This is a genomic window from Bifidobacterium canis, assembly GCF_009727065.1.
In the GTDB taxonomy this organism is placed as follows: domain Bacteria; phylum Actinomycetota; class Actinomycetes; order Actinomycetales; family Bifidobacteriaceae; genus Bifidobacterium; species Bifidobacterium canis.
Map to the genome: position 1 here is coordinate 57,672 of NZ_WNLP01000006.1, position 56,224 is coordinate 113,895.

Here is a 56,224-nt window from a genome sequence, read left to right on the forward strand (position 1 = left end):
TGCCAAGTGAACGGTGCGAACTGGTTGGTGGGGTCAGCCCAATTGTGCTTGCGTGAAGCCCTGTAGATCACGATGCAGGCGATGAACACGAAGGCGAGCAAGCCGATGATGATCAGATCGTAGGTGATGCCTGAGCCAACTTCCTTCTCAAGTTGGGCAGGTGGGTAGAACGCGAGCACGATGCCGAACACCGAAGCGATGATGCCGATGCCAGCGACCAGCCATGCTCCGAACATGCCGCCGGGAACTTTGAATCCGCGTGGGCGGTTCGGCTGCTGATAGCGCAAACGCAGGAATGCGACGAACATCATCACGTAATAGGTCAGGTAAAGAATCGTGATGGCTTGCGTGATCAACGCCACGAAGCCTTCGACGTTCGGCAGCAGGAACACGATGAACGCGATAAGCGTCATCAACGCCATTTGTGTGTACATCAAGCGGCTTGGCATGCCATGCTTGTTATTGTTCTGCAAGAACTTCGGCAGGAATCCGGAACGTCCAGCCTGTCCGAGCATGTACGACGGACCTGCGAGATTGGTGATCAGCGCGGCGAAGCTGTTGAGCATGCCCAGCCAGCAGAATACGAGATATAAATCAGGGAATCCGATGGTCGCGCCGAGCGCACGATATGTGGCGAACAGCGTGTAGAGCAGATTGATCTGATTGTTTGGAATCACAATGGCAATGATCAACGTGCCGACGATGAAGATGAGCAGCACAAGAATCATCGAGATGAAAATGGCGAGCGGGAATTGCCTATTCGGTTTCTTCAAGTCCTTGATATGCGCGGCGTTCATGTCGATGCCGGAGAACGAGAAGAACACTCCTGCAGCCAACGCGAGCGTCGACATGCCCTCCCATTTCGGCACGAGCCCTGACGGTGTGAGTGCAATGGCCGGCGTGTGGCCTTGGCACAGCCAGACCACGGCGAGAATCGTCATCACGCCAAGTGGCAGGAATGTGCCGAGAATAACGCCATATTGCGCGATTTTGCTGAACGTCTTCACTCCTTGCGTTGCGAGGAAGCAGCAGAACCAGTAGTAGGCGAGCCAGCCGATCATGATCGGCAGCGTCACCTTCCACGAATGCGAGTTCTTCGCGAAGTCGACGGCCCAGTCGTAGTTCGTGGTGAAGAAGCCGATCGTCGCAGACATCGATGGAATGCCGGAGCCGAAGGTGAATGTGGTTTGGAACCATAGAATCAGCAGGCACGACAGCGCCGGGAATACGCCGATTCCCTCGCCCACCCAGCGGAAGATGCCACCGCGTTGGCTCCAACCGGACGCCAGTTCAGCTGCAACCAATCCTGTAGGCAGGAAGAACAGCAGGCCGCCGAGCAGGAAGAACGTGACGGACGAGAGCCCGTAGAACGATTGCTGCACATCGTTGGCAAGACCGGCGATGATGGTGACGTTCATCATCGCGAGCGCCAATGTCGACAGTCCGGCTCCGCCGCCTCCTCTGGTTTTCGTGCTTGCGCCAGCTGTGTTTGCCGCGCTATTGGAGGATGTAGATACACTTCTCCCTGGTGTTGTGGTGCTCATGGTTCCTTCCCCTTCCCTTAAGATCTCCAGAACCAATATCTGCAACCGCGACCGCCGCGCTACCAGCAATCGCGGTAAAGTTCGAGCAGCATCACTCGAACGTGGTGTTATTCCGTAGTGTTATTCAAGGAGCGTCCACGGCTGGCTCGGCAGATCGCGCAGGTAGCCTTTCTGCCAATTCCATTGCGGGTGCTCTTCCATGAACGTTTCGGCGTCGAACGGCTCGCCGTCGGCACGTCCGGCTCTGCCCCACATGCGCATCGCCTTGATGTCGGAGGCGTCGGCGCATTTGCCGTCACATGAGCCGCCCGGGAAGAACGGCACGTTCCATACGCCGCGCGGGTCGTCGGCGAAGTATTGCGGGTCGACGTCGTAATGCGCGCAGATGTTGCGCGAACTCGGACTGACATACCCCAAGTACGGGTCGTATTTATCGGCAAGAATGCGTTTGGCAACGTTGTCATCAATGGTTCCGAACACTTTCGGCAGCAGGTGCTCGAACCGCGCACGCCGCGCGCCCGTTTGCTGGCGTATGTCGCTGTACCCGTTATCCGCGCATTCGAGATTGCGAATACGCGGATCATTGCAAGCGTTGCAACCATAATAGAAACCGTAGTATGCGCGTAGCAGCTCCTGATGCTTGAGTCCCTGCTCGTAGCGGGCGATCTCATTGGTGTTCGCATCGCAAAGCAGCCAAATGTTTGCGCAACCGCCATTGTTCCGCTTGTTAATGAGGCTCACCCACTCGTCGATACTGCCCGCATATTGCGCGGCTTTGCGTGCGCGAACGAATTCGGGAACACCGCTGGCATCGTAGCCGATGAAACCGGCGATCGTCGTCTCGGCGATGCCCAAACCTGCGGATGTGATGGTGAAGTCGGTCATCGACGCGATGTACCCGGGAACTGTTTGCATGATGAAACTGTTGCCACGTTTCGGTTTCACACGCTCGCACACGTTGAAATATTGTCCGCTCCAGAACTCGGCGAAACTTTCGTGCGCGATCACCGGTCGGCCGTCTGCTGTCGCCTCGCCGGTGGCCACGAAAGCCGAGCAATGTGAGCCACGCGGACCTATCGGCGGGTTATTCGAGTACTTCGGCGCCACTTGCGGCCACCAGTACTCGGTCAGTTCCATCCAATCATTCCAACCGATGACGTCATCCAGCGACGTCGCCACTCCCCTAGCGGTAAATCCATCTGCCATTCCCTGCATTTCCTCGAGGTATTCCTCTGGAATCCTGCTCTTGTGCATTTTGACGGCTTGCTTGGCGAAGAACGAGTATTCCATACCCGTGTTTTCAAGTGTCATATATGTGTAGACGCGCACTGCATCCGCGAATTCGTCCGCGAGCAAATACCCGTGCTGAAAACCGATTTCGTACGGGCTTCCCTCCAAGCTCAGGTATTTCCACCCGTTGATATTTTCCAGCGAGGCTTTGGCAATAATTTTTGCTGTTCAGCATTGAGTTGTGCCATGTGCAGCCCCTTTCCTCGAAACTGGTTTCACCTTAGAAAAACTGGGGTTGCGATTGGTTTTCTTTGACTCTTGGCAGATACACTGCGAGCGGAACAGAGAACAGTTATTTTGAAGAAAAATTTAATATTATTTGTTGATTCGAAATTTTTAAAAAGTAGAATATTATGACAACGTTTGCTTATTGCTGAGAACGTGACATGCCGTAACTTTATAGCGGTTCTTTTCTGCGCTGCCAGAGTTCAGGTTCAGGGCATTTCTATGCACACTGTCTGCAACGAACGTCTACTACTTGGTTGATATTTGCCAGCAACACCGCAACAGAAGGGGTCTCCCCGCGCAAAACTACGCGGGAAGACCCTGCTCGAAATGCTGATCAGCTATAGATCAATCCTGCTCATTGTGCTGCTGAGTCGCATCTTGCGACTGCTGTGCGGCGGTCTGCTGTTCCGTCGGTTGCACTGGCTGAGCCGGCTGCACCGACTGAGGCTGCTGAACCGGAGGCTGTGGGGCGGCCGGCTGCTGCGTCATTGCCTGCTGCGCCTGCTGCACCGGCTGAGCTGGCTGAGTAGGCTGAGTAGGCTGAGCAGGCTGATTGAATGGAGCCTGCCATTGCGCTTGATTCGGCTGGACTGGCTGAGCGTTGGGCTGCGGAGCTGCAGGCTGTGCACCGGCAGCCGGGTTCTCCACGCCGAACTGCCAATTGCTGTTGTCGACATTGCTCGGCGGCTGCTGCGCAGGAACGCCGAACTGCCAGCCGTTGTTCTGATACGAGCTGTCGAATGCCGGGTTTGCCGGCGGATTCTGCGCAGCCGCCTTCTTTGCGCGCTGTGCGTTGTAGAACGCGACGATGGTGCCGACGAGCATGACGATGATGGCGATGACCAGCAGCCACATGCCTGCGCCATAGCTTGCACCGACATTGATATATGACGAATAGGCGTTCACGTTGCCGAAGCTGCTGCCGGCGTTGGCGATCTCATAGATGACGAGCAACGCGTAGATGATGGTGATGGTGAGCGCTGCGATCTCCTGGCGCAGCACGGCGAGCACGCCGATTGCTATTGCGCCAAACAGCAGTACCCAACCAATGCCGTGCGGCATCAGAGAAACGGAAACGGATGCGTTGAACATATTCACGCCGGCGAACGGCAGGAACAGGCCGATGATGGCGAGCACTGCGCCCACCGCCGTGACCAGATTGCCGTAGGCAATGTCATAGTTGCCGATGCGAATGTGCTGCTTACCCATCGAATCCGCGAATTTGTTCACCGACTCTTTCACGTCGACAGGAGCCTGCTGAGGCTGAGGCGGCTGATTGAACTGCGGCGCCTGCTGGTTCTGCGCATACTGCGCATTGGGTGCAGCGTTTGGAGCGGCATTCGGCGCAGCTGCCGGTGGCACGTTCTGGGATTGTTGCGGCTGTTGCGGAGCCGCTTGCTGAGGCTGCGGTGCGGCCTGCTGAGGCTGGGCTGGCTGCGGAGCAGCACTTTGGCTGTTGTCGGCAGCGTTGTTGTCATTCGGATTCATACTCATCCTTACATGGGTCGGGCATGCGCAAGCACGCCTGAAATACAACGATCGGCACCATCATAGCCAACACACGTTTACATCGCGTGTGCAAGCTCGACGGTGCCGATCCGTTGCGAAAAGAATTGCGTCAGTTGTTGAGCGGCTTGACGAGCGGGAACGTGATCGTCTCGCGAATCGTGGCGCCGGTCAGTGCGATGAGCAGTCGGTCGATGCCCATGCCCATGCCACCTGCCGGCGGCATGCCAACGCCGAGCGCCTCGAGGAAGTCCTCGTCGATGTCGCTGGCTTCGGCGTCGCCTGCGAGCGCGTCCTTGGCCTGTGCCACGAAGCGTTCGCGCTGCACCACTGGGTCGTTGAGCTCGGAGTAGCCGGTGGCGAGTTCGAAGCCGCGCACGTAGAGATCCCACTTCTCCACGACGCCCGGCTTGCTGCGGTGCGCCTTGACGAGCGGTGAGGTCTCCACAGGGAAGTCGCGCACGAAGGTAGGCTCATAGAGCTTGTCTTCGTAGAAGTGCTCCCACAGGTGTTCGACGAGCTTGCCGTGGTTCTCCACTTCGTCGCGTTCCACGCCGAGACGGTCGGCGATGGCACCGAGTTCGTCGACGGAGGTTTCCGGCGTGATCTCCTTGCCGAGCGCTTCCGACAGCGAGTCATACATACTCATGTGCTTCCATTCGCCACCGAAGTCGTATTCGGTGCCGTCGAGCAGCGTCACCTTCGTGGAGCCGAACACGTCGATGGCCGTCTTCTGAATGAGTTCTTTGACGAGCTTGGCGATCGTGTCGTAGTTGCCGTAGGCTTCATAAGCTTCGACCATCGTGAACTCAGGGGCGTGCGTGGCGTCGACGCCTTCGTTGCGGAAGTCGCGGTTGATTTCGAACACGCGCTCGATGCCACCAACCAGGCAGCGCTTCAGGAACAGCTCCGGTGCGATGCGCAGGTAGAGGTCGAGGTCGAAGGCGTTCATGTGCGTGGTGAACGGGCGAGCCGCAGCGCCACCATGAATCGTCTGCAGCATCGGGGTTTCAACCTCGAGGAACCCGTGATCGTCGAAGGTGCGGCGCAGCGAGGCGACGGCCTTGGAACGGTTGCGCACCATGTTGCGAATCTTCTCGTCGGCGATCATGCCGATGTATGGCTTACGCGTGCGGGTGTCTTCATTGAGTTCCTTGTGCAGCGTCGGAAGCGGCTGAAGCGCCTTGGCCGCGATTGCCCATTCGTCGGCGAACACCGAGAGCTCACCGGTCTTCGACGCGATCACACGGCCCTTGACGAACAGATGATCACCCAGGTCAACGAGCTGCTTGAACTGCTTGAGCGAGTCGGCGCCGATCTGCTTCTTCGAAAGCATGGCCTGAATGGTGGTGCCGTCTCCCGCCGCGAGCTGCACGAAGCACAGGCCGCCAGCGTTGCGAATGAACAGCACGCGACCTGCGATGCCCACCACGTCATCGGTTTCGGCGCCTGCTTCGAGCTTGCCGTCATACTTGGCACGCACGTCGTCGATCGTCGTGGTGATGTCAAGCGACACCGGGTATGGATTGATGCCGTCTTTGAGCATCATCGCGCGCTTGGCGACGCGCGTCTGCACCTGCTCGGAGTGTGCGAGTGGGCCGAATTCCTTGTTCGATGGATCCACGGCGTCGTCGAGTGACGCACCTTCCTGCACACGGTCGAAAATCGCCTTGTCTTGGTTGAGGAGCATCTCCGCGCGCTCCACGGTGCTCATCGCAGGCGCGAGGTTCTCATCTTCTTCAATAATGATCTCAGGGGTTTCATTCGCTTCAGTCATAGCGCCCCAGTGTAATCTGCCCGTTCTACACTATAGAATTATTAATTGCATCGCTAGGATTCCATGCATATCAACGCAAACGGCAGATAATGGATCATAAAAGAGACACGCCGTGATTTGCATAGTTGAGATTTACGCATAAAATATCATCTGTTGTCAAAAAGCAACATCGGGCTGTGGCGCAGCTTGGTAGCGCGCTTCGTTCGGGACGAAGAGGCCGCGAGTTCAAATCTCGCCAGCCGACGCGAGAGGGTTTCCACCGCATGGTGGGAACCCTCATTCATTTTCACCCAAGCCGTGCTTTCCTATTCAGTAAGGTGCGCTGTAACCATCTGTCAAGCCGCATTGAGTTTCTCTGAGATCAGTCGATTGAAGCTGATGTGCTGTTCCTGCGCTTCTATGGCGAGCCTGCGGTGCGTGGCCGGCGGAATGCGAACGGTGAATTTACCCGAATAGTGTCGAGCGGAGAATGGTTGCGGCACTTCCTGCCCGTCGGCTCGAAGTATGTCGATTGCCTCATCGACTACTTTTTGAATGCCATTGAGCGCCGCAACCGGAGAATCGTCGAGCCAGCTCAGCGACGAGAACTCAAGCACCGTGCCGACGAACTGCTCGTCTTCGGGAGAATATGCCACACGATATGTGTATTTATTGCTTTCCTTATTCATGCTTACCACTCTCCAACTTGTCGATCGCCTCGATGACCTGCCTCACCTGATATGGCTTGGCTTTACCGTTTTCGAAGCTTGGATATTGACCAAAGGATCGCCTGCCCATGGTGTTTTATAAAAGTGATGCGACGTTGATTTATTTCTGGGCTTGCCAAAATAATGCTCGCACACCAGGCACAGCTGATCGAAGCGTATGCTCTGTGGCGATGCCCGCATCTTCGCCAATATTTTCTCAAACTGTGTCATAGTGGCATTATAGCCACCATTATGTTCTGGTTCAACTCGAACACAAAGCTTTTGTATGCCTACTGAACAAGCTGTGCCCGCACAGTACTGTGCGGGCACGCTCAGGGTGAAGATTGAGTAAAGGCAAACTGATGTTGCGATAGGCGGCTCCTTCTCTTGCTCTTGCTGTTCTTACAGTTTTTGTTCTTACTCGTTGTGCTCGTTGCGACGCGTGTTGCGCGTGTGCCCCACGATGCCCCAGATGATGGCGATGAGTGAGAGCGTGACGCCGGCACCTGCGGTGGAGTAGGCGATGATCGTGTTGAGCGCCGGCATGGTGAAGTTGGTTGAAGTCATCATGATGCCGACGATGACGGTGATGATGCCGATGAACAGCATGATCACCCCGAAGACGATGGTTCCCGCGCTGGCACCGGTTGGTCGTTGCGGTTCCACCGCACTCCCCTGCCGCCCAGCTCCGCCTTGGTTCGGAGTGTCGTTTTGCTTGGCGGCACCGGCTGGTTGGCCTGCAGACTGTTTGGCATCCTTGGACTGATAAAGAGGGATACTCGCCGTTGGAGCAGCACTTGCCTGCGCCGATTCGCGAATCGACTTCGACGGCGTTGAGTTTGCTGTCGTAGTCTTTGGCGTAGCTCTGACCTTTGGCATTGGAATCGTAGGGTCGGGATCGGCCTGCTTCCCGAATTGTTCGGAAAGCGGCTTGTCGAGATGCGGTGCGGCGGCGAGTTTTTTCGCCCCGATCTCTTTGGTATCGAGTTGCGTGGTGTTCTGGGCATCCGCCATGTTGAGCTCCTGAGTTGCAGCTTCATCATGCTGGTCGCGACCGGCAGCGGGTGCGTTATGTTCGTTGCTCATTGTGTGTCACTCCTTGGAGCCGGGAATCGAGCCGGCGTATTCGACGTTGATGGATGCATTGCGCAGCACGCGTGGTGCGATGCGCAGCTCGGGATCCGCTGCTTTGTCGGCATACGGTGCGCAAGGCCAGTAATAGCCGTGTTCGATGAGCTGCTTGCCTTGGGCGTTGGCGTTCTTGCTGACGGTGACCTTGCCGTCGTTTTCGCTGATGCCGTTGCACAGTTGCTGCATCTGCTTGGAGCCGTATGCCTGATAGAAGGCTGTGGGTGGCACCGAACCGCCGACATACAAGCCGGCATCCCCCACCTGCAGGTCGAACGCCGAATGCAGGTTCTCGTCTGTGAACACGTTGAATGTGTCTGCACGAGCGCCCACCGGAATGCTTGAAATGAGCAGACTATCGTGCGCGTTGATCTCGTCGGCGTAGTCATGCAATGATGGTGACGCCTGGAATATCCACGAGCAGCCATATGGGAGTTTGACGACCACGCGTGCATCGGTGACTGTCATCGGAATATCTTCCACCGGGCATGTGGTAGTGGTGGTCGAACCGTCGTTCAACGTGACCGTGTGTTTGCCGTTGTTGCGCGCATAGTCGGTCAGGTCGATCGTGACCGTTGACTTGTCGTAGCCTTGGCCGGTTATCGCCACGCCCTTGCTCAGTTTGTTGATGTTCGCCTTCGATGAGTCGATCACAAGCGTTTTGTCGACGTTGATATGCGTGTAGTGGCTAGACAGCGCCGGCTGGATGGCGTTGGCCGCCGCGAACGCGGTGCCCATCACCATGGCGAGCGCCGCCAGGAACATGAAGAGCCATGCAAATGGGTGCAGGCCGCCAGTTCTTCTGCCCATGCAGCCGAGCACGATGATGATTGCGCCGAGCACCAAGCAGACGATGCCGATGTACAGCACTGCGGATTGCGCGGCCTGCAACATCGAGAAGTGGCTCGAGAATACGCCCGCGGTTGCGGCGACCGCACCAAGACCCAGCAGAATCAAGCCGAATACGAACAGCACGAGAATTGGTCCGGCTGGCTTGCGGCGCTTCTTCGGCTTGTATTCATAGTGGTAGTCGTAGTTACGCCCTGCATACTGGTATTGGTAGGTGTAGCCATTCGCGGTTTGCGCTGCGGCGGCTTGCGCGCCGGATGGCATGGCCGATGGCGCGCTCTGAGGCGGCACATGCTGTGACGGCATGTTCTGCTGCGTCGCGTTACGAGGGTTTGCCTGCTGCCGATAGGGTGCATTGGTTGGCGCTCCTGCTGCTGGCATGGGGCGCGATGCACTCTGCTGAACTGGCTGTGTGCCCTGCGGAGGAATGTTATTTGGCACGGTGTTCGGCGCAGCGTTCGGCGCATTGTTCACTGGACGGAGAAACCGGCGGCGCCCGTGGTCGATCAGCAGATACATCACCAGCAACGCCAGCAGCAGTGGCGTGAGGTTCACCCATGCGAGCGGCGTGAAGGCCGGGAAGTAGATGGCTCCAGACACCAGAATGCACAGGATCACGCCGATGAACGACCAGTTCCAGTGCCCGTGAATGAGGTCTTCCAGCAGAATGCCGTGGTCGTCGGCGTCAGGCAGGATCGCCCAGGCGATGCCGTAGAGGATCGCGCCGAATCCGCCGAGGAACGCGGCGACGATCATCAGAACGCGCACCAGCGTGACGTTCCAGCCGAGTTCTTGGGCGATTGCTCCGCAGACGCCGGCGATCACACGGTTGTTCGTGCGTTCCACGCCGCTTTCGCGAACCCAACGGAAGAAGGAATATTCTTTGTTTGGGTTGTTGTTCGAAGGTTGCTGATTGTTCGGATTATTTGGGTTCTGCGCAGGCTGACCGTACTGCGGCGCGCCCTGTGGCACACCTTGCGGCCCCTGCAGATTGTTCATTGCGTTGCTCATGGTTCCATTACAGCAGTCGGATTCTCAGCAAAACATCAGGGAACACCCCTAAAAATCCCTGATTCATGGCGTAACACCCTAGTCTTCTCCCTGAAAGACGGCACAATGGAAGTATGCAGTCGTTTGAATCTGAACCGTTTGGCACACAGCCCGAGCAGGACTTTGAGCAGCCCGAGCAGCTCGCTCCCCCGTTGCTGCCAGCCAAACTGCCGCTTATGCGCCCCAAACAAGGCCGCATGGTGGCAGGCGTGGCGCGAGGCATCAGCCTGCACCTGGGTGTGCCGGTCATTTGGATTCGCCTGTGCTTCGTGGCACTCACCTGCTGGTTCGGCGTGGGTGCGTTCGCATACGTGGCGCTGTGGATTCTGATTCCCGAAGGCGACCCTCACCAACAGGCTGCACGGCTGCGCGCACTGCACACCGGCCGCAATTCGCCGTTGGCCAAGGGCAACACTCCCATTGACGCGAACGGCGTGCCGTTGTTCACGCAGCAGACGCTCGACGCGGAGCAAAACAGCTGGTATGACTACACTGGGCTTGCACAATCCCAGGATTCGGAATCGATGTTGGGCACCGCGAAACGCACATTGTCGAACGCGTCGAAGCCAGCGATCATCGCAGCAGTCGGTTTGGCGCTTATCGCCATCGCCGCATTGATGAGCTTCAACGAGCGGTTCGCGCAGAGCCCTTATATTCCGGCGATGCTGTGCCTGCTTGGTGTGGGCATAGCGTGGATGAACTTTCACACGCGCAGTGCGCAGGTGCGAGCCACGGCGATCGGCGAAGCGCTCATTTTCGTGGCGTTCTTCGTGTTCGTCATCCAGTCGAGCCTGCAAACCGGTGCCGTTCCGCTCCCGCGCGCACTACTCAGCGGCCTGGCATTGCTGTTGGCGGCGATCTGCGCGATCATTCCGTGGATGCTCACTCTCATTCGCAACATCGGCAAGGAGCGCGCGCTCAAAGAGCGTGAGGAGGAGCGCGCAGACATGACCGCGCATCTGCACGACGGCGTGTTGCAAACGCTCGCACTCATTCAATTGCACGCGAACGACGAGCAGCAGGTGTTCACGCTCGCACGCTCGCAGGAGCGTGAACTGCGCAATTGGCTGTATCAGGAGCGCACTACGAGCGACCGTTCTGTGAACGCTGGTTTGCAAGACATCGCCGCGCAAGTCGAAGACACGCACGGCAAGCCGATCGACGTGGTGACGGTTGGCGACGCGCGCCCGAGCGCGCAGACCGACGCGCTGCTTGACGCGGCGAAGCAAGCGATGGTCAACGCGGTCACGCATGGCGGCGAACCGGTTTCCGTGTATTGCGAGGCGAACGCCAACAATGTGGACTTGTTCGTGCGCGATCACGGGCAGGGGTTCGACGTCAATGCGATTCCGAAGGAACGTCTGGGCATACGCGAGTCGATTATCGGTCGCATCAAGCGCCGTGGCGGTACAGTGGAAATAGTGTCGCGCCCGAACTGGGGCACGGAAGTGCGCATGCACATGCCATTGCAAGCGGAGCCAGCCGCCCAGCAGAGCTCTCAGGCAACCCCGGCCAACGTAGCACAGAAGAGGCAGTAGAGATATGGCAACAGCAACACCGAAGCAGCAGTCGACGCGCATCGCTGTGGTAGACGATCACGAGATGTTCCGCGCAGGCGTCATCGCCACGCTGCAACCGTATTTCACGATCGTCGGTCAGGCCGCCGATGTGGATTCCGCGATCGACATGATCGCCGACACGAAGCCAGACGTCGTGCTGCTCGACGTGCACGTTCCGGGAGGTGCCGGTGGTGGCGGTGCTGAGATTCTCGCGAAATCGCAACCGAAATCCCCTCACACCGCGTTCCTCGCACTGTCGGTGTCTGATTCCGCGCAAGACGTCGGCGCGGTTATTCGCGCAGGTGCGCGTGGCTATGTGACGAAAACGATCACCGGCAACGATCTGATCCACTCCATCGAGCAGGTTGCCGACGGCTACGCCGTGTTCTCCCCGAAACTCGCCGGTTTCGTGCTTTCCGCGTTCCAGGGCGCGCCGTTGAGCGACACGACCGGCGGCGTTCAGGGAGCACGGTCCGAGATTCATGATGCCGAGCTCGATTCGTTGTCGTCGCGCGAACAGGAGGTCATGCGCTTGATCGCACGCGGCTACACCTACAAAGAAGTGGCTGCCGAACTGTTCATCTCGGTAAAACAGTGGAAACGCATGTGAGCAATGTGCTGAAGAAACTGCAGCTCTCGAACCGCAACGAGCTCACGCTGTGGGCTGCCGATCGGCACATTGTGTGATTTGCCTCACTTCCCGCACTCCTGCGCGTGCCCCTCGGGGCGGAATGCACACTCGGCGTCTAGAATTCGAAGCAGAACTCCTTTTCTACTTGAGATGGGAACAGCATGAACGAAGACGCTCAGGATTCACCACACGCAACGTTCGATGTGAACGCGTTTCTCGCCGGTCTTGACGACCTGTTCGCGAATCACACGGCGAAAGACAAGGCCGACGACTACCTCAAGCAGGCGATGGCCGACGCCGAGAATGCCGAGGATTGGGGCGGCTTGCTCACTGTGCTCAACGAGACGATGGGATTCTACCGTTCGCAAGGCAGGCATGACGACAATCAATGGATTATTCAGCGTGCGCTCGAGCTCGCGCTTCGCATGGGGTTGGAGGGCACTGAGGCGTGGACGACGACGCTGATCAACGCGGCGACGTCGCAACGCGCCGCCGGAAATTTCGATCAGGCTCAAGAACTGTTCGATCAGGCGCTCGATTCGGCGCGCGCCACCTATGCTCCGAATGATCGTCGGCTCGCCGCCTTGCATAACAACCGTTCGATGCTGTTCAGCGAAACGAATCGCAAAGATCAGGCGATTGCCGAACTGCGCGCTTCGCTCGATATTCTCGAGCATTCCAGTGTCGACGCGCAATCCGACGTCGACATCGCGTCGACGTGCACCAATCTGGCGTTGGCGATGCTCGACAGTCCGGAATCGACTGACTCTGAGGGAGAATTGCGTGAGGCACGCGCGTTGGCGCAACGTTCGCTTGACATCTACGAGCACGCGCACGCCCAAGGCAGCGCTCACTATGCGTCCGCGCTTGCGGGGTACGCTCACGTGTGCTTCGCCGCGCACGATTACGCCGCCGCGGTCAGCGGGTATCGCGACGCGCTGGCCGTTATTGAGCGTTGCTATGGCAAGAACACCGATTATTACCGTGTGACTGCCGAGAATCTGGCTGAAGCGGAACGCAAGCTCGCAGCGAGCGCTCACGATAATCCACAAATTCACACTTCGCACAGTGAGCAGAGTGACTCCGAACATCCACAGCGCACTGTGCACAATGATTCCTCTCAATCCACAGCAGACGGTGCGCAGACCGTTCACGAGAACGGGCTGCAGCTCTCTCGCGCATATTGGCAAGAAGTCGTCAAGCCGATGCTCGCGGAAAAATATGCGGATGCCATGCCTCGCATCGCAGCGGGATTGGCCGGGCACGGTTCGGAATGCTACGGTTTCGACGACGCCATTTCGCGTGATCATGATTTCGGACCGCGCGTGTGCCTGTGGCTCACTGATGACGATTACCAAGCGTTCGGCGAACAGCTGCAGAAAGATTACGACGCACTGCCACAGGTGTTTCACAATGTTTCACGTTCCGCGACGACTCCGCGCGCGCAGGGTGCGGCGAAACGCGACGGCGTGTTCGCAATCGGCGCGTTCTTCGAACAGCTGACGGGAATGCCGCACGCTCCGGCAGAAGATGAACCGCATCTGTGGCTCTCCCTTGATGAGGCGACGCTGGCGAGCGCGACGAACGGCCGTGTGTTCGCGGACGCGCTCGGCAAATTCTCCGCGGCGCGTCAGTCGTTCCTGCGCATGCCGGATGATGTGCTGCTGTCGCTCATCTCGCGCAGGCTGGGCATGATCTCGCAGGCGGGGCAATACAATCTGCCGCGCATGCTTCAGCGCGGCGACGGTGCCGCGGCTTGGCTGTCGATAAGCGAGTTCGCGCAGGCGACGTCATCGTTGGTGTTTCTGCTCAACAATCCGGCGAGTGTGGGGTATGCGCCGTATTACAAGTGGCGTTTCGCCGCGTTGCGCAGACTTTCCGCACGCCCTGCAGTCCTGTTGCCGCAGGTGTGCGGCGAGCTCGAGCACATACTTCAGCTCGCGTCGGCGGCGTGCTTCGGCGGCGCCGGCTTCGGCGAGGGTGGGCGCGGCGCGGCGCCCAACGTCGATGCGGTGACGCGTGATGTCGATGATATCTGCGCTCAGATAGTCGCCGTATTGCAGCAACTCGGACTTACCGACAGCGACGAGCGTTTCCTTGAATGGCAGCGCCCGTATGTCGAATCTCATATCACGTCGACCGCAGCTTGCTTGCACAGCATCTAGCGCTGCGCACACAATTTGCAAAACTTTTGTAAGGAGACAGAGTGAACGAACAACAGTTGGTTTCGCAGATCATCAACGAGGAGTGGAACCAGTTCCAGCACACGAACAATGAGGGCGGACGCGCGAATTGCCAAGGAAACAAGCCGATGTTTCAGATCATGCGCGCCAGTCAGTTCGACACGTGGCCGCAGCCGCTGCTCGAGTCGTATCTGAGTGATTTGCAGGCGGCGGATGCGAGCGGACGCAACTTGGTGACCGAAAATACGCGCGCATGATGGCGTCGACCGCACCGAGCATCTATCAGCGTGACCTCGAACCGTATCTGCCGGTGCTTTCGGAGCAGCGCGTCGCCCAGCAGGAGCGTATCATCGCGCAGCAGCTGGCGTGGGCGCGCGATTTCGTGAACCGATACCCTCGCCTCGGCGCGGGTATGCGCGTGCTGGAAACCGCGCAAGACACCGAGGAATCCACGTCGTTCGAAACGTATCTGCGCGGCGAATTGGGCACCTATTCGCAGCGCACGCTCGACCTGTATCAGCAGTTCGTGAACGATCTGGCAAGCAAACAAGAGAATCTGACCGAGCAGACGGTGCGCAACACCGTGCGGCTCTCCGGCTTCGACTCGCTCGATGAGGCGGAACAGGCACAGTAATGCATTGCGAACGACGGCACGGAAAATCCACGTGAACAGTAGAGTGTTATTGTGCAGCATTTCTTGAAGCAATTCGCGTGGACGCTCGGCGTTTCAATCCTCATGGTCGCATTGTTCGCAGGTTTGGGCATCGCCATGGAGCCGAAGTGGTCCGTCAAACCGCTTTCCACGCATCTGACGGTGGCTGAAAGCAACACGCAGATCAAAGCGAAAGGCATAGCCACTCCCCAGGAGGGCACTTACAAAGTCAAGGAAACGCATACGACGCTCACCATAAGCGACGGGAAAACGGTGAATGCGATCATCCGCGAACCGGTCGGCGCGCCGGCGAACCGTGCGGCGTGCGTGTTCGTGCACGGAGCCGGCACCGGCAAAGCGGAGGAGGTGTATGCAGATCTGGCGAGCGCGATGGCTTCGGCGGGCATCACCACACTTGTGCAAGACAAGCGTCTCGACAACTATTCGGCGTTGCACCGCGACTACGATTCGAATGCCGAGGATTACCTGGTCGGCTTGAACACGCTGCGCAAATGCAAGGGTGTGAACCCGAAGATGGTGGGATTGTACGCCGAATCCGAAGGCACATGGATCGCGTCGGTGATGACGCATAAAGACAAATCGATCGCCTTCCAGATTCTCACCTCCGCACCCGTGTATTCGGGGCGTCAACAGATGGCAATGGCTGCCACCGAATACCTCCACATCATCGGTGCGCCGAACGGCGTGGTGAACATCATTCCACGCTTACTGAGCTTGAACTTCTCGTCACTGGGATTGCAGTACGCGGATTTCGATGCCGACGCCTACCGCGATTCACTGACGATGCCATTGCTGATCAACTACGGCACGATCGACCCGTCGATGCCCATTGAGCAGGGCGCGCAGCAACTGCTCGCCGATGCGCATAGCGTAGGCAATTCGAACGTGGTCGTGCGCTACTACCCCACCAACCACCAGATGCGCACCGGCTCGTCGCTGTCGTTGCCCGGGTTGCCGTTGGAGAAGAACTACACGCATAATCTCGAGGATTGGGTCAACTCGATTGCGGCGGGCGCCACCGCCTCCGACTGGCAGACGCCGATGATCGCCGGCTCCACGCCGTATCAGGAATATGCTGTGCCCGACAACATCAGGCCTGGGCTCATACGCTCGGTGAACGTACTATTCGTGCTTATAGCCGTGTGCCTGATCTCCTGGCTGCTCACCGTCGGCTGCTGCATCGGGGCGTTCGCGCAACGTCGCAGAAAAGCCGCACAAACAGTGGATGCGAATGGGCGCGTTGTCGTGCACCGTTTCGCCACGCTTTCGAAAGTGCTGATCATCACGAACATCGTGTTGTTGCCGTTGTCGATAGCCGGTTTCGTCTGGTATTTCGTCGTCGCCGCGAAATCGGCTGTGTCGTTGACCGACAACGCGGCGGTGCTCACCGCCGGCTGGAATGCGTTGCGCTGCGGTTTCCTGATATTGATCGTCATGAACAGTTGGATGTGGGTGCGCATGTTCTTCTTCTACGGTCCCGGGCGCATCGATCGCGATGAGCCGAAGAGCAATACTCGTTTGGCGAAAGGCCATACGATAACCGTTGCGCTGCTTTCGGTGAGTGTGCTGTGCGCGTTGACGCTCGGCGCGTTCTTCGGATTGGTCGGCTGACCGCCTGCCGCTGTTCGACTGGCTCGGAACAGCGTACATAGCAAAAGTCCTGTGAAGCAATGCTCCACAGGACTTATTTGTTTGCGGATGAGGCGAGATTCGAACTCGCGGACGCTTGCGCGTCAACGGTTTTCAAGACCGTCTCCTTCGACCGCTCGGACACTCATCCATGTGCGTCGTGCACAGTGAGCCAGTATAGCATATGGCAAGGTACCACAGGCTCTCAGTGCGCGGCGCAGCGAATCAGGCTTCCCACTTGCGTGGTTCGATGACTTCCTTGCCACCCATGTATGGGCGCATCGCCTTCGGAATCTCGATCGAACCATCGGCGTTCTGATGGTTTTCGAGAATGGCGACGAGCCAACGGGTGGTGGCCAACGTGCCGTTGAGCGTGGCGACCGGCTGCGTACCGCCGTCGACGCGTTCGCGAATGTTCAGGCGGCGAGCCTGGTACTGCGTGCAATTCGACGTCGACGTGAGCTCACGGTAGCGTTCCTGAGTCGGCACCCAAGCCTCGCAATCGAATTTGCGGGCGGCGGAGGAACCGAGATCGCCTGCGGCGGTGTCGATGATGCGGTATGGCACCTCGACCTTGCCGAGCATCTCCTCTTCCATCGCGAGCAGCTTCTGGTGCTCGGCGTCGGAGTCTTCAGGCTTCGCGTAAACGAACATCTCAACCTTGTCGAACTGGTGAACGCGAATGATGCCCATCGTGTCTTTACCTGCAGCGCCGGCCTCACGGCGGTAGCAGGAGCTCCAGCCGCAGTAGCGCAGCGGGCCGTCGCTCAAGTCGAGGATCTCGTTCTCGTGCATGCCGGCGAGCGCCACTTCGGAAGTGCCGACCAGATAGTCGTCATCCGGTTCGCGCAAACGGTAGATCTCATCGGCATGCGAGTTGAGGAAGCCGGTGCCACGCATCACTTCAGGGCGCACGAGCGTCGGCGTGATCGCCAGCACGAAGCCATGCTCCTGAGCCTGATCGACTGCCATCGTCAGCATCGCGATCTGCAGGCGAGCTACATCGCCGCGCAGGAAGTAGAAGCGGGAGCCGGAAACCTTGACGCCACGCTTCATGTCGATGCCGGCAACGCCTTCGCCGAGCTCCAAGTGGTTCTTCGGCTCGAAGCCTTCGGCTGCGAAGTCGCGGATCTTACCAACCTTCTTGACGACCACGTAGTCGTCTTCACCGCCTTCCGGCGCCTGTGGCTCCACGATGTTGGAGAGCTTCCACATCGCCGTCGTGTATTGTTCCTCGGCGGTGTCGGCACTAGCCCTGAACGACGAAACCTGTTCGGAGAGCTCCTTCGTCTCGGCGATCAGCTTGGCCTTCTCTTCCGGAGCGGCCTTGGCCACCTGCTTGCCGATCTCCTTCTGCTTGGAACGAGCTTCCTCGAACTTCTTCAGTGACGAGCGGCGTTCATCGTCTGCGCGCAGAACCTCGTCGACGAGTTCGACCGACTCGCCGCGCTTGCGCTGTGATTCCTTGACAACTTCAGGGTGTTCACGAATAAATTGAATATCGAGCATAAGCAAAACTCTAATGTTGCAAGCCGACAGATTCGCCGGTTTTCTCACCGTGTTCGCGCCAAAGAATAACGGACTCATCTCTGTGGGAATAGCACGCGAACGTCTGGTTTTGATATCGTGACTGAACGGGAACGGCGGATTTGCTACCATAGTAGTTTGCTGTTGTCGCGACGGCACAAGGCGTCACCCGAGAAAGGTCGGCTAGTTCTATGAATAATCAGTGGATCATTATTCTCGCGTGCATAGTCGCCGCCATCATCATCGTTGCGGGCATCGCCGTCGGCATTCGTCTTCATAGGCGTCGCAAGCGCGTGGAGCAGCTTGAGAACGACCGTCGCAACGACACCGTGCACTACGCGTTCGTCATCAACCCCAGCAAGCCGACGGCGAAGGAGACGCGCGCGTTCATCGAGCAGTTCTGCGCGGATCGTGGCGTCACCGACATCACATTCATCGAAACGCAACTCGACAAAGACGGTCGAGCCTGCGCATTGCAAGCGTTGAACGAGGGTGCCGACGTTGTGATCGCCGTGGGCGGCGACGGCACGGTGCGCACAGTCGCCAGCGCCATGGGCGGCACGAATCATGCAATGGGCATCATTCCGATCGGCACCGGCAATCTGTTCGCGCGCAATATGAACATTCCCGTCGGAGATCTTGAGGCGGCGATGCTCATTGCGCTTTCGCATGGGTCATACAAGGTCGATATCGGGCGTCTGACACTGCTCGACCATCCGGAGGACGATCATGGTCACGCGTTCCTGATCATCGCGGGCATCGGGTTCGACGCACTGATGATCGACGACACCGATCCGCAGCTCAAGAAAAACATCAGTTGGCTCGCCTATTTCGTGGCAGGCGCAAAGCACCTGTTCGCCCCCAAATATCATGCCAGCGTTGAAATAACCGACGAAGGCGGTCAACGGCATGAACGCAACGACATCGAGTTCCGCACATTCATGGCGGGCAATTGCGGCGAGATCCCGATGTTCTCGCTTATGCCGGACGCATCGCTCAACGACGGCCTGCTCGATTTCGAGGTGATCGACACGAACGGCGGTCTGCTCGGTTGGATGAACCTGTTCGGCGATGTGGTGCATCAGACCATCACGCGCAAAGCGCAGCAAAGCCCACTGTCGGTGCATTCGAAAATTGATCAGGTGCAGGGCTTGAGCGCCGAATTGCGTTTGCAGAAAGCGGTTCCGGCGCAGGTCGACGGCGATATGCTGCCGCCGACGAAGCATATTCGCTTCAGCGTCGACCATGATGCGTTGATCGTGCGGGCGCCCGGTCAGGATGCCGAGATGACGGCTAATCTGCAGCCGATCAAGGTCGACAAGAACGGCAAACCGCAGCTCTCCTAGCTCTTCCCATATTTCCCTAACCATATGCAAACGATTGCACTTCTCTGGAACGCGCTAGACTGAGAAGCATAGTTTGCGCGACGCGTTTGCCAAGCGAACATGCGTCGCCGAACACGCAATCAACATATATGGAATGAGGAAATATGGTTGCACAGAATGCAGGACTTCCCGCCACTCCAGCGGATCTTATCGACGTTGACGAGGTGGTTGGCCGCTACTACGACGCCGTTCCCGATCCGTCGGTTCCCGAGGAGCGCGTCATCTTCGGCACTTCCGGCCATCGCGGTTCATCTTTGAAGACTTCGTTCAACGAAGCGCATATCGTCGCCATCACGCAGGCCATCGCGGAATACCGTAAGAAGGCCGGCGTTGACGGCCCTCTCTACATCGGTCGCGATACGCACGCTCTGAGCCTGCCGGCTTGGAAGACGGCTATCGAGGTGCTCGTTGCAAACGGTGTCACCGTCTGCATCGACTCGCGCGACGATTTCACTCCGACGCCTGTCATCTCGCAGGCTATTTTGACCCACAACCGCGCGGCTGACGGCACGCAGCGTTTCGAAGGTTCCGGACTTGCGGACGGCATCGTCGTCACCCCATCGCACAACCCTCCAACCGATGGCGGCTTCAAGTATGACCCGGTCACCGGCGGCCCGGCTCCTGCCGATGTGACGAACGCCATCGCGAACCGTGCGAACGAACTGCTCGGCGACTTCCGCAACATCAAGCGTGTGCCGTTCGAACAGGCCGTCAAGTCTGAGTTCGTGAAGCGCTTCGACTACCGCGAGCACTATGTCGACGACTTGAAGAACGTCATCGACTTCGACGTGATCCGCAACTCCGGCGTGCGCCTGGGCATCGACCCGCTCGGCGGCGCTTCCGTCAACTACTGGCCGCTCATCAACGAGAAATACAATCTCAACATCGGCGTCGTGCGTCCTGAAGTCGATCCGACCTGGCGCTTCATGACGATCGACCACGACGGCAAGATCCGCATGGATCCTTCGTCGCAATACGCGATGAAGGGCTTGGTCGACGCACTGAACGCCGGCGCATGGGATCACTACGATCTCGTCGGCGGCACCGACCCTGACGCCGACCGTCACGGCATCGTCTGCCCGAACTGGGGTGTGATGAACCCGAACCACTACCTCGCTGTCTGCGTCGAATACCTGTTCGGCGGCAACCGTCCGGATTGGCCGGAGCACACCGGCGTCGGCAAGACGCTCGTCTCCTCCTCGCTCATCGACCGAGTGGCAGCTTCCATCAACGCCCCTGTGGTCGAGGTTCCTGTCGGCTTCAAGTGGTTCGTCGACCCGCTGTTCACCGGCGAAATCGCCTTCGGCGGCGAAGAGAGCTCCGGCATGAGCTTCCTGCGCTTCGATGGCCGCGTGTGGACCACCGATAAGGATGGCATCATTCCTGATCTGCTCGCCGCAGAGATCACCGGCAAGACCGGCAAGAACCCGGCCCAGCTTCATCAGGAGCAGGTCGAGCGCTTCGGCGAGAGCTGGTATTCGCGTATCGACACGCCGACCACGCTTGAGCAGAAGCAGAAGTTCGCCAAGCTTGACGCCAGCGATGTGACCGCCACGAAGCTCGGCGGCGAAGAGATCGAACAGATCCTCACGAAGGCTCCTGGCAACGATGCGCCGATCGGCGGTATCAAGGTTGTGACGAAGAACAACTGGTTCGCCGCCCGCCCATCTGGCACCGAGAACATCTACAAGGTCTACGCCGAATCCTTCGTCTCCCCTGCCACGCTCGACAGCGTGCTCAAGGAAGCCACCGAGGTCGTCGACAAGGCGCTCAGCGAGTGATCTAAAACGCTGATCATCTGTGGGATCGCATAGATCAAACAATCAGCTGCAAGGTGGGGATTGCGCATTGCCGCAATCCCCACCTTCGTCTTTCCACAGCCACTTGCTCCCTTCTAAGAGCCACTTGCTAGAGTGAGTGGCATGACCATTACTGTTTCCACTGACGGTTCCGCGCTTCGCAATCCCAACGGCCCAATGGGGTGGGCCTGGGCGGATCACAGCGACGGCGAGCACAACGAACACGTTCACTCGGGTGACTGCGCTGCCGGCGGCGCCACGAACGGCACCAATCAGATCGGCGAACTGTGCGCCGTGCTTGAAGCACTGCGCGCGCATCCGGGCAGCGAAGACCTGTTGATCGAAACGGATTCGCAATATGCGATCAACTGCTCGACGAAATGGGTGTTCGGCTGGAAGAAGAACGGTTGGAAGAACTCCAAAAACGAGCCGGTGAAAAACGCGCAGATTATCAAGGCCATTGATGCCGAGATCAGCAAGCGTGACGGCAAAGTCTCGTTCCGCTGGGTGAAAGGGCACGCCGGCAATGCGGGCAATGAGAAGGTGGATGATCTTGCGCGCGGTTATGCCACCGCTTGTGAGCACGGCTCCCGCGACGGCTACCTGCCGAAGGAAGGCTGGCAGGCGCTGCTCGACTCCCCGTATGCCAAAGATGTGACCGTCCCCTCCGATGCGCAGCAACTGCTCGACGGCGCATTGAGCGCGCAGGAATACACTGCAGCACACGCCGTGCACACGGAAGAAGCTCCCCAGAGCGACGATCTCAGCGAGAGTGCTGAACATAATGACCTCAATGAGAATATTGATTCGCAATCTGAGCAAACCGAACAATCTGAGCAATCGCAATCCCAGCACGCAGAACCGCAGTCCGCAGCATCTTCTCATGCTGTGCAATCCACTCAGCCAGCGCAACCCAGCGGATTGCATCTCGCGCCCACAGGATTGGTTGCCGATGGCATCGTGCACCTGTCTCCCCCACCACAGTCGAGCCCGTATTATGACGGTCAGCCTCGCCGTATTCACGGCTACATCGAGGTGGACGCACTCGTGCAGGGTGACGGTTCCGTGGAACTCAAACAAGCGCGCTTCCTGATGCACCGTCGTGAAGATGCATAGCATTCGTGAAACACTGTGTGAAACAGTTGTTCATTCGTGTTGATACGCGTTCGCAAGCTTCGTCTAGTATGGAATGCAGGTTGCGAGCAATCGCAAGTGTGTATGTACTCGTAAAGGAGAGTCATGGATAAAGCACAGCAAGACGCAATGAAGAAAGAGGCTGGCATCGAAGCCGCCAAACTCGTCAAGAATGGCATGATCGTCGGCTTGGGCACCGGTTCCACCGTGCGCTTCCTGGTGGACGAACTCGGCCGCCGCGTGCAGGAGGAAGGCCTCCAGTTCACCGGCGTCACCACCTCCCGCCGCACGCAGGAGCAGGCCGAGGGCTATGGCATCAAGATCGTGAACATCGACGACGTTGACCACATCGACGTGTGCATCGACGGCGCAGATGAAGTCGATAAGAACTTCAACGGCATCAAGGGCGGCGGCGCTGCCCTGCTGTGGGAGAAGATCGTCGCCATCAACTCCAACAAGATCGTGTGGATCGTCGACGCCTCCAAGCTCGTCGACGTGATCGGCAAGTTCCCGCTGCCGGTCGAGGTCATTCCGTTCGGCGCGGCACACGTGATTGAGCGCCTCAAGGAGCGTGGCTACAAGCCGACGCTGCGTCTCGACGCGGAAGGCAAGCCGGTTCGCACCGATGAGAACAACTACGTCGTCGACCTGCACCTCGAGCGCATCGACAACCCTGCTGCTCTCAACGAAGACCTGATCAACATGGTCGGCGTTGTGGAAGACGGCCTGTTCCTCGACATGGTCAACGAGGTTATCGTCGGCGATCCGAACGGTCCTCGCACGCTTATCAACCCGAACAAGGCCTGATTTTCAAGCCTAGCGAAACGTCAAGGCTCACACGTGAAAACGTGTGAGCCTTTGTTATTGCCGGCAAACGCAAGCGCTTACGAACTCCGTATACAAACAAAATTCCCGCGACCACCAGAAACTGGCGACCACGGGAATCTAAAAGCTTTAAGCGTGCTGAACACGTGTAAGACTACTTGCGCTGGTGGCGAGTCTTACGCAGCAGTTTGCGGTGCTTCTTCTTGCTCATCCGCTTGCGGCGCTTCTTGATGACCGAGCCCATCTCAAGCCTCCGTTCCTATATCTAAAGATTGCAACTTGCCCTATTCTACACATGCGAGCCGACTTTACGCCGACTTCATGTGTCTGCTCACTGTTCTATCTCACAGCGGGAACAGCTGATAGATCGAAACCACGGAGTCCTTCGCTCCCGTGGCGCTGAACACCACGGTGTCGTTGCGCCATACCGCCGTAGCTTTCGTGTCGTCGTCTTCGTTCGCCTTCACGTCATATTTTCCAACGACTTCACCGGAGACTTTCACCGCCCCCTGCGCGAGCGAAGACCCTTTGAGCTGCCCAGTCAACGTGTTGTATTGATTCTGCGCTTTCGTCGCATCGCTCCACTGCCCCACAGTGAGCGTCACGGCGTCTTTGTCGGTTCCATTCGAATACACGATCTTGTATTCCTCCACTGGCGAGGAATCAGACCACACGTCGGTGGTGTCGGCTTGCGTGCGGGCGAAATTCGAAACGTGGTCTGGCATCGCTTTCAGCAGATCGCTGGCATTGGTCGGCAGTGCCTTCGCCTCTATAGTGGCTTTTGAAGCGGTGGCAGTGGGCACCGACGCGGCTTTCGGCGTTTCGCGCACAGCCCACCCCGGCCATGCGAATGCGGAGATCAGCGCCAATACGAACAATGCCGTGAACACGGCGACGACGATGCGCACTCGACGCAGTGAATGAACCGTGGAACCATTGGAACTGCCGTTGTTTGCCATATGGTTATCTTGGCACAGCCGCATGACGGTTGTCGGTGGCGCATAGACGCGCACGTACCAGCCGCACACGCTCCGCACACAAGAGCACATTGGCGCCGAGCATTGGAACATTCGAAGAGCCGCCGCTGTTGAATCTGCGGATAACGGCACACCATTGCACTCAGAGTTGGTGCGCGAGCGGTTATAGTGAGTGTGTTGTGGGAGGCGAGCAATGGCGAAGAAAAACGTGAGCTATGTGTGCACCGAATGCGGTTGGAGTGGCGGAAAGTGGTATGGTCGCTGCCCTGAATGCGGGCAATGGGGCACGATCGAGGAGTTTCACGAAGCTCCCGCCCCCGCTGGTTCGCGCACTCCAGCTCCCGGCAGAACGTCGCGCACCGCCGTCTCGCTGCCGAACGTGCAGAGCGCAGCCCAGCCGATCACTGCCATCGACACTGATTCCGTGAACCGTTTGGGCACCGGCTTCGAGGAGTTCGACCGCGTGCTCGGCGGCGGCATTGTGCCCGGTTCCGTGGTGCTGATCGCCGGCGAACCCGGCATCGGCAAATCGACGCTATTGCTGGAGACCGCCGGCAATATCGCGAAAACCAACACTTCCGGCACTGTGCTGTATATCTCCGGCGAGGAGTCTCAGGCACAGGTGAGATTGCGCGCCTCGCGCATCAACGCCGTCGAGGAGAATCTGCTGCTCGCCTCCACAACCGATTTGTCGACGGTGCTGGGGCTCATTGAAACGGTGAAGCCGAAACTCGCCATCGTCGATTCGGCACAGACGATCGTCTCGCAAGACGTCGATGGCATTTCCGGTGGCTCCACGCAGGTGCGTGAAGTGGCGAGCGCGCTTATCGACACGGCGAAATCGCTTGACGTGCCGGTGCTGCTCGTGGGGCATGTGACGAAAGACGGCACCATCGCCGGCCCGCGCACGTTGGAGCATTTGGTTGACGTGGTGTGCCAGTTCGAAGGCGAATCGCAGACGGCGCTGCGCTTGCTGCGCGCGGTGAAGAACCGTTTCGGCCCGACCGACGAGGTGGGCTGCTTCGACATGAGTGGCATCGGCATTGAGGAGGTGCGCGACCCCGCCGGCCTTTTCCTCTCGTCGCAAAGCGAGCCGGTGGAGGGCACGTGCGTGACGTTCACGCTCGACGGGCATCGCAGCCTGCCGGTTGAAGTGCAGGCGCTCGTCACCAACTCGGTGCTTCCCACTCCCCGCCGTGCGGTCAATGGCGTGGACTCCAATCGCATCGCAATGCTCGTGGCGGTGCTCTACCGGCACGGTGGCATTTCGTTGCTGCAGAATGACTTGTATATTTCGACGATCGCCGGTGGCACCGCGAAGGAACCGAGCTGTGATCTGGCTATTGTGGCTGCGTTGGCGAGCGCCGCGCTTTCCCGCCCAATCGACAGGAACACGTGCGCGGTCGGCGAGATTTCACTAACCGGTCAGGTGCGCCCCGTGCCCCGCTTGGAATATCGCCTACGCGAAGCCGCTCGTTTGGGCTTCACGAAGGCGATCGTGCCGGTGACGCAGAAACCGTTGCATGTTGACGGCATGCAACTCGTCACTGCGAGCACGCTGAAAGACGCGCTGCATGCGTTGGGTCTCAATAAGAAACGCAGCAGATAATAATATTAATTATTATTAATAATTAATATTATTATCTGCTGATTATTTATATTATTTACTCAGCATGTCTCGCGTCTGCTCGACGTTGTGCTTGAGCTCGTCGACGAGTTCCTCGGTGGTGTCGAATTTGATCTGCGGGCGCAGGAATCCTTCGAATTCCACGCGAACTCGATGCCCATACAAGTCGATCCAATCATCGGTGAGCGCGTACGCTTCGAGCACGCGCTCGTTGCGCCCGGTCTGCTCGCTGTATGTCGGCTTCGTACCGATCGAGATGGCCGCCGGCCAGCGGAACGGTGACTCGGGAGCCAGCCTGCTGTCGATCGCGCTCGATGAGAAGCGGTGCGACACGATCGGAGTATCGCTCACGGTGACGCTTGCCAGCGGCTGCTGTTCCTCAGGGTTCGGTTTGCCGCTCAGTTCCTGCTGATCGCGCTCATAATCGTCTGCGGGGCCGAGATCGATGAGCCAACCAGCATACACGCCGTCAACCGGCAGATAGCCTTCGATCGGCTCCTCCAGATTCGCGGTCGGGAAGCCGATCGTGCGGCCGCGCTCCTCGCCGTGCGTCACGGTGCCCTCCACACCGTGCGGATGCCCGAGAATGGCGTTGGCGTCACGCACACGCCCTTGGCTGAGCAGGTATCGCACGTTCGTGGAGCTCACGCTGCGTACTTCGCGCGCATTGTTCTTCTTGCTCCAGCTGCGGCGCTCGTCTTTGTTGAGTCCGGCGAGCGGATCGCCCGGCTCGCCTGGTTCTTCGGGAGCGATCGGCTTGAATTGCGCCGGCACGCGCACTTTGCCGTCATCATCAGTGATCACTTCGAGTTCGAACACGCCGGTCGCAGCGGCGAGATCCTGTATTTTCTTGATGTCTCCCTCGAGTTTGGCGCCCATGCGCGCGTCTTCGCCGAGCACGAGCAGGCGCATGCCCACCTTGCCCACAAGCTGCCCCAAGAAGAATCTGAACGATTTCTCCGAAAACGCGAGCGTATAGCGCACGATCAGCACATAGTCCACGTGCATGGCGCTCAGCATGCGCAGGCGCGCGTCCACGGCAGTGATGGCGTCCGGGTCATGCACGTTCGCGGGCACGTCCATGCCGGCGTGTGCCTTCGCGTATGCGTGCACGAATGCGGGGCGCGGGTCGAACATGATGACCACCGAGTATGCGTTGAGTTCTTTCGCTCGCTCCACAGTGCGCGCGATCACGCGCCTGTGGCCGCGGTGCAAACCGTCGAACGCGCCGACCGTCACAACCGACTTCTTCGTTGTGCTCAGCGTCGGCCATGCGATGTTGCCGCTTGGGTCTGGTGTCAGGCGAAAAATATCCATGATTCCTCTATTCCTCCGTGTTGCTCGCGGTGTTCGCGCCGAACACGGTCACCGGTTTGATTTCGTGCGAATTCGCGGGAGCGACTATGGCCACCACATCCGTGCCGCCCGCTATCGCCGCGCTCACTGTGCCAATGGCGCCGGGTATGCGGCGCCCGAAGCGTAATTCATCTGTCTGCTCGCCGGTCACGTCGATGGTCGGCATCGTCAGCTGCGCGGCCTGCGCCATCGTCAGCATGGCGTCGCGCACGGCGTTCTCGTCGTCGAACACCGCTCGATTGCGAGTTACTTGTTCGCCGTCGCGGTTCGTGAATGTGCGCGTCTGCGCATGTGCGTGCACGATATGCGGATTATCCGCGCGGAACTCGCCCACCGCGAGTCTGCGCAACCGTGTCAGGTGCGCGCCGCAACCGAAGTCTTCACCCAAGTCTCTGCCGAGCGCGCGAATATACGTGCCCGCCGAGCATGTGACGCGCACATTGACGTCAAACACTGCTTCGCCGTTCGGTGCAGTGTTTCGAGCGCCATCGATGACGTCGAAGGCGTGAATGGTCACCAGTCGCGAGGCAAGATGCACCGACTCCCCTGCGCGCGCGAGATCATACGCGCGTTTTCCGTTGACTTTTATAGCCGAGAAAGTGTTCGGAGTCTGTTCGATAGCGCCCAGATATGCGGATTCTACGCGTGCGCGTATCTGCTCGAGCGTGGGCAGCGGTGCGCCGGCGTTCTCTGAAGCGAGCACTTCTCCGTCGGCGTCATCGGTCGTGGTTCGCTGACCGAAGCGGATGGTCGCGCCATAGGTTTTCGTGTGGTCGACGATGTATTGCAGCAGTTTCGTGGCCTGCTCGACGCCGATGACGAGCACGCCGGTGGCCATCGGGTCGAGCGTGCCTGCGTGCCCGACACGTTTGGTGTGCAAAGCGTGACGCACCGCGGCCACGACGTCATGACTCGTCACGCCCTGCGGTTTGTCGACTATGAGCACACCGGATGGTCCGTCAGCTGCTTTGCTCACCGGTTAGTCCTCCACGCGCTCGATCGTAGTATCTGGGTTGGTGTCGGCAGCATCCGCAGGATCATCGTCGCTGGCGGCCACGTCGTCGGCGTCGTCGTCGAAGTCCTCAAGTTCCTCGACTTCCACGACATCGCCGGAGTATTCGGTGTAGTCATCTTTGTCGTCGTGCTCTTCGGCGTCGAGAGCCTCCTCTTCGGCCTGTTCCACGGCGTCGTCGTGACGGTATGGGTCGGCGTCGCCTGCGTAGTTGGCGTTGGCGCGCATTTTGGCGAGTTCTTCGTCACGCTTGCGTGCCAGCGAGAGAATGTCTTCGATCTCATGCGCCTCACCCGGCACTTCGTCGAAGATGAATTGCAGCGCTGGAGTCAGGCGCAGTCCGGCTTTGGCACCGACCATCGTGCGCAAACGGCCTTTCGCCTGGTTCAGTGCTTCCTTCGCACGCTTGCGTTCGCCTTCCTCGTGGCCGTCTCGCCCGAGCGTCGTCCAATACACTTTGGCGAGCTGCAGATCGTTCGTCACTTTCACGTCGGTTATCGTCACGTTCTTCAAACGCTTGTCGTGCAACGTCGACTCCATGTTCGACGCGATCACACGCTGAATCAGTGCCGCGATGCGCGCGGCGCGTGGATTGGTTCCTTGCATATGTGTTCCTTACCTATCACGATGTTTCACGGTATTCGCTGTGTTCCACAGTAGTCGAAAACCCTGTCTGTGCACATGAAAGGAAAACGCCCATAGCCAAATGGCCTGGGCGTTTTCCTGTTCACGCTTGCCTATGCCGTCGTGCCCGTTGCTCGCGACGGCCGCTTGCGCTTACTTGCGTTCGATCTCACGCATCTCGAAGGTCTCGATGACGTCGCCGATCTGAATATCGTTGAAGTTGCCGAGGTTAATGCCGGCCTCATAGCCTTCCGACACGCTCTTGACGTCGTCCTTGAAGCGACGCAGCGACGAGATCTCGAGGTCGTTGACTGTGGTGACGCCATCGCGCAGAATGCGCGCCTTCGTGCCACGCTTGACCTCGCCATCGAGCACCATAACACCTGCGATGTTGCCGAACTTCGACGAGCGGAAGATCTCGCGGATCTCCGAATGCGAGGTAGTGACCTCTTCGAATTCCGGCTTGAGCATGCCCTTGAGCGATGCCTCGATGTCTTCGATCGCCTTGTAGATGACCGAGTAGTACTTGATTTCGACGCCTTCGCGTTCCGCCAAGTCAGCGACCTGACGGTTCGGACGCACGTTGAAGCCGATGATCACTGCCTTGTCGACGCTTGCGAGGTTCACGTCGTTCTGCGTGATTGCGCCGACGCCACGGTGGATCACCTGAATGCCCACTTCGTCCGACACCTCGATCTTCATCAACGAGTCTTCGAGGGCTTCCACCGAACCGGAGGAATCGCCCTTGATGACGATGTTGAGCATGTCGATCTCGGACTTCGCGAACTGCTCCTTGAGGCTTTCGAGCGACACCACCTTGCGGCGCTTCGCCAGCTGTGCGGCACGCTCTGTGGCCTGACGCTTCTCGGCGATCTGACGAGCAGTGCGGTCGTCTGGGGCAACGAGGAAGAGGTCGCCTGCGGTCGGCACGGAGGTCAGACCGAGCACCTGCACAGGGGTCGACGGCAGAGCCTGCTTCATGTGCTGGCCGTTCTCGTCGAGCATGGCGCGCACACGGCCATACGACGTGCCTGCAACGATCGCGTCGCCGATGTGAAGCGTACCGGACTGCACGAGCACGGTGGCCACTGCACCACGCCCCTTGTCGAGTCGAGCTTCGATGGTCGCGCCACGAGCGTCCATGTCGGGGTTCGCACGCAGGTCGAGTTCCGCGTCTGCGGTGAGCAGCACGGCTTCGAGCAGCTTGTCGACGTTCGTGCCGAGCTTCGCCGAAATATCGACGAACATCGTGTTGCCGCCGTATTCCTCCGGCACCAGGCCGAATTCGGTGAGCTGGCCGCGCACCTTTTCAGGGTTGGCTCCCGGCACATCGATCTTGTTGACCGCCACGACGATCGGCACGTGTGCGGCCTGGGCGTGGTTGATGGCCTCAACGGTCTGAGGCATCACGCCATCGTCGGCTGCGACCACGAGGATCGCGACGTCGGTGAGTTCGGCGCCACGGGCACGCATAGCGGTGAAGGCCTCGTGGCCTGGGGTGTCGAGGAACGTGATCTTACGCTCTTCGCCCTCAAGGTCCACGGTCACCTGGTAGGCGCCGATGCGCTGCGTGATGCCGCCGGCCTCACGTGCCACGACGTTTGTGCGACGAATCGTGTCGAGCAGGCGGGTCTTACCGTGATCCACGTGACCCATGACAGTGACCACAGGCGGACGAGGCTTGAGGTCGTCGTCTTCCTGCAGCTCTTCCGACTCGAGGTCGATGTCGAACTGCTGCAGCAGTTCCTTGTCTTCTTCCTCTGCCGAAACGATCTTGATGTTCCAGCCGATTTCCTCACCGAGGATCTGGAAAGTGGCTTCGTCGAGCGACTGCGTTGCCGTGGCCATCTCACCCAAGTGGAAGAGCACGGTGACGAGCGCCGCCGGATTCACATTGATCTTCTCGGCGAGATCGGCGAGCGAGGAGCCCTGACGCAGCTTGATGGTCTGGCCGTTACCGGTTGGGATGCGAACACCGCCGATAACCGGTGCTTTCATCTCCTCGTATTCATGACGCTTCGCGAGCCTGTTCTTACGAGCCTTCGACGACTTGCCGCCCTGACGTCCGAATGCGCCTGCAGCGCCTCCGCGACCGCGGCCGCCGCCACGTGATGGCCCATTGCTCGGCCCGTTGTTCTGGAATCCGCCGTTATTGCCACCACCGAAGCGGTTGCCGCCAGGACGATTGCCACCCTGACCTGCGCCTTGGCGATGCTGACCCCATGAACCTGGCTTCGGTGCGCCGTTGCCTCCCTGACCTGGGCGACCGCGGAATCCACCGCGCTGGCCTGGGCGACCGCCACGGCGTTCGTTGTTGTTGGCCGTCGGGCGTGCCATTGGGTGCGGGCGCGGAATGTCGCCCGGCGTAGGCGTGTGCATGCCCTGCTTGCGGCTGAACGGGTTGTTGCCCGGGCGTGGTGCGTGCTCGCCCGGTTTCGCGTTCGTTGCGGAACGGGAACCGTGAGGTGCGTGCGGGGTCGGCGCCGGCTTGCCTGAACGCTGGCCTGCGTGTGCTCCCGGCTTGCCCGGTGCATGTGGACGTGGGGTCGGCGCATTGCCGTGCTGACCGCCCTTGTGCGGTGCGTGCTCGCCCGGCTTCGCGCTCGGCGCTGCGGCGCGCTGGGCACCCGGCTTCGGAGCCGCTGGGGTCGCCGGCTTCGGTGCACCTGGCTTCGGTGCTGCAGCCTTGGCGGGAGTCGCTTTGGCAGGTGCCGGCTTTGACGTTTTCTTCGCTGCGGGCTTCGGTGCCGCAGCCTTCGATTCATTGGACTCGTTGCCCGCAAATGCAGTCTTGAGCCTGCGGACGACTGGAGCCTCTACTGTTGAGGACGCGGATTTGACGAACTCGCCCATGTCCTTGAGCTTTTCAAGAACGGTCTTGCTGTCAACGCCAAATTCCTTGGCCAATTCATATACGCGTGCTTTCGCCACTCAATATCTCCTATAAATTTTTCGTGTCAGCCGCGCATATGTGCACGGCTACTGTTTTCTCACGGCGAGCTGATGGCTTCTCATCGTGCAACCATGTTGTTTCTACCTCTTTCGCGCCTTCGCACAGGTTGAATTCCTGTGCTTCGACCGCTAGTCAGCATACCCGCGGCGCTGGATGTGCAACGCCGCGGATTGCTTTACGAAAACCTATGCGCAAACGGTGTGCGTCACGCCTGTTCGCGTCCGGCCTGCTCAGCTTGTTCGCGGAGCTTCTGCGCGTGCGCGGAATCCGACTCAATGCCGATCTTCCAGCCGGTCAGCTTCGCCGCCAGACGCGCGTTCTGCCCTTCCTTGCCAATGGCGAGCGAAAGCTGCTCATCGTTGATGAAGGCGATGGCCGTCTGATTGCGCTCGCTGATCACCTGAACGCCGGTGACGACCGCCGGAGACAACGCCGATGCGATGAACTCGGCTGGATTCGCAGACCAATCGATGATGTCGATTTCTCAGAACCGAGATTCTCCATGACGGCGCGCACTCGCGAACCGCCAGGACCGATCAACGCACCCTTCGGGTTGATGCCCGGCGTGTTCGCGCGCACGGCGATCTTGGTGCGCGCACCGGCCTCACGTGCGATGGCCATGATCGCCACGGCACCGGAAACGAGTTCCGGCACTTCACGTTCGAACAGGCGACGCACCAGCTCCGGGTGCGAACGCGAGACGATGATCTCCGGTCCTTTCAAACCACGTGCGACCGTCGTCACATAGACGCGGATGCGCTCACCGTGGCGGTAACGTTCTCCCGGCACCTGCTCGCGGCGCGGCAGCAATGCTTCCACATCGCCGACGGCGACGTGCACGTTCGCCGAATCCTTGGCATCCTGTTGAACGATGCCGGTGATGAGATGACCGCGCTGACCGGAAAACGCGCCGAACACCTTATCGTCTTCGGCTTTGCGGAACAGCTGCATGATCACCTGACGCGCGGTAGACGCGGCCAAGCGGTCGAAATCACGTGGGGTGTCGTCATATTCCTCACCCAGTTCCGGTGCCGGGTGCGGGTTCTCTTCGGTGGGTTCCTGCGGGATCTCGTCGCGGGCCCAGATGGTGAAGCTGCCTGCGCGTGGATCCAGTTCAACGCGCGCATGTTTTGCGGCGTGCGGCATCTTCAGATAAGCGAGTCGTAGAGCCTCAGACAGTGCGGCATCCACCGTTTCGGCATCGATTCCCTGTTCCTGCGCGAGCTGATGGATTCCGTTCAGATCGAGTTTCAACTTGTAGACCTCCGTTGAAGTCAATGTTCAATTATTCAATTATTTTGCTATAGCAAGGCACACTGTGGTGCGGAAGGCATAACGCCCATTTAGTCATAGTCGTTCATTATTCTAGTAATTCATGCAGACACGTCGGCCTTCTTTTTCCCTGCTCTCACGCGCAGTGTCAGCTCTTCTGGGAGTCGCACTCATATCAAGCGTCTCGGCGTGTGCAGCACCGCGTATCGAGGGCCGCGCCGAGTCCGAACAATCAATGAGCACCTGTGAGCGTTTTCTTTCCACCGCGCAGTCTCATTCCAACATTGTTTCGAACAACAATATTCCCCTGCTCGTGCGCTACCAATTCGCCGATTTCGAGCAGCACGACTGGCTCAATGTGGCGATGCAGTGCCCAGCGCAACTGAGCGAAGCCACGATGCGCAGCGCACAGGCTCAGCATTCGGCTCGCATGCTCGCCAACTATTTCGGGTTCAGCTACACGCCGCTCACGGTGACGCAGCTCGATGCGACTAACAGCATTTCGTTGCCGGGCGAGAGTCTTGCGCAGCTGGCTTTGGCGGAGGATCGCGCAGGCTTCGCCACCGAGGTGTTGGCGGGGCGTTATGCTTCCACGCAGATCTCCACCGACACGACGTTCGTCAAACAGCTTGAAAACGACGGCACACTTCTCACACTCAGTGACGAGCATAAGGAAGTCGCTTCCCGCATGATGACGCTTGCGCAAGGCGCGCAGGACTTGCGTCGCAAAGTGTATGACACCCAGCAATTGACGGCGAATCCCGTTGCCACGACTGACGCCGCGAACGGCATTCGCTCGCACACTGCCGCGATTCTCGAGATCAACTGTGCTCGTGAGGAACTGCAAGCGCTCGGCAAACTACCGACATCCGACATCGCGAAAGCACAGAAGGATTCCTCCGACGCGCTTCTTCAATTCGTGCTGCTGATCGCCACGCATGCGACGACGGCGTTCGATTTGGGCTACCCCAGTGCCGATTACGCGCTGTTCGCACAATGAGTTCATGCAGAGCGACATTCCGAAGATTTGACTTGTTCGTAACCTGTGGCATAATGAACAAGTTGCTTAACAACACTGGATGAGTGTCCGAGCGGTCTAAGGAGCACGCCTCGAAAGCGTGTGAGGGCAACCCCCTCCGCGAGTTCGAATCTCGCCTCATCCGCCACCAGAAAGCCTGCCATTTCGGCAGGCTTTCTTTGTACCGCGAGCCTTTCGCACACCCCCTTATTTTGCTGGTGGGGATATAAAACTCTTCTGGCGCCAAGTATCCGTTTTTCTTTTTTGTTGGAAAATAGCCATTCTTCGCTGTCTCTTTTAGAGCCATATATGCGTTTCATATCCCCACCAGCAAAAGGAGGAGCCGATACCCCGGCAGGGGTATCGGCTCCTCCTTTAGTTAGGGGCTCAGTTGGAGCGGCGAGCACGGCGAATGAGGTCGTATGCACCCCACGCCAGTGCAAGTCCACCCAGCGTCACCGTCAGGGCGAGCAACGTGCGCACATTCCAGAAGCCACCCCAGCCGGTGACTGGCATAGTGCTGATGATTTCAGGCTCGAGCTCGTATTGCACGATCGCCCCGTTGTAGTTGTAGCGCACCACGGTGGACCAGTCCACCTTGTGGGCATTGGCTGAACCGCCTGGGTATGTGGCGGTTGTGTCGGCGATAAGCGTCAGAGGATCATCTGCTAGCTTGTAGCCCTTCGGCAGCAATGCGACGTCGGCGGAGCTCATCGCACTGATGCTCGATGGGTAGTTCGACTTCTCGAGCTTGGCGACGTTGATCTCGTATTGCTTGGTCAGGTCGTCAAGCGTCTTGTATTGGTCAGCGCCGCTGGCGTCCTTCCAATGCAAGCGTGCGGTGACGGTCGCCTTGCCGGTCACAGTGAGCTTTGAGGCTTCCTTGCTATTCGGCTTGTAGATGAGCGGAACTGACGTGTCGTGGTAGAAGCCGGTTTCCGGCGACACGGACTTGCCGCAATCAGCCGCCAGCGTCGGATCCTTCGCGTGAACGATGAAGCGACCTGCTGCAGAACCTTTCGGAATCGACGGGACTTCGATAACGAGTGACTTAATCGTGCTCCAATCGCTCACCTGATCCGCAGCGACGAAATCTGCTGTGCTCGGCGCGGTATTGCCGAGTGTCACCGCCTTCGTCGAATACTTCACCGTGTACTCAGGTTGAGTGCTCAGGCCTGGAAGCAGTTCAGCGGTCACAGGGCCGGTGAGCTGAACAGAGAATCCATTGTTGTCGTCTTTCTGCGGAACGTTGAAGAATTCCTGCACGTTCTTCATTTCAGCGGTATTGCTGTTGAACAGGGAAACGCCGAATTCCATATCTTCAGCCGAGCTGTAGCCATTGGTAGCCTTGAGATAGTCAGTCGTATCTTGCTGCATGAATGCAGTCGACTGATTACCCCTCGCCGTGTTCTTGGAAACGATGGACTGCGAAGCCGACACTGTGAAGTTGCCACTTCCAAGGGCATAGATATTATCCATGTCGGTGTTGCCCATCACATAGCTCGTATCAGAGAGTGTCACATGTGGCCTAGTGAATTTCGTGGTCGGGCTATACAGGTAGACGTTCCACTGGTAGTTGGTACCAAGCAACGCATCAGCATCAATATTGATTCCGACCAAATCCGTTGCGCCTGAGAGGGTATTGAACGAATACCCCGTGCCGGTGTAGTCGATTTTCACTACCTGTTTGCCATCATCCGTCGATGCCATGGTTATCGTTGGCTGCACTGACGTGGGATATGTTAGTGCTTTATTGTTGTACGTGAATCCCGCAGGCAGCACGTAATAGAACACGGGCTCGTAAATGTATTGCGTGGTGTAGTTGTCAAGAGACCTTGATACGCCAAGTCGAGCAGCATCTTGGGCACCTGGCAATGTGCTGCTTTGGTCGGCATAGGTGCTGAGCTGTGCAAAAAGATCACCTTCATCAACAACTGTCTGCGTGTTCTTCATGGAAGTCTTCAGGAACACGGTGGTTCCCTCTTTTGCATATGCTCGGTTTTGCTGAGCACACTCCATCCGGTTTCGAAGGTGTCTCCAACCTTGACGGCTGTGCCGTCGTCATAGGTGGTCGACAGATTGCCGAGCAATGCGAACAAAGTGCCAGTGCCAGTCCAATCCTTATTGTTGCTCGGAAGATAACTCGTGGCCTGAGCAGCGTCTGTGCCCATGCCTGCAGCGAGCAGATTTGGGTAGAGCAGGATCTTGCGCATCGGGGAATCCTTGCTCTGCGTGATCGTCTCGCCCGCAGCCACAGTACCCGTCATCTTGGTGCCGTCGAGCAACGTGATGTCGTAACGGTATGAGGTCAACCCCTTTAGCTTGACATCGTCTTTCGGCGTGGAAATAGCCGTGGCGTTGAATCCACTTGGCACATCGATTTCCATCTCCGGCTCTTCGAGATCGTTCGCCGAATTGTTCTTGACGCCAAAGAAATTCAAATATTTCAGTGTTGTGCTGTTCGCTTCACTACTTGGCTCCAAGAAAATGTTGCTCTTCGAGTTACCTGCGATGCTGAGATCCAAGCAACTCGCCGTTCCATCATTGCAGAATGCATCATTCTTCGCGCGCAAGGTTTCCGTCCACGGATCCGTGGTGACCGTAACTGTTTTCAAAGTACCGTCTGGCTCTTGCTGCTGTTGCGAAATCGTAGCGCCAGCCGATGCCGTGATGGTGGTGGACTCATCAGGTGCTTCGCGGTCGAATGATCCCACGAGATAATATGGTTCGGTGGACCTCCAGTGCTGTGATCCGTAGCCCTTCGGCACACTGATCGTGATCACTCCGGTCGAAGCATCCTGTGTGATCGTCGTTTTGTCATCCTTGAATTGCGCTGCAACGGTTGCATCGGAGTTTGCAGCAATATTCTTGGCCTTTGTGGCGGCGACGTCAAGCTTAAAACCTTCTGGCACAGGAATCGTGATCGTCGTGCCATAGTTGACCGCACTGTTGACCTGTGCGCAGTCCCAGCCATTGGTTCCCACACCGGAGGTTTCGTTGACGCTGAACGAATAGGTGTATTCCTTCCCGACATTGACCTTTGGAGCATCTTTCGGAGATGGAGATACTCGGGTTACTGCAGTCGGATTCATATCAGGCTTGATCACCTGCGTGAAATACGCTGGATCGCCCTCAGTGCCGTTGTACAACCACGTGATCTTCTTCAGCGCCGCACCGATCTCCGGCATCGGAGTGGTTTGCGCAGAATAATTGTTGCCACCAGTGAGTCTGAACGACGTGTCTGTTTGCGTCGACGTTTTGAACGTATAGGTGAGCTGCCAGCCACCCGTGGTCGGCGTAGCTTGAGTGACCGTGCCGATGTCTGCAGGCAGCTCAAGCACGTTGCTCACTGAATACACGCCGCCACCTGACAGCGCCGTTCCGTCTGGCTTGACAGGGAAGCAGGAATATTGATGACGAACGTGTCTCCCGCCTTTGCAGCGAACGACAGATTCACGGTGATGTAGTTGTTATTATCTGTGATATCCGACAGATTGCCAATGTTGTTGCGCGACAATGTCATTGTGGCGACCATGTTGTTCTGCGCATCGTAGAGATGCACGGTCTCCGTTTCGGGAGCACCCGTATTCACTTCCGGCTCGCTATCGCGCGCTTGCACGGTGTTGCCGTCATTCGTTTCGTTGTTCGCTTGCTCGGCGGTCGTGGTGCTCTCCCCTTCTTGAGCCACTGCCGTCCGAGGAAGGAGGGACCCCAAGCCAATAACCATGCCGATGCACACCAATATGGAGGCCAACCGACGCCACATGCTGTTCACCATTCTTCGTCTACTCTTCTTCTACTCGCATTATGCGCGTTTAATCTTCTTCTATTGGCAACTTTAACCGAAAATATCAATAAGTGAATTGTTATTCCTGTGGGCGTCATAGCGTTTCCAATGTACGTTTTGCGCGGATTCGTTCAGCGCGAGCGGCAAGTTCGCCATCCGCGGGATATTCGACGTGTTCCAGCGTCAATCCTTGCGGCGCTATCGGCCCAGTCGATCCTTCGCGCAGAGGCTCTGCCATTTTTGGGCGAACCAATCCACCGATCGTTTGTGCAATCCCAGTTGCACGCATGCACCCACCAAAGAGCGCACCATATTGCGGGCGAAGGCGTCTGCCACAATGGTGAAGCACAACAGTCCGCCTTCTATTTCAGGTGTGCTATAGCTCGCTGGGCTGGGCACGAGTTCATGCGTTTGTGCCCGTTGCCAGGAGGCGACTTTGACTTCGCGTATTGTGGTTCCTCCAGGATTCGCGATGGCGAAGGAGCCAAAATCGTGCAGTCCGAGCATCATGTGCGAGGCAGCGTTCATTGCGTCAATATCAAGCTGTTTGTCTATTCGCCACACATAATCTCGTTGGCGGGGATCCCAGCCGAATGCATCGTCGCAGATGCGATACACATAAGTGCGCTCCAATGCGGAGAATCGAGCATCGAATCCGGCTGGTGCCACTGTTATGCGGTGGATGGCGATGTCGTCGGGAAGCATGCGCGAAAGCCGCAATGTCAATGCCTCCACCGGTGTGGTGTTCATGTGCCCGAGGCAGCGCTCGAGCGCAGCCTCGCTCACGTCGAGATGGCAAACCTGATGCGATGCGTGCACACCTGCATCGGTGCGGCCTGCGACGGTGAGATGCGGCGGTTGTTCCGTGCCACGCAATATGCGTGCCAATGCGGTTTCAATCTCGCCTTGCACTGTGCGACGGTCGGGCTGCACTGCCCAACCGTGAAAGTCTTTGCCGTTGTATGCCAAGTCGATTCGTAAACGCGCCACATTATGAGCTTAGCAAGTCACACCAACGATGTCGCATGCGCTCGCATATGCAAATGAGGCCGGCACCTCATCGGTACCGGCCTCATTCAAGCATCACTGTGAATCAATCACAACGATGCTCACTCAGCGTTCTCAGCCTCGTTGTTTGCAGCTTCAGTTGCTTCGGCTGCTTCGGTCTGTGCAGGAGCTTCTTCCTTGGCAGCGACCTTGGTTGCTGCTTCGGCTTCCTTGACAACTGCCTTCTTCGGGCTCACTGGCTCAGTGACCAGCTCGATGATGGCGGCAGGAGCGGAATCACCCTTGCGAGGAGCGATCTTGACGATGCGGGTGTAGCCGCCTTCGCGCTGCTCCATCTGCTCTGCGATTTCGGTGAACAGCTTGTGCACAACGGACTTGTTGCGAATAACGCGCATCACACGACGGCGGGAGTGCAGATCGCCACGCTTTGCGAAGGTGATCAGGCGCTCAGCCAGTGGACGAAGGCGCTTGGCCTTGGCCAACGTGGTGGTGATGCGGCCGTGCATGAACAGGCTGGTCGCCATGTTGGCGAGCATCAGACGCTCATGAGCCGGGCTGGAAGCCAGACGTGGGCCTTTCTTTGGTGTAGGCATTGTTTCTCCTTGATGCCACAGCCGGATTCAGGTGGGCATGTGCCCGAACATCCGAATCCGTCGCAGCGGTTATGTCGATTGCGGCTTACTCGTCTTCAGGCGAGAAGAAGGTGCCGCCCTCGAGGTTATTGGTATCGAAGCCGAGTGGCGAAGCCTTGAGCGAGAGTCCGAGGGACTGCAGCTTCTCTTTGACTTCATCGATGGACTTCATACCGAAATTACGGATGTCGAGCAGATCCTGCTCCGTGTGGTTCACCAGTTCGCCAACGGTGTGAATGCCCTCACGCTTCAGGCAGTTGTAGCTGCGCTGAGTCAAGTTGAGGTCTTCGATCGGCACCGACATGCCCGGATCAGCCTGTTCGGCGACCGGTGCCGGTCCGATTTCCACACCTTCGGCCTGCGTGTTGAGTTCACGGCACAGGCCGAAGAGCTCAACCAGCGTCGAGCCAGCGGATGCCACGGCATCACGCGGCGAAATGGCCGGCTTGGTTTCCACATCCAGAATGAGCCTGTCGAAATCGGTGCGCTGTTCAACGCGCGTCGCTTCGACCTTGTAGCTCACCTTAAGCACTGGGGAATAGATGGAATCAACCGGAATACGGCCGATTTCATCGCCATCCTGCTTGTTCATCTGGGCTGGGACGTATCCACGGCCACGCTCAACGGTGAACTCGATCTCGAGTTCGCCGTCATCGGCGAGAGTGGCGATGTGCAAATCCGGGTTGGCGATGGTGACGCCTGCCGGCGGAGTGATATCTCCGGCGGTGGCCTCGCCCTTGCCTGCCTTACGCAGATACATCACGACCGGCTCATCGTATTCGCTGGTGAGCACGATTCCCTTGATGTTCAACAAGATCTCGGTGACGTCTTCCTCGACGCCCGGCAGAGTGGTGAACTCATGCAGGGCACCGGAAATACGCACCGACGTCACTGCCGCTCCCGGGATCGAGCTGAGCAGAGTACGGCGAAGCGAGTTGCCAAGCGTGTAGCCGAAACCTGGCTCAAGCGGCTCGATGATGAAACGGGAACGCTGAGGGTTGAGCGATTCCTCGGTAAGTGTCGGACGCTGTGCGATAAGCACTGTGTTATCCTTTCAGCTTCAGCCGATGGTGCACTCACCGGCTTCAAGCGGCTTTGGATGGATGGTATTGTCTAGTGCTCAGACGCGGCGGCGCTTTGGTGGGCGAACGCCGTTGAATGCCTGTGGAGTGACGTCGGTGATCGAACCGACTTCGAGACCAGCGGACTGCAGGGAGCGGATGGCGGTTTCACGACCGGAACCCGGGCCCTTCACGAAAACATCGACCTTCTTGACACCGTGTTCCATAGCCTTGCGGGCTGCGGACTCAGCTGCCATACCAGCGGCATACGGCGTGGACTTACGGGAGCCCTTGAAGCCGACATCGCCACCGGACGCCCAAGACACAACTGCGCCGGACGGATCGGTGATGGAGATAATGGTGTTGTTGAACGTTGACTTGATATGCGCCTGACCGACCGGGATCGACTTGCGATCGCGGCGACGGGTCTTGCGCGCGGCCTGCTTTTGAGCTGCCATTGGACCTCGTTTCCTTGTAACGAACTATATTTTGCAGCGATGGCTGTCACACCGTGGCTGCAATTTGCCACCTATTACTTGGTGGCCTTCTTCTTACCGGCGACCGTGCGCTTCGGTCCCTTGCGGGTACGTGCGTTGGTCTTGGTGCGCTGACCGCGGACCGGCAGGCCCCTGCGGTGACGCATGCCCTGGTAGCTGTTGATCTGGATCTTACGGCGAATGTCGGCGTCGATTTCACGACGCAGATCGCCTTCGATCTTATAGTTCGACTCGAGGTAGTCACGCAGCGTGATCAGCTGCTCATCCGTCAAGTCCTTGACGCGGGTGTCTGGATTGATGCCAGTCGCTTCAAGGGTTTCCTTTGCGCGGGTGCGGCCCACACCGAAGATGTAGGTGAGCGCGACCTCGATGCGCTTGTCATTAGGGATGTCGACTCCGGCAAGACGTGCCATTGCGATTTCCTTCTGTTACCGCAGGTCTTGCACCTAGTCCCCCGCTTATGCGGCCCGGGCCTGCGTTCCCGGGGTTCAAACCCTGCTGGGTTTGCGACTGAGTGCCTGAATTATTGTGTCGCTGCTATCTGCTCAGCCCTGACGCTGCTTGTGGCGTGGGTTGGTGCAGATCACCATGACGCGACCGTGACGACGGATCACGCGGCAGTTTTCGCAGATCCTCTTCACACTTGGGCTAACCTTCATGGTTGTTCCTTTGCTGTTTGTACCTTTACTTGTAACGGTACGTAATGCGGCCTCGATTGAGGTCGTATGGACTCATTTCGAGCACCACGCGATCTTGCGGCAGAATACGAATGTAGTTCTTACGCATTTTGCCGGAAATAGTAGCCAGCACGATGTGCTTATTCTCCAGTTCCACACGGAACATAGCGTTAGGAAGAGCCTCGACGACTCGACCTTCAACTTCAATCACACCGTCTTTTGCCATAGATTATTCCGATTCCTCGCCGGTTGCATTACTTATAGTGCGCCCGAAGACACACCAAATTGTCAGTATACACGAAAAGCGGAGAATACCAACATCGGCGTGTCGGTATTCTCCGCTTCGTGATAATTCAGATTATCTATTTTCAATAATCTGTGTTTTGCATGTTATTTCACAGTGTTCTGTCTCGCTACGCTACGCAGTAGTATCTCGGGAAATACTGAAATACTCAGGCGAGCTTGGCATCAAGCGAGCTGATGATCTGCTTGGAGATCTCGTCGATGTCGCCAACGCCGTCGACGCTGACGAGCTTGCCGCGCTCACCATAGATGTCGAGCACAGGAGCCGTCTCCTTCTCGTAGGTGTTCAGACGGTTCTTGATCGCCTCCGGAGTGTCGTCTGCGCGACCTTCCTCTTTCGCGCGCTTCGCCATGCGCTCAAGCAGCACGTTCGTCGGAGCGGTCAGAGCGACCACTGCGTCGAGCGGCGTGTTCATCTCGGCGCAAATCTCGTCGAGCGCAGTCACCTGAGCCGCGTTGCGCGGATAACCGTCGAGAATCCAGCCGTTCTTCACGTCGTCCTGAGCCAAGCGATCCTTGACGATCTCGTTCGTCAGCTCGTCGGGAACGAGGAAGCCCTTCGACGTGTATTCGAGCACCTTCTTGCCGAGTTCGGTCTGGTTCTTGATGTTGGCGCGGAAAATGTCGCCGGTGGAAATCGTCGGAATGTTGTAGTGCTCGCTCAGCAGCTTTGCCTGCGTGCCCTTGCCAACACCCTGCGGTCCCATAATCAACAGACGCATATCAAATCCTTTCGTTGTGTGTGGTAAGCGAGCGACTGCTCACTTGCCTTCGACGTGGCTCGTGTTCTCGAACAGGAAGCCTGCGTACTGGTACTGCTCGGTCTGAGCCTTCGCCTGGCGCAGCGTGTCGAGACCGACGCCGGCGATAATCAGCAGCGTCGTGCCACCGAATGGCAGCTGCGTGTTGAGCTTGAGCGCCATGATCAGCATCGTCGGCAGCAGCGCCACGAACAGCAGGTAGATCGCGCCGACCGTGTTGAGACGGTTGATCACATACTTCAGGTAGCGAGCAGTTGCGCTACCGGCACGAATGCCAGGAATGAAGCCGCCGAACTCCTTCATGTTGTCGGCGGTTTCGTCTGGGTTGAACGTGATCTCGGTGTAGAAGAACGTGAAGAACACGATCATGACCGCGTAAAGCGCGATGTACCAGATGGAAGTCGTGTTCGCGAGATTCGAGTTGATCCACTTGACCCAGCTCTGGTCGCTGTTGCCGAACTGTGCGAACAGGGTCGGGATAGCAAGAATAGAGGACGCGAAGATCGGCGGGATAACGCCGCTCATGTTGATCTTGAGCGGCAGGTACGTGGACGAACCGCCATACATCTTGCGGCCGATCATGCGGCGCGTGTATTGCACCGGAATGCGGCGCTGAGAAAGTTCGACGTAGTTGACGAAGATCATGATCACCACGAGCACGGTGGTGACGATCGCGAAATCGGTCCAGTTGCCGTCGGTGCCGTTCGTGCCCCAACCAATCTCCCACAGCTGCGGCAGGAAGCCGGAGCAGATGGAGAGGAAGATCAAAATAGACATGCCCTGACCGATGCCCTTTTCGGTGATGAGCTCGGCCATCCACATGATGAGGCCGGTGCCGCCGGTCATGACCATGATCATGACGATCATGTTCCAGATCGACGCGTCAGGAATCACGTTCGAGCACTGGTAGTTGAACAGTGCGCCGGAACGTGCGGTGACGAGAATCGTCGTCGACTGCAGCACAGCCAAGCCGATGGTGAGGTAACGGGTGTACTGGGTGAGCTTCGCCTCACCGGACTGCCCCTCTTTGTGCAGTGCCTCGAAGCGCGGGATCACGGCGCGCAGCAGTTGCACAACGATGGATGCGGTGATGTATGGCATAACGCCCAATGCGAAGATCGACAGCTGCAGCATGGCGCCGCCGGAGAACAGGTTCACCAATCCGATGAAGTTCTCAGCATTGTTGTTCGTATTCACAACGCAGTCAGCCACAACCTTGTAGTCAACGCCCGGCGTCGGAATGAACGAGCCAATACGGTAGATGATGATGATGCCGAGGACGAAGAGGATTTTGTTCCTCAACTCCTTGGTTCGAAAGGCCTGGATTAACGTCCTCACCTTGGGTTCCCTCCATAACTATGCGCAATCGCGCACTATGAAAACACACGCTAAGGGTTGAGTCTAGACCAAAGACCATACCTTGCGCGCCGATTTAGCATTTTCCGCAACTATTTCAACACAAAACGGCGAGTATTGACCATTCATTTTTCTGCTTATTCGTAGCTGATGTGAGATATGCCACACCGTTTGCTCTCCCGTGGAGCATTCCATACTGTTTGACTGTCTGCCGAGCTCTTGCGCTCTGCTTGTTTCCACGGAGCAAGAAAAATCGTCTTATGAGTGAAAAAGACCCTTTCCGCACTAGCTTGTGCGGAAAGGGTCTAAACATAGAAGCACTAACTTCTATTGATGCAATCAGTCTTCGCTGATGGAACCGCCAGCTGCTTCAATCTTGGACTTCGCCGAAGCGGAAGCCTTGACACCCTTGAGGGTGAAAGCAACGGTGGTCTCGCCTTCGCCGAGCACCTTGACCGGACGATTGGCGCGCACAGCGCCCTTCTCGACCAGATCGGCCACGGTGATCTCGCCACCCTGTGGGAACAGGTCGTTGAGGGCCGCGATGTTCACAACCTGATACTCGGTCTTGAACGGGCTACGGAAGCCACGCAGCTTTGGCAGGCGCATGTAGAGCGGCAGCTGGCCACCTTCGAAGCCAGGACGAACCTGATAACGCTTCTTGGTGCCCTTGTCGCCACGGCCCGAGGTCTTACCCTTGGAGCCTTCACCACGGCCAACGCGGATGCGGTCCTTCTTAGCGCCTAGTGCTGGCTTGAGGTCATGCATTTGCAGGATTGTGGTCTCTTCTTCAGCCATAATCAGTCTGCCTCCTCAACAGTGACCAGATGATTCACCACGGCGATCAGGCCGCGGGTCGTCGAATTGTCTTCGCGCACAGTGCTCTGGCCGATCTTGCGAAGGGCGAGGGTCTGCACGGTAGCGCGCTGCTTCTTGTTCGCGTGTGCAACACCGTGCACGAGCGTGATCTTGAGTTTAGCCATCACTCACCATCCTTTGCAGCCTTGGCCTGAGCCTCTTCGCGAGCCTTGCGAGCCTCGGCGATGCCTTCGGCGCGAGCACGCAGCAGCGAGTCAGGAGCGACTTCCTGCACGGAGAGGCCACGGCGAGCCGCGATCTCTTCCGGATCCTCAAGCTGCTTGAGGGCGTCGACGGTAGCGCGAACCACGTTAACTGCGGTTGCCGAACCCATCGACTTGGTCAGGATGTCGGTGATGCCAGCGCATTCCATCACTGCACGAACCGCGGAGCCGGCGATAACGCCAGTACCTGGGGCGGCAGGACGCAGCATCACGGTGCCTGCATGGTCGTGACCGGTGACCGGGTGGGTCACGGTTCCACGAATGCGCGGCACGTTGAACAGATGCTTCTTGGCATCCAGCTGACCCTTGGCGATTGCGGCAGGGACCTCACGGGACTTGCCATAGCCGACACCGACGGTGCCGTTGCCATCGCCAACCACCACGAGTGCGGCGAAGCTGAACGTACGGCCACCCTTGTGGGTCTTCGACACGCGGTTGATCGTCACCACGCGATCGAGCATCTCGTTCTCGCGGTTCTCCTCGCGACGGTTGCGGCGCTCACCACGACGGCCTTCGCCGTTGCGGTTGTTGCGGCGGCCACGACGCTCGTCGTTGTTGGAGGTATTGGACTCAGCGGTTGCCTGAGTGTTCTGAGTTTCTTCAGCCACTTGGGTTTCCTTTTCGTTGTCGCTCACAGTGCCAGACCTCCCTCGCGGGCGCCTTCAGCAACAGCTGCGACGCGACCATGATACTTATTGCCGCCGCGGTCGAACACGACCGTGGTGATGCCGGCATCCTGTGCCTTCTTGGCGAGGAGTTCACCGACCTTCTTGGCTGCCTCGGTCTTGGTGCCTTCGAAACCAGCGAAGTCGCTCGTCAGAGTGGATTCGCTCACGAGGGTCTTACCGACGGTATCGTCGACGATCTGCGCAACCATGTGGCGGTTGGAACGGGTGACCACGAGACGTGGACGCTCCGGGGTGCCATTGACGTGCTTGCGAATACGAGCGTGGCGACGCTTCAGAGCGGCCTTCTTGCCTTTACCGAAAACCTTAACGCTCATATCACTTACCAGCCTTTCCAGCCTTGCGACGGATGACTTCATCCGAATACTTGATGCCCTTGCCCTTGTACGGTTCCGGAGCACGAAGCTTGCGGATGTTAGCGGCAACCTGGCCAACGGCCTGCTTGTCGGTACCCTTGACGATCACCTGGTTCGGGTTTGGCAACTCGAACGTGATGCCTTCCGGCGGATCCACGGTGATGGTGTGGGAGTAACCGAGCGAGAACTCGATGCCCTTGCCCTTCATCTGTGCGCGGTAACCGGTGCCGACGATGTCGAGGCTCTTCTGGTAGCCGTCGTGCACGCCCTTGACCATGGAAGCCATGATCGAGCGAGCCAGACCGTGCTTGGCGCGGGTCGGGCGCAGGTCGTCATTAGCGGTGACGATGATCTCGTTACCTTCGACCTTGGCGCTCACGCCCTCTGGGATGGTGTAGGAGTCGGAACCCTTGGCGCCCTTGGCGCTGAAGTCCTGACCATTGATGGTGACTTCGACGCCCGCCGGGATCTCGATCGGGAGCTTACCAATATGCGATGCCATGTTCAGCTCTCCTTTCTCACCACACGTAGGCGACGATTTCGCCACCGATGCCTCGGTCGAGGCATTCCTTCTGAGTCAACAATCCCGAGCTCGTCGAGATGATCGCGATACCGAGACCACCGAGAGGCATTGGCAGCGCGTCGGACTTCGCGTAGCGACGCAGGCCCGGCTTCGAGATGCGCTTGATGCCCTGAATGGAACGCTCACCGTGAGGGCCGTACTTGAGGGTGACCTCAAGAGTCTGGCCAACGCGAGCTTCCTTGGCGGTGAAGTCTTCAATGTAGCCTTCACGCTTCAAGATCTCAGCGATGTTCTTCTTGAACTTGGAGTACGGCATATCCACGGTTTCGTGCTTTGCCGCGCTCGCATTACGCAGACGCGTAAGCATGTCTGCGATTGGATCTGTCATTGTCATTTGGGCTAACGCCCTTTCTCGCCGTGGTTTCCGCCGCCCTGAGGAACTGTGTTCCAACCGGGCCGCGGACCTTCAGCGTTGATATTTACCAACTGGACTTCGTAACGCCTGGCAGCTCGCCACGGTGTGCCTTCTCACGAAGGCAGATTCGGCACAGGCCGAACTTGCGGTACACGGAATGCGGACGGCCGCACACCATGCAGCGCGTGTAGGCGCGAACCTTGAACTTAGGCTTGCGAAGCGCCTTGACCTTCAAGCAAGTTTTTGCCATTTCAGTTCTCCTTGAATGGGAATCCGAGGAGCTTAAGCAGTGCGTAAGCTTCGTCGTCATCCTTCGTGGTGGTCACCACGGTGATGTCCATACCGCGCTGGTGATCGATCTCGTCTGGATCGATCTCGTGGAACATGGACTGCTCAGTGAGACCGAAGTTGTAGTTGCCCTGACCATCGAACTGATGGCCGTTGATGCCGCGGAAATCGCGAATACGCGGCAGAGCCAGCGTAAGCAGGCGATCCAGGAATTCCCACATGCGATCGCCACGCAGCGTGACGTATGCGCCGATGGCCTGGCCTTCGCGCAGGTGGAACTGTGCGACGGACTTCTTGGCCTTCGTGATCTTCGGCTTCTGGCCGGTGATCGCGGTCAGATCGCGCACAGCGCCTTCGATGAGCTTGGAGTCGCGAGCTGCGGCGCCAACACCCATAGACACAACGATCTTCTCGAGGCCAGCGACCTGCATCGGGTTGTCGTGGTGGAATTCCTTCTCGAGCTCCGGGAGGACCTCTTCCTTGTACATCGTCTTGAGGCGTGGGGTGACTGGCTCTTCGATGATGACTTCGTCAACGACTTCGCTCATGCCAGTTCCTTTCCGGACTTCTTGGCAACGCGGACGCGCACGGTCTTCACCTTGCCGTCACGTGCCTCTTCCTTGATAACGACGCCAACGCGGGTAGGCTGCTTGGTCTCAGGGTCGATGACCATCACGTTCGAGCGATGGATCGGAGCCTCAACGGAGACGATGCCTGCCTGGTCACCCTGCTGGGTGGCGCGGACGTGCTTCTTGACGATCTGAACACCTTCGACGATCAGACGGTCATCCTTGAGAACGCGCTTGACGACGCCTTCCTTGCCACGGTCCTTGCCGCGGATGACCTTGACGGTGTCGCCGCTCTTGATCTTGGCTACCATCTCAGATCACCTCCGGTGCGAGGGACACGATACGCATGAAGCGCTTGTCACGCAGTTCACGACCAACCGGTCCGAAAATACGAGTGCCTTTCGGTTCACGGCCGGAACCGAGAATAACGGCAGCGTTCTCGTCGAACTTGATGTAGGAGCCGTCAACACGACGGTGTTCCTTGACTGTACGGACGACGACAGCCTTGACGACGTCGCCCTTCTTGACCGACCCGCCAGGGATTGCATCCTTGACGGAGGCGACGATCACGTCGCCGATGCCGGCATAGCGTCGCTTCGATCCGCCGAGCACTCGGATGGCGAGGAGTTCCTTCGCACCCGTGTTGTCGGCGACATGAAGCCGCGTTTCCTGCTGAATCATTGATTCTCCTTAGCCGAGCTGGTTCTCCCTTATCACCCGGCCCACCGCCGTGGCGAGCGGGCCGGGTGATAAGCGAGCCTTGCCGAACTTGTTACTTAGCGCGCTCGATAATGGATTCGAGACGCCAACGCTTGGTCTTGCTCAGTGGACGAGTCTCCATGATACTCACGAGGTCGCCAACGTGAGCCTGGTTGTTTTCGTCATGTGCTTTGACCGTACGAGTGGAACGAACGACCTTGCCGTAGAGCGGGTGAGTCGAACGAAGTTCGAGTTCCACGGAAATGGTCTTGTCCATCTTATCGGACACGACATAACCGCGACGAACTTTGCGGAAGTTACGCTCTTGCGCCATTACTTCTCCTCAGCTTTCGTTTCGGTTGCCGCCGGAGCCTGGCTGATGCCAAGCTCGCGTTCGCGCAGAACGGTGTACATTCTGGCGATGTCGTGCTTGACCGCCTTGAGGCGGGCAGTGTTCTCGAGCTGACCGGTTGCGTGCTGGAAGCGCAGGTTGAACAGCTCTTCCTTGGACTTCTTGAGGAAGCCCTCGATCTCAGCATTGGTCTTCTCGTTGAGATTCTTCATGGTGTATTCTTCAGATCCGACTGGCATCAGATGTCACCGCCTTCACGGGCAATCACGCGGCACTTCATCGGGAGCTTGTCGATTGCGCGGCGCAGAGCCTCGCGAGCGACATCCTCAGAAACGCCACCGATTTCGAACATGACTCGACCCGGGTGAACATTGGCGATCCAGAATTCCGGAGTACCCTTACCGGAACCCATTCGAGCGCCGAGCGGGTGCTTGGTCAGAGGACGATCTGGGAAGATCGTGATCCAAACCTTGCCGCCACGCTTGATGTAACGGGTCATTGCGATACGAGCAGCTTCGATCTGGCGGTTCGTGACATAGGCCGGAGCCATTGCCTGAATTGCGAAATCGCCGAAGTTGATCTCGTTGCCGCCCTTGGACATGCCATGGCGGTCAGGACGATGCTGCTTGCGATATTTAGTCCTCTTTGGGATAAGCATCCTGCGCTCACTCCTTAGTTTCCGACTCAGCGGCAGCTTCGTTGGAAACTTCCGCTTCCATCGGCTGATCCGGACCTGACTTCACTTGGTTCTGACCGTTCGGACGCTGGCCATTGCGCTGGCCGCGACGCGGACGACGATCGCCGCGACGACCTGGGCGGTTGTTGCCCTGCTGTGCCTGCTGCTCCTCGAACTCACGCTCCGTCATATCGCCCTTGTAGATCCAGACCTTGACGCCGATGCGGCCGTACGTGGTCTTGGCCTCGAAGAAGCCATAGTCGATGAGCGCGCGCAGAGTCTGCAGCGGAACGCGACCCTCACGGTAGAACTCGGAACGGCTCATTTCCGCACCGCCGAGGCGGCCGGAGAGCTTGATACGAATACCCTTGGCGCCTGCACGCATGGCATCCTGCTGAGCCTTACGCATTGCGCGACGGAAGGTCACGCGGTTCGTAAGCTGCTCGGCGATGCCCTGAGCGACGAGCTGGGCGTCGATGGCCGGGTTCTTCACTTCGAAGATGTTGAGCTGAACCTGCTTGCCGGTAAGCTTCTCGAGCTTAGCGCGAACACGTTCTGCTTCCGCACCACGGCGGCCGATCACGATGCCCGGGCGAGCGGTGTGGATGTCCACACGCACACGGTCACGGGTGCGCTCGATGACGATGCGAGAAACTCCCGCACGCTCGAGGTCTTTGTTCATGACCTTACGGATGGCGTCGTCTTCGAGAACGAAGTCACGGTAACGCTCGCCGACCTTGTTGGAATCGGAGAACCACTTGGAACGATGGCTCTCAGTAATACCCAGGCGATAGCCAAAGGGATTAATCTTCTGACCCATCTTTAGCGGTCTCCTTCCTTGCTGGCGACGACAACCGTGATGTGGCTCGTACGCTTGTTGATACGAGCTGCACGGCCCTGTGCACGAGCGCGGAAACGCTTGAGCGTCACGCCTTCGTCCACATAGGTCTCCTTGATGAACAGATCGTTCTCACGGAACGGCTCGCCGACCTTGTCGGCCTTCACGCGAGCGTTCGCGATTGCGCTTTCGAGGACCTTGAGCACCGGGGTGCTGGCGTCCTGTGGAGCGAACTTGAGAATGGTGATAGCTTCGGTCGCCTGCTTGCCTCGGATGAGGTCGACCATGCGGCGAGCCTTACGCGGCGTCACACGAACGTGGCGAGCGATTGCTTTAGCTTCCATGTGTCTATACTCTCCTACTTATTAGCGGCGCGACTTCTTGTCGTCCTTGACGTGACCCTTGAAGGTACGCGTAGGGGCGAACTCACCGAGCTTGTGGCCAACCATTGCTTCAGTGACGAACACTGGAACATGCTTGCGGCCATCGTGAACTGCGAAGGTGTGTCCGATGAAATCAGGGGTGATCATCGAACGGCGCGACCACGTCTTGATGACGTTGTGCGTGCCCTTCTCATTCTGCTCGTCGACTTTCTTCTGCAGGTGGGCGTCGACGAAGGGGCCCTTCTTGATGCTACGAGTCATCTACTCGACACTCCCTTACTTGCGGTTCTTGCCATTAGGACGACGACGAACAATCATCTTGTTCGAAGCCTTCTTCGGATGACGAGTACGAACCTCGCCCTTGCCCCATGGGGAGACTGGCGGCTTGCCACCGCGAGTACGACCGCCATGTGGATGGTCGACAGGGTTCATGGACTCACCACGGGTGATCGGGCGCTTGCCCATCCAACGTGCACGACCTGCCTTGCCGAGCTGAATGTTGGCGTGATCGGAGTTGCCGACCTCACCAATCGTTGCGCGGCAGCGAGCGTCCACGTTGCGGATTTCGCCGGATGGCATACGCAGCTGGGCATACATGCCGTCCTTGGCGACGAGCTGCACGGCCGCACCTGCGGAACGTGCGATCTTGGCGCCGCCGAGCGGGCGAAGTTCAATGGCGTGAACGATCGTACCGGTCGGGATGTTGCGCAGTGGCAGGTTGTTGCCCGGCTTGATATCGGCGTTGGCGCCGGTCTCGATGCGGTCACCCTGCTTGATGCCCTCAGGAGCGATGATGTAGCGCTTCTCGCCATCTGCATAGTGCAGCAGAGCGATGCGAGCGGAACGGTTCGGATCGTATTCGATCTGAGCAACCGTTGCTGGCACGCCGTCCTTGTCCCAGCGACGGAAGTCGATGAGACGGTACTGGCGCTTGTGACCGCCGCCGCGATGACGGGAGGTCATGCGGCCATAGTTGTTGCGGCCGCCAGTTTTGCTGTTCTTGCGAATGAGCGACTTCTCTGGGGTCGAGCGCGTGAGGTCGGAGAAATCCGAAACAGACGCGTTGCGACGGCCCGGAGTCGTCGGCTTATAAACGCGGATAGCCATAATCTAGTTCTTCCTTTAACTTTTGTCGGCTAACCTTCAGTTACCGAAGATGTCGATCGACTGGCCCTCTGCCACGGTCACGATGGCGCGCTTCTGGTTCACGCGACGGCCGTAACCGGTGCGGGTGCGAGTGCGCTTGCCCGCGCGGTTCAGGGTGTTGACGTTCGTCACCTTGACTTTGAAGATCTCCTCGATTGCCTGCTTGATCTGCACCTTGTTCGCGGTCGGAGCCACGACGAAGGTGTACTGACCCATGTCGGAGAGGGCATAGCTCTTCTCCGAAACAACAGGCTTCAAGATGATGTCATGTGCTGGCTTGTGAATAGCGACCATGAACTCAGGCCTCCTTTGCAGCCGGTGCGGTCTTCGCGGCGACGAAAGCGTCGAAGCCATCCTTCGAGAACACCACGTACTGAGCGGTGATCACGTCGTAGGTGCTGAGCTGATCAGCGAAGATCGGATACACGGTAGGAATATTGCGAACAGACAGCCACTCATTGATGTTGTCGCGAGACAGCACCACGAGAGTGTTCTTGTCGGCAACGATCGGAGCGAGGGCTGCGATTGCCTTCTTGGTGGACGGCTCGGAGATTGCGAAGTCCACGACTGCAACGCGACCGTTGTTAGCGCGATCGGAGAGAGCGTAGCGCAGAGCTGCTGCCTTCATCTTCTTCGGGGTGCGCTGGCTGTAGTCACGCGGCACTGGGCCGTGAGCGACGCCACCGTGGTACCACTGAGGTGCGCGGATCGAGCCCTGACGAGCGCGACCGGTGCCCTTCTGCTTCCACGGCTTGCGGCCGCCGCCGGAGACCTTGCCACGGTTCTTCACAGCGTGCGTGCCCTGACGAGCAGCGGCGAGCTGTGCAACAACAACCTGGTGGATCAGCGGAACGTGGGCCTGAACCTCTTCAGCGGAGAAGCCGAACAGGGCTTCAGGAGCTTCGAGGGTGCCGGTTTCCTTGCCGGTGTTGTCGGTGACGTTCAGAGTAACGTTTGCCATCTAAATCAGGCTCCCTTCACTGCAGAACGGACGAGAACAATGCCGCCCTTCGGGCCTGGAATAGCGCCCTTGATGGCGAGAATGCCGTTCTCGACGTCAGAGGAGACGACGGTCAGGTTCTGCACGGTATTGGTAGCATGGCCCATACGACCAGCCATGCGCTTGCCCTTGAGAATACGGCTCGGAGTTGCGCATGCGCCGACCGAACCCGGACGACGTTCGTTCTTGTGGGAGCCGTGGGTGCGGCGATAGGACTTGAAGCCCCAGCGCTTGATCGTGCCTGCGAAGCCCTTGCCCTTGGTGGTGCCGGTCACGTCGACCTGCACACCCTCAGGGAAGACCTCAGCGGTCAGTTCCTGACCCGGCTGGTAGTCTTCGACGTTCTCGGTACGAACTTCAGCGAGGTGACGACGAGGGGTCACACCTGCCTTGGCGAAGTGACCGGCCATTGGCTTGGTCACCTTGCGAGGATCAACCTGGCCATAGCCGAGCTGAACAGCGCGGTAGCCGTCGGATTCCTCGTTCTTGACTGCAGTGACAACGTTGGTCGAAACCTCAACCAGCGTGACAGGGACGAAGAAGCCGTTCTCATCCCACACCTGCGACATGCCGAGCTTCTTGCCCAGCAGTGCGCTGCGATTCTTATTCTGTGACATTGCGGTTCCTCCTTCCCTTACAGCTTGATCTCGATGTTGACATCTGCGGGCAGATCAATATGCATAAGGGAATCCACAGCCTTTGGGGTTGGGTCCACAATATCGATGAGACGCTTGTGAGTGCGCATCTCGAAATGCTCGCGAGAATCCTTGTATTTGTGAGGGGAACGAATAACAACGTAGACGTTCTTCTCAGTCGGGAGCGGAACCGGGCCAACCACAGTTGCACCCGCGTTCGTCACCGTTTCGACGATCTTCTTCGCCGATTGGTCGATGACCTCATGGTCATAGGACTTAAGCCTGATGCGGATTTTCTGTCCCGCCATTGCCTTCCGCCCTTTCTAGCGATTCGTGTTATCAATATGACTTAACCTGCTACAGGGCACCGGCGTTCGAAGTCTTCAGGCACACGTCCTCAAAGACTTTCCACATCAGTGCGCAGCCATGCAAAACCCACATTGTTGTGGGCTTCAGTGCTGCGCTCGCTTTTTGATTCCAATTATGCGAGCCCTAAATCAGGCAACTTCTATATTTAAACACCGGGGGTGGTCATTTCCTAGTAACTCCCCCATGGCGTGTCGTCCCAATCATTACGAATATCCATTCCGGAGAATTATTCTCTAACTGAGTGGTCTCTTACTCACACGATTATCCTCCGCCAGAGAATTATTCTCTAATTCAGAGCGCGTAGACCATTACAAACATACTCCGCGGAGAATTATTCTCTAACTGAGCGGCCTCTCAGCTACACGATTATCCTCCGTCGGAGAATTATTCTCCCGCTTAGAGCCGGTTTATCATTACGAACATCCCCGGCGGAGAATTATTTTCCCGATCAAAGGAAGCTCAGCATTACAAACATCCGAAATAGAGAATAATCCTCTTAAGATAAAACAGCTAGAGATAAATCAGCTAGGTTAAGCCGTACGTAACTCCCATGAATAAGCTAGGCCGGCAATCTCCCCAAGCAAAAGGTCAGCCTAAATATTGTAAGTATTCGTACTTGCGCATTTTCACCAGCGATAATCACCGATTTTGGCGTTACGACGAATGCTCCACCAGCATTATTAGCCGCGTTGCTACTAAGAACAATGTTTCTAAACTCAGCGTAAGTTACACTGCTACGTTGAGATTTTGCGCGCGAAAACATCAGAAATGTCCACGCGCGCAACTCGTCCAACCACTACTGCACTCACGCACGCATGCGCAAAAGCAACTTACTCAATAACCGCCACCTGGTGGCCGTTGATGTTAACAACACTTTTAAAATCTGTGGGAACCCCGGCATCGAGGAGCTTATCGCGCAATTGGTCGCTGTGAAGAACTTCGTCGAACGTGAATCGCACAATGCGTTTAACTCCAGCACGTTCCAGCGATTTCTCACGCTCACGCTCGTCCGCAACAACTTCGTGAATAGCGCGCGCCCCCGTCATCTGCGGATTCACATATTTTTCACTGCCGTCAAGTTCTGCGACAATGATCGTCCCATCTTCGAGCACCCAATAAAAATCAGGGCGATGCGTGTTGTTAGTGAGAGGGTCAATGAGCTCGACCTGCTGTTGTGGTTTGCGGAAGCCCAGCTGTGCGGTTATGACAGCATGCGCATACGCTTCGCCTCCATTTTCACTCGATGGATTCACGTGAGGCAGCAGCGTGAGCACTGCAGAACAATCCATGCCGTTCTCAACGCATTCCTGCAACAGCTCTTGTTGAGTTAGTCCGGCACGAAAACAAGCATCCAGTATTGCGATCGCCGCACATGGCTCCATAGTGAACACGCAGTCGAGTGCTGTGCGAGCCAGAGTGGTCACGGGCACCCCGTTGACGCGCTCAGTCTCCACATTCGAACAATATATGCGCCGCAATTGCTTACTATCAGTCCGGTGATGCGCATCCCGGCAATGAAAACCTAGTGAGCGTGTGCCACGGAAAATCGAGGCCGCGTATACATGCTGCCGTCTGCCCAGTGAACACCCAATGCTGATGCTTGATCGATAACGTTCGAGCAAGATATGCGGTTCGCGTGGGAGGCGTGAGCGTTTGCCACAACTCCGTCTCCGCATAGATACCTCGATATACTCGCATTAGATCGCCAGCCTCGCAGTGTCGTGCGAACAACTTCCCCTGCCGATCCGTGTGCGCGTATATGCAGCGCTGCTGTTGCTGAGCCTGCGCCATGAGCTCTCGTAATTCATTATTCTGTTCCATACTCAACGGTATTCACACAGCTGACGCGAATGCAAGCTGTAGAAAAATGTGGATAATTAACG

General features: G+C 58.0%; 57 protein-coding genes, 3 tRNA genes and 4 pseudogenes (1 of these 64 running past the window's edge). 13 read left to right on the forward strand and 51 right to left on the reverse strand.

The annotated features are described in order from the left end of the window. From GSD1FS_RS06210 to lysS, 4 genes are all read right to left on the reverse strand, one after another. On the reverse strand, positions 1–1,544 hold the 5' portion of the coding sequence (locus GSD1FS_RS06210; RefSeq protein WP_155588861.1) for an APC family permease. Its footprint begins 565 nt before the window's first position; only the first 1,544 of its 2,109 coding nucleotides appear in the window; it begins with the start codon at positions 1,542–1,544; its stop codon lies off the left edge, out of view. Positions 1,545–1,664: 120 nt separating this feature from the next. Further along, a complete protein-coding gene (locus GSD1FS_RS06215) occupies positions 1,665–2,942 on the reverse strand; it encodes a C45 family autoproteolytic acyltransferase/hydrolase (RefSeq protein ID WP_246165968.1) in 1,278 nt (425 codons plus the stop codon). A gap of 465 nt (positions 2,943–3,407) precedes the next feature. Further along, positions 3,408–4,550, reverse strand: coding sequence for a YybS family protein (locus tag GSD1FS_RS06220; protein ID WP_155588863.1), 1,143 nt, complete (start codon positions 4,548–4,550; stop codon positions 3,408–3,410). Between the two features lie 130 nt (positions 4,551–4,680). Beyond that, positions 4,681–6,345, reverse strand: coding sequence for a lysine--tRNA ligase (lysS, locus tag GSD1FS_RS06225; RefSeq protein WP_155588864.1), 1,665 nt, complete (start codon positions 6,343–6,345; stop codon positions 4,681–4,683). Between the two features lie 170 nt (positions 6,346–6,515). Here lysS and GSD1FS_RS06230 point away from each other — a divergent pair. Then, positions 6,516–6,588, forward strand: a tRNA-Pro gene (locus GSD1FS_RS06230). Positions 6,589–6,680: 92 nt separating this feature from the next. Here GSD1FS_RS06230 and GSD1FS_RS06235 read toward each other — a convergent pair. The 4 genes from GSD1FS_RS06235 to GSD1FS_RS06250 all read right to left on the reverse strand — a co-directional run bounded on the left by GSD1FS_RS06235 (position 6,681) and on the right by GSD1FS_RS06250 (position 10,019). Continuing rightward, positions 6,681–6,980, reverse strand: coding sequence for a type II toxin-antitoxin system HicB family antitoxin (locus tag GSD1FS_RS06235; RefSeq protein ID WP_210766385.1), 300 nt, complete (start codon positions 6,978–6,980; stop codon positions 6,681–6,683). 75 nt (positions 6,981–7,055) lie between these two features. Next, positions 7,056–7,262, reverse strand: a complete 207-nt coding sequence (locus tag GSD1FS_RS06240; protein WP_210766386.1) for a hypothetical protein — start codon at positions 7,260–7,262, stop codon at positions 7,056–7,058. Between the two features lie 186 nt (positions 7,263–7,448). Next, complete coding sequence (locus GSD1FS_RS06245; protein ID WP_155588866.1) at positions 7,449–8,117, reverse strand: hypothetical protein; 669 nt, start codon at positions 8,115–8,117, stop codon at positions 7,449–7,451. Between the two features lie 6 nt (positions 8,118–8,123). After that, positions 8,124–10,019: a PspC domain-containing protein gene (locus GSD1FS_RS06250; RefSeq protein WP_155588867.1), complete on the reverse strand. Its 1,896-nt coding sequence runs from the start codon at positions 10,017–10,019 to the stop codon at positions 8,124–8,126. A 113-nt stretch (positions 10,020–10,132) separates the two neighbouring features. Between GSD1FS_RS06250 and GSD1FS_RS06255 the strand changes: the two genes are divergently transcribed. The 5 genes and pseudogenes from GSD1FS_RS06255 to GSD1FS_RS06275 all read left to right on the forward strand — a co-directional run bounded on the left by GSD1FS_RS06255 (position 10,133) and on the right by GSD1FS_RS06275 (position 16,715). Continuing rightward, entirely contained in the window at positions 10,133–11,596 is a 1,464-nt protein-coding gene (locus tag GSD1FS_RS06255) for an ATP-binding protein (RefSeq protein WP_155588868.1), read from the forward strand. A gap of 4 nt (positions 11,597–11,600) precedes the next feature. Beyond that, positions 11,601–12,304, forward strand: a pseudogene (locus GSD1FS_RS06260) (LuxR C-terminal-related transcriptional regulator). Between the two features lie 105 nt (positions 12,305–12,409). Then, positions 12,410–14,413 carry a DUF4037 domain-containing protein gene (locus tag GSD1FS_RS06265; RefSeq protein ID WP_155588869.1) on the forward strand — a complete coding sequence of 668 codons (2,004 nt, stop codon included), beginning with the start codon at positions 12,410–12,412 and terminating at the stop codon, positions 14,411–14,413. A gap of 41 nt (positions 14,414–14,454) precedes the next feature. After that, positions 14,455–15,065, forward strand: a pseudogene (locus GSD1FS_RS06270) (DUF4125 family protein). 51 nt (positions 15,066–15,116) lie between these two features. Next, positions 15,117–16,715, forward strand: coding sequence for an alpha/beta hydrolase family protein (locus GSD1FS_RS06275; RefSeq protein ID WP_343030230.1), 1,599 nt, complete (start codon positions 15,117–15,119; stop codon positions 16,713–16,715). Between the two features lie 84 nt (positions 16,716–16,799). On the opposite strand, the gene GSD1FS_RS06280 is transcribed toward GSD1FS_RS06275, so the two are convergent. Then, positions 16,800–16,884: transfer RNA gene (locus GSD1FS_RS06280), tRNA-Ser, on the reverse strand. A gap of 74 nt (positions 16,885–16,958) precedes the next feature. After that, positions 16,959–18,242, reverse strand: coding sequence for a serine--tRNA ligase (gene serS, locus GSD1FS_RS06285; protein WP_155588870.1), 1,284 nt, complete (start codon positions 18,240–18,242; stop codon positions 16,959–16,961). Between the two features lie 209 nt (positions 18,243–18,451). On the opposite strand from serS, the gene GSD1FS_RS06290 reads away from it, so the two are divergent. The 4 genes from GSD1FS_RS06290 to rpiA all read left to right on the forward strand — a co-directional run bounded on the left by GSD1FS_RS06290 (position 18,452) and on the right by rpiA (position 23,385). Then, complete coding sequence (locus GSD1FS_RS06290) at positions 18,452–19,606, forward strand: diacylglycerol/lipid kinase family protein (protein ID WP_155588871.1); 1,155 nt, start codon at positions 18,452–18,454, stop codon at positions 19,604–19,606. Between the two features lie 143 nt (positions 19,607–19,749). Further along, complete coding sequence (gene pgm, locus GSD1FS_RS06295) at positions 19,750–21,426, forward strand: phosphoglucomutase (alpha-D-glucose-1,6-bisphosphate-dependent) (protein WP_155588872.1); 1,677 nt, start codon at positions 19,750–19,752, stop codon at positions 21,424–21,426. Between the two features lie 141 nt (positions 21,427–21,567). Continuing rightward, positions 21,568–22,560 carry a ribonuclease H family protein gene (locus GSD1FS_RS06300; RefSeq protein ID WP_155588873.1) on the forward strand — a complete coding sequence of 331 codons (993 nt, stop codon included), beginning with the start codon at positions 21,568–21,570 and terminating at the stop codon, positions 22,558–22,560. Positions 22,561–22,683: 123 nt separating this feature from the next. Next, positions 22,684–23,385: a ribose-5-phosphate isomerase RpiA gene (gene rpiA, locus GSD1FS_RS06305; protein ID WP_155588874.1), complete on the forward strand. Its 702-nt coding sequence runs from the start codon at positions 22,684–22,686 to the stop codon at positions 23,383–23,385. 172 nt (positions 23,386–23,557) lie between these two features. Here the strand turns inward: rpiA and GSD1FS_RS06310 are convergent, their stop codons facing one another. Continuing rightward, positions 23,558–23,647 (reverse strand): 30S ribosomal protein bS22, encoded by a 90-nt coding sequence (locus GSD1FS_RS06310; protein WP_004268639.1) that lies wholly within the window; start codon positions 23,645–23,647, stop codon positions 23,558–23,560. 100 nt (positions 23,648–23,747) lie between these two features. Further along, positions 23,748–24,362, reverse strand: coding sequence for a hypothetical protein (locus GSD1FS_RS06315; protein WP_155588875.1), 615 nt, complete (start codon positions 24,360–24,362; stop codon positions 23,748–23,750). A 211-nt stretch (positions 24,363–24,573) separates the two neighbouring features. On the opposite strand from GSD1FS_RS06315, the gene radA reads away from it, so the two are divergent. Beyond that, the gene (gene radA / locus GSD1FS_RS06320) at positions 24,574–25,989 is read left to right on the forward strand and encodes a DNA repair protein RadA (RefSeq protein ID WP_155588876.1); all 1,416 of its coding nucleotides are present in this window, start codon (positions 24,574–24,576) and stop codon (positions 25,987–25,989) included. Positions 25,990–26,040: 51 nt separating this feature from the next. On the opposite strand, the gene ribF is transcribed toward radA, so the two are convergent. From ribF to nusA, 5 genes and pseudogenes are all read right to left on the reverse strand, one after another. After that, positions 26,041–27,324 carry a bifunctional riboflavin kinase/FMN adenylyltransferase gene (ribF, locus tag GSD1FS_RS06325; RefSeq protein ID WP_155588877.1) on the reverse strand — a complete coding sequence of 428 codons (1,284 nt, stop codon included), beginning with the start codon at positions 27,322–27,324 and terminating at the stop codon, positions 26,041–26,043. Positions 27,325–27,331: 7 nt separating this feature from the next. Then, on the reverse strand, positions 27,332–28,339 hold the full coding sequence (truB, locus tag GSD1FS_RS06330; protein ID WP_343030231.1) for a tRNA pseudouridine(55) synthase TruB: 1,008 nt from the start codon (positions 28,337–28,339) through the stop codon (positions 27,332–27,334). Positions 28,340–28,342: 3 nt separating this feature from the next. Next, a complete protein-coding gene (gene rbfA / locus GSD1FS_RS06335) occupies positions 28,343–28,981 on the reverse strand; it encodes a 30S ribosome-binding factor RbfA (RefSeq protein ID WP_155588878.1) in 639 nt (212 codons plus the stop codon). Positions 28,982–29,152: 171 nt separating this feature from the next. Then, positions 29,153–31,930: a translation initiation factor IF-2 gene (gene infB / locus GSD1FS_RS06340; protein WP_343030232.1), complete on the reverse strand. Its 2,778-nt coding sequence runs from the start codon at positions 31,928–31,930 to the stop codon at positions 29,153–29,155. A gap of 227 nt (positions 31,931–32,157) precedes the next feature. Next, positions 32,158–33,206, reverse strand: a pseudogene (gene nusA / locus GSD1FS_RS06345) (transcription termination factor NusA). 253 nt (positions 33,207–33,459) lie between these two features. Here nusA and GSD1FS_RS06350 point away from each other — a divergent pair. Both GSD1FS_RS06350 and GSD1FS_RS06355 read left to right on the forward strand, forming a co-directional pair. Next, positions 33,460–34,224 carry a hypothetical protein gene (locus GSD1FS_RS06350; protein WP_246165971.1) on the forward strand — a complete coding sequence of 255 codons (765 nt, stop codon included), beginning with the start codon at positions 33,460–33,462 and terminating at the stop codon, positions 34,222–34,224. A 77-nt stretch (positions 34,225–34,301) separates the two neighbouring features. Continuing rightward, positions 34,302–34,390 (forward strand) — tRNA-Ser (locus GSD1FS_RS06355). Between the two features lie 239 nt (positions 34,391–34,629). On the opposite strand, the gene GSD1FS_RS06360 is transcribed toward GSD1FS_RS06355, so the two are convergent. The 34 genes and pseudogenes from GSD1FS_RS06360 to GSD1FS_RS09875 all read right to left on the reverse strand — a co-directional run bounded on the left by GSD1FS_RS06360 (position 34,630) and on the right by GSD1FS_RS09875 (position 55,732). Beyond that, complete coding sequence (locus tag GSD1FS_RS06360) at positions 34,630–36,213, reverse strand: hypothetical protein (protein ID WP_155588880.1); 1,584 nt, start codon at positions 36,211–36,213, stop codon at positions 34,630–34,632. Further along, positions 36,204–37,601 (reverse strand): hypothetical protein, encoded by a 1,398-nt coding sequence (locus GSD1FS_RS06365; protein ID WP_155588881.1) that lies wholly within the window; start codon positions 37,599–37,601, stop codon positions 36,204–36,206. Before GSD1FS_RS06365 ends, GSD1FS_RS06360 begins: the two co-directional genes overlap by 10 nt. Then, entirely contained in the window at positions 37,589–38,008 is a 420-nt protein-coding gene (locus tag GSD1FS_RS06370; RefSeq protein ID WP_155588882.1) for a hypothetical protein, read from the reverse strand. The genes GSD1FS_RS06365 and GSD1FS_RS06370 overlap by 13 nt, the downstream gene beginning before the upstream one ends. 115 nt (positions 38,009–38,123) lie before the next feature. Then, positions 38,124–39,019, reverse strand: a pseudogene (gene truA / locus GSD1FS_RS06375) (tRNA pseudouridine(38-40) synthase TruA). A gap of 119 nt (positions 39,020–39,138) precedes the next feature. Continuing rightward, positions 39,139–39,630: a 50S ribosomal protein L17 gene (rplQ, locus tag GSD1FS_RS06380; protein WP_155588883.1), complete on the reverse strand. Its 492-nt coding sequence runs from the start codon at positions 39,628–39,630 to the stop codon at positions 39,139–39,141. Between the two features lie 85 nt (positions 39,631–39,715). Further along, complete coding sequence (locus GSD1FS_RS06385; RefSeq protein WP_343030233.1) at positions 39,716–40,711, reverse strand: DNA-directed RNA polymerase subunit alpha; 996 nt, start codon at positions 40,709–40,711, stop codon at positions 39,716–39,718. 78 nt (positions 40,712–40,789) lie between these two features. Continuing rightward, the gene (gene rpsK / locus GSD1FS_RS06390) at positions 40,790–41,188 is read right to left on the reverse strand and encodes a 30S ribosomal protein S11 (protein WP_004268616.1); all 399 of its coding nucleotides are present in this window, start codon (positions 41,186–41,188) and stop codon (positions 40,790–40,792) included. Positions 41,189–41,262: 74 nt separating this feature from the next. Further along, positions 41,263–41,640, reverse strand: coding sequence for a 30S ribosomal protein S13 (gene rpsM / locus GSD1FS_RS06395; RefSeq protein ID WP_155588884.1), 378 nt, complete (start codon positions 41,638–41,640; stop codon positions 41,263–41,265). A gap of 132 nt (positions 41,641–41,772) precedes the next feature. Then, entirely contained in the window at positions 41,773–41,886 is a 114-nt protein-coding gene (gene rpmJ / locus GSD1FS_RS06400) for a 50S ribosomal protein L36 (protein ID WP_003814578.1), read from the reverse strand. 25 nt (positions 41,887–41,911) lie between these two features. After that, positions 41,912–42,130, reverse strand: coding sequence for a translation initiation factor IF-1 (gene infA / locus GSD1FS_RS06405; protein WP_004268611.1), 219 nt, complete (start codon positions 42,128–42,130; stop codon positions 41,912–41,914). A 226-nt stretch (positions 42,131–42,356) separates the two neighbouring features. Further along, on the reverse strand, positions 42,357–42,929 hold the full coding sequence (locus GSD1FS_RS06410; RefSeq protein WP_155588885.1) for an adenylate kinase: 573 nt from the start codon (positions 42,927–42,929) through the stop codon (positions 42,357–42,359). A gap of 39 nt (positions 42,930–42,968) precedes the next feature. Then, a complete protein-coding gene (gene secY / locus GSD1FS_RS06415; RefSeq protein WP_343030234.1) occupies positions 42,969–44,306 on the reverse strand; it encodes a preprotein translocase subunit SecY in 1,338 nt (445 codons plus the stop codon). Positions 44,307–44,663: 357 nt separating this feature from the next. After that, complete coding sequence (rplO, locus tag GSD1FS_RS06420; RefSeq protein WP_155588886.1) at positions 44,664–45,122, reverse strand: 50S ribosomal protein L15; 459 nt, start codon at positions 45,120–45,122, stop codon at positions 44,664–44,666. 2 nt (positions 45,123–45,124) lie between these two features. Then, on the reverse strand, positions 45,125–45,307 hold the full coding sequence (gene rpmD / locus GSD1FS_RS06425) for a 50S ribosomal protein L30 (protein ID WP_155588887.1): 183 nt from the start codon (positions 45,305–45,307) through the stop codon (positions 45,125–45,127). Further along, positions 45,307–46,041, reverse strand: a complete 735-nt coding sequence (gene rpsE / locus GSD1FS_RS06430; RefSeq protein WP_343030235.1) for a 30S ribosomal protein S5 — start codon at positions 46,039–46,041, stop codon at positions 45,307–45,309. The genes rpmD and rpsE overlap by 1 nt, the downstream gene beginning before the upstream one ends. After that, positions 46,038–46,409 (reverse strand): 50S ribosomal protein L18, encoded by a 372-nt coding sequence (gene rplR / locus GSD1FS_RS06435; protein ID WP_155588888.1) that lies wholly within the window; start codon positions 46,407–46,409, stop codon positions 46,038–46,040. The genes rpsE and rplR overlap by 4 nt, the downstream gene beginning before the upstream one ends. A gap of 1 nt (position 46,410) precedes the next feature. Then, positions 46,411–46,950, reverse strand: a complete 540-nt coding sequence (gene rplF / locus GSD1FS_RS06440; protein WP_155588889.1) for a 50S ribosomal protein L6 — start codon at positions 46,948–46,950, stop codon at positions 46,411–46,413. Between the two features lie 16 nt (positions 46,951–46,966). Further along, on the reverse strand, positions 46,967–47,365 hold the full coding sequence (rpsH, locus tag GSD1FS_RS06445; RefSeq protein WP_155588890.1) for a 30S ribosomal protein S8: 399 nt from the start codon (positions 47,363–47,365) through the stop codon (positions 46,967–46,969). A gap of 85 nt (positions 47,366–47,450) precedes the next feature. Next, the gene (locus tag GSD1FS_RS06450) at positions 47,451–47,636 is read right to left on the reverse strand and encodes a type Z 30S ribosomal protein S14 (protein WP_004268593.1); all 186 of its coding nucleotides are present in this window, start codon (positions 47,634–47,636) and stop codon (positions 47,451–47,453) included. Between the two features lies 1 nt (position 47,637). Beyond that, on the reverse strand, positions 47,638–48,222 hold the full coding sequence (gene rplE, locus GSD1FS_RS06455) for a 50S ribosomal protein L5 (RefSeq protein ID WP_155588891.1): 585 nt from the start codon (positions 48,220–48,222) through the stop codon (positions 47,638–47,640). Then, positions 48,219–48,554 carry a 50S ribosomal protein L24 gene (rplX, locus tag GSD1FS_RS06460; RefSeq protein WP_155588892.1) on the reverse strand — a complete coding sequence of 112 codons (336 nt, stop codon included), beginning with the start codon at positions 48,552–48,554 and terminating at the stop codon, positions 48,219–48,221. The genes rplE and rplX overlap by 4 nt, the downstream gene beginning before the upstream one ends. 1 nt (position 48,555) lies before the next feature. After that, entirely contained in the window at positions 48,556–48,924 is a 369-nt protein-coding gene (gene rplN / locus GSD1FS_RS06465) for a 50S ribosomal protein L14 (protein ID WP_033516538.1), read from the reverse strand. A gap of 91 nt (positions 48,925–49,015) precedes the next feature. After that, entirely contained in the window at positions 49,016–49,276 is a 261-nt protein-coding gene (gene rpsQ, locus GSD1FS_RS06470; RefSeq protein WP_155588893.1) for a 30S ribosomal protein S17, read from the reverse strand. Then, positions 49,276–49,533: a 50S ribosomal protein L29 gene (gene rpmC, locus GSD1FS_RS06475; RefSeq protein ID WP_155588894.1), complete on the reverse strand. Its 258-nt coding sequence runs from the start codon at positions 49,531–49,533 to the stop codon at positions 49,276–49,278. The genes rpsQ and rpmC overlap by 1 nt, the downstream gene beginning before the upstream one ends. Further along, positions 49,533–49,952: a 50S ribosomal protein L16 gene (gene rplP, locus GSD1FS_RS06480; RefSeq protein WP_022858220.1), complete on the reverse strand. Its 420-nt coding sequence runs from the start codon at positions 49,950–49,952 to the stop codon at positions 49,533–49,535. The genes rpmC and rplP overlap by 1 nt, the downstream gene beginning before the upstream one ends. A gap of 7 nt (positions 49,953–49,959) precedes the next feature. Continuing rightward, a complete protein-coding gene (rpsC, locus tag GSD1FS_RS06485; RefSeq protein ID WP_155588895.1) occupies positions 49,960–50,790 on the reverse strand; it encodes a 30S ribosomal protein S3 in 831 nt (276 codons plus the stop codon). Positions 50,791–50,792: 2 nt separating this feature from the next. Further along, positions 50,793–51,152 (reverse strand): 50S ribosomal protein L22, encoded by a 360-nt coding sequence (gene rplV / locus GSD1FS_RS06490; protein WP_155588896.1) that lies wholly within the window; start codon positions 51,150–51,152, stop codon positions 50,793–50,795. A 21-nt stretch (positions 51,153–51,173) separates the two neighbouring features. Next, entirely contained in the window at positions 51,174–51,452 is a 279-nt protein-coding gene (gene rpsS, locus GSD1FS_RS06495) for a 30S ribosomal protein S19 (protein ID WP_022858217.1), read from the reverse strand. 15 nt (positions 51,453–51,467) lie between these two features. Then, positions 51,468–52,298 carry a 50S ribosomal protein L2 gene (rplB, locus tag GSD1FS_RS06500; RefSeq protein ID WP_155588897.1) on the reverse strand — a complete coding sequence of 277 codons (831 nt, stop codon included), beginning with the start codon at positions 52,296–52,298 and terminating at the stop codon, positions 51,468–51,470. Between the two features lie 36 nt (positions 52,299–52,334). Beyond that, positions 52,335–52,631, reverse strand: a complete 297-nt coding sequence (gene rplW / locus GSD1FS_RS06505) for a 50S ribosomal protein L23 (RefSeq protein WP_155588898.1) — start codon at positions 52,629–52,631, stop codon at positions 52,335–52,337. A gap of 4 nt (positions 52,632–52,635) precedes the next feature. Further along, positions 52,636–53,298: a 50S ribosomal protein L4 gene (rplD, locus tag GSD1FS_RS06510; RefSeq protein ID WP_155588899.1), complete on the reverse strand. Its 663-nt coding sequence runs from the start codon at positions 53,296–53,298 to the stop codon at positions 52,636–52,638. A gap of 5 nt (positions 53,299–53,303) precedes the next feature. After that, positions 53,304–53,954 (reverse strand): 50S ribosomal protein L3, encoded by a 651-nt coding sequence (gene rplC / locus GSD1FS_RS06515; RefSeq protein WP_155588900.1) that lies wholly within the window; start codon positions 53,952–53,954, stop codon positions 53,304–53,306. 17 nt (positions 53,955–53,971) lie between these two features. Further along, the gene (gene rpsJ, locus GSD1FS_RS06520; RefSeq protein ID WP_006295278.1) at positions 53,972–54,280 is read right to left on the reverse strand and encodes a 30S ribosomal protein S10; all 309 of its coding nucleotides are present in this window, start codon (positions 54,278–54,280) and stop codon (positions 53,972–53,974) included. A gap of 891 nt (positions 54,281–55,171) precedes the next feature. Further along, positions 55,172–55,732: a hypothetical protein gene (locus tag GSD1FS_RS09875; RefSeq protein ID WP_246165974.1), complete on the reverse strand. Its 561-nt coding sequence runs from the start codon at positions 55,730–55,732 to the stop codon at positions 55,172–55,174. Positions 55,733–56,224: the final 492 nt, after the last annotated feature.

What these genes read in the sequence shown, in the direction of transcription:
- rplC (WP_155588900.1), bottom strand. Translation starts at nt 53,954, where the DNA reads ATGTCACAGAATAAGAATCGCAGCGCACTGCTGGGCAAGAAGCTCGGC.
- rplX (WP_155588892.1), bottom strand. Translation starts at nt 48,554, where the DNA reads ATGGTAGCCAAGATCAAGAGCGGCGACACCGTCAAGGTCATCCGCGGC.
- GSD1FS_RS06450 (WP_004268593.1), bottom strand. Translation starts at nt 47,636, where the DNA reads ATGGCAAAAACTTGCTTGAAGGTCAAGGCGCTTCGCAAGCCTAAGTTC.
- rpsQ (WP_155588893.1), bottom strand. Translation starts at nt 49,276, where the DNA reads ATGGCGCAAGAGCGTAACTTCCGCAAAGTTCGTCGCGGTTATGTCGTG.
- rplO (WP_155588886.1), bottom strand. Translation starts at nt 45,122, where the DNA reads ATGGCTGAAGAAGAGACCACAATCCTGCAAATGCATGACCTCAAGCCA.
- GSD1FS_RS06310 (WP_004268639.1), bottom strand. Translation starts at nt 23,647, where the DNA reads ATGGGCTCGGTCATCAAGAAGCGCCGCAAGCGGATGAGCAAGAAGAAG.
- pgm (WP_155588872.1), top strand. Translation starts at nt 19,750, where the DNA reads ATGGTTGCACAGAATGCAGGACTTCCCGCCACTCCAGCGGATCTTATC.
- rpsM (WP_155588884.1), bottom strand. Translation starts at nt 41,640, where the DNA reads ATGGCACGTCTTGCCGGAGTCGACATCCCTAATGACAAGCGCATCGAG.
- rplB (WP_155588897.1), bottom strand. Translation starts at nt 52,298, where the DNA reads ATGGCTATCCGCGTTTATAAGCCGACGACTCCGGGCCGTCGCAACGCG.
- GSD1FS_RS06250 (WP_155588867.1), bottom strand. Translation starts at nt 10,019, where the DNA reads ATGAGCAACGCAATGAACAATCTGCAGGGGCCGCAAGGTGTGCCACAG.
- infA (WP_004268611.1), bottom strand. Translation starts at nt 42,130, where the DNA reads ATGGCAAAAGACGGTGTGATTGAAGTTGAAGGTCGAGTCGTCGAGGCT.
- rpsC (WP_155588895.1), bottom strand. Translation starts at nt 50,790, where the DNA reads ATGGGTCAGAAGATTAATCCCTTTGGCTATCGCCTGGGTATTACTGAG.
- rplD (WP_155588899.1), bottom strand. Translation starts at nt 53,298, where the DNA reads ATGGCAAACGTTACTCTGAACGTCACCGACAACACCGGCAAGGAAACC.
- rpsS (WP_022858217.1), bottom strand. Translation starts at nt 51,452, where the DNA reads ATGACTCGTAGCATCAAGAAGGGCCCCTTCGTCGACGCCCACCTGCAG.
- rpmD (WP_155588887.1), bottom strand. Translation starts at nt 45,307, where the DNA reads ATGGCTAAACTCAAGATCACGCTCGTGCACGGTGTTGCACACGCGAAC.
- rpiA (WP_155588874.1), top strand. Translation starts at nt 22,684, where the DNA reads ATGGATAAAGCACAGCAAGACGCAATGAAGAAAGAGGCTGGCATCGAA.
- lysS (WP_155588864.1), bottom strand. Translation starts at nt 6,345, where the DNA reads ATGACTGAAGCGAATGAAACCCCTGAGATCATTATTGAAGAAGATGAG.
- rplR (WP_155588888.1), bottom strand. Translation starts at nt 46,409, where the DNA reads ATGAGCGTTAAGGTTTTCGGTAAAGGCAAGAAGGCCGCTCTGAAGCGT.
- GSD1FS_RS06290 (WP_155588871.1), top strand. Translation starts at nt 18,452, where the DNA reads ATGAATAATCAGTGGATCATTATTCTCGCGTGCATAGTCGCCGCCATC.
- rplF (WP_155588889.1), bottom strand. Translation starts at nt 46,950, where the DNA reads ATGGCATCGCATATTGGTAAGCTCCCGATCGAGATCCCGGCGGGCGTC.
- rpmC (WP_155588894.1), bottom strand. Translation starts at nt 49,533, where the DNA reads ATGCCAGTCGGATCTGAAGAATACACCATGAAGAATCTCAACGAGAAG.
- rpsJ (WP_006295278.1), bottom strand. Translation starts at nt 54,280, where the DNA reads ATGGCGGGACAGAAAATCCGCATCAGGCTTAAGTCCTATGACCATGAG.
- GSD1FS_RS06265 (WP_155588869.1), top strand. Translation starts at nt 12,410, where the DNA reads ATGAACGAAGACGCTCAGGATTCACCACACGCAACGTTCGATGTGAAC.
- GSD1FS_RS06315 (WP_155588875.1), bottom strand. Translation starts at nt 24,362, where the DNA reads ATGGCAAACAACGGCAGTTCCAATGGTTCCACGGTTCATTCACTGCGT.
- ribF (WP_155588877.1), bottom strand. Translation starts at nt 27,324, where the DNA reads ATGGATATTTTTCGCCTGACACCAGACCCAAGCGGCAACATCGCATGG.
- rplW (WP_155588898.1), bottom strand. Translation starts at nt 52,631, where the DNA reads ATGGTCGCTATTCACAAGCCAGCACATGACATCATCTTGAAGCCTGTT.
- radA (WP_155588876.1), top strand. Translation starts at nt 24,574, where the DNA reads ATGGCGAAGAAAAACGTGAGCTATGTGTGCACCGAATGCGGTTGGAGT.
- rbfA (WP_155588878.1), bottom strand. Translation starts at nt 28,981, where the DNA reads ATGCAAGGAACCAATCCACGCGCCGCGCGCATCGCGGCACTGATTCAG.
- rpsK (WP_004268616.1), bottom strand. Translation starts at nt 41,188, where the DNA reads ATGGCAGCTCAAAAGCAGGCCGCGCGCAAGACCCGTCGCCGCGATCGC.
- serS (WP_155588870.1), bottom strand. Translation starts at nt 18,242, where the DNA reads ATGCTCGATATTCAATTTATTCGTGAACACCCTGAAGTTGTCAAGGAA.
- GSD1FS_RS06410 (WP_155588885.1), bottom strand. Translation starts at nt 42,929, where the DNA reads ATGCGTCTGTTGATTATGGGACCGCAGGGTGTTGGCAAGGGCACGCAG.
- GSD1FS_RS06245 (WP_155588866.1), bottom strand. Translation starts at nt 8,117, where the DNA reads ATGAGCAACGAACATAACGCACCCGCTGCCGGTCGCGACCAGCATGAT.
- rpsH (WP_155588890.1), bottom strand. Translation starts at nt 47,365, where the DNA reads ATGACAATGACAGATCCAATCGCAGACATGCTTACGCGTCTGCGTAAT.
- rpmJ (WP_003814578.1), bottom strand. Translation starts at nt 41,886, where the DNA reads ATGAAGGTTAGCCCAAGTGTGAAGAGGATCTGCGAAAACTGCCGCGTG.
- rplQ (WP_155588883.1), bottom strand. Translation starts at nt 39,630, where the DNA reads ATGCCTACACCAAAGAAAGGCCCACGTCTGGCTTCCAGCCCGGCTCAT.
- GSD1FS_RS06350 (WP_246165971.1), top strand. Translation starts at nt 33,460, where the DNA reads ATGAGCACCTGTGAGCGTTTTCTTTCCACCGCGCAGTCTCATTCCAAC.
- GSD1FS_RS06300 (WP_155588873.1), top strand. Translation starts at nt 21,568, where the DNA reads ATGACCATTACTGTTTCCACTGACGGTTCCGCGCTTCGCAATCCCAAC.
- rplP (WP_022858220.1), bottom strand. Translation starts at nt 49,952, where the DNA reads ATGCTTATCCCAAAGAGGACTAAATATCGCAAGCAGCATCGTCCTGAC.
- GSD1FS_RS06255 (WP_155588868.1), top strand. Translation starts at nt 10,133, where the DNA reads ATGCAGTCGTTTGAATCTGAACCGTTTGGCACACAGCCCGAGCAGGAC.
- GSD1FS_RS06370 (WP_155588882.1), bottom strand. Translation starts at nt 38,008, where the DNA reads ATGTGGCGTCGGTTGGCCTCCATATTGGTGTGCATCGGCATGGTTATT.
- rplV (WP_155588896.1), bottom strand. Translation starts at nt 51,152, where the DNA reads ATGGAAGCTAAAGCAATCGCTCGCCACGTTCGTGTGACGCCGCGTAAG.
- GSD1FS_RS06220 (WP_155588863.1), bottom strand. Translation starts at nt 4,550, where the DNA reads ATGAATCCGAATGACAACAACGCTGCCGACAACAGCCAAAGTGCTGCT.
- GSD1FS_RS06240 (WP_210766386.1), bottom strand. Translation starts at nt 7,262, where the DNA reads ATGACACAGTTTGAGAAAATATTGGCGAAGATGCGGGCATCGCCACAG.
- rplE (WP_155588891.1), bottom strand. Translation starts at nt 48,222, where the DNA reads ATGAGCGAAGTCGTTGACGAAGTCATCATCGAAGAGCCAGTCACCCCA.
- rplN (WP_033516538.1), bottom strand. Translation starts at nt 48,924, where the DNA reads ATGATTCAGCAGGAAACGCGGCTTCATGTCGCCGACAACACGGGTGCG.